Here is a 57130-nt window from a genome sequence, read left to right as displayed (position 1 = left end):
GGATGTAATCTGACTGTTACTGTGCTTGGTTCACAGCTTTCTGGTATTTGTCTTGACCATCGAATAGGTAAAGGTTCTGTGCATTTAGCTAAATAGATTTGTCTGTCTTTGAACTTAAAAGCAGATTTGGTAAATTCGGCACTTCCTCCTTGATGTTTTTTCTTAAAGTTAGGATACTTAGTACGACCAGCAAAGAAGTTAGTAAAAGCTGTTTGTAAATGTCTTAACCCTTGTTGTAAAGGTACACAGCTAACTTCATTGAGAAAGTTTAATTCTTCTTGCTTTTTCCACTCGGTTAGCATTGAAGAAGTTTCAGTATATCCTACTCTTTCTTGTCTTTCGTACCAAGCTTGTGTTCTGAGATGGAGAGCTTTATTGTAAACTAATCTTACACAGCCCAAGGTGCGCCGCAATAGCGACTCTTGTGTTGGTGTGGGGTAAAATCGGTAAGAATAGGCTTTTTCCATGTCTCACATTTTAGCATATATTTCGTAAATGTTCTAATATTTAACAGTAAAGCCGTCGTAGAACGACGGGGTTTCAGACCCAAAATTTTCGATGAAAGGAATTTTTATTGGCTTAATTAAGGGATATCGACGGTTTATTTCGCCGCTATTTCCCCCTTCCTGTCGTTTTCAACCCACCTGTTCCCAGTATGCCATAGCAGCGATCGAGCGCTTTGGTGTGCTGCGCGGTTCTTGGTTAGCAATTAAGCGTATTCTCCGTTGTCATCCTTTTCACCCCGGAGGTTACGATCCTGTGCCTCCCTGTAGCCACAAGCACGATTGAAACCTACAGCAGTTATCTCAATGGTGAGATACGAGGTTTTCGTTTTGGGGATTCAGGAGTCAGGATTCAGGAGTCAATACCAAATTAGGTTATACTTCATTTTTAGGGTAAAGTCTGTAAGACTCTTGATATTTTTAGACCCGTTGATGGTTGCCTATTTTCTTTGGGGAAAACGCTCGATATCGGCGATACCATAAAAGATGATCTGTTTATCTTTTAAACGTAGTCGATCGACTCTTAATTGAGTACCATCGAGAGCAAATTTATCTAAATCCATAAGGTTGTTAACGTGGCTGATTAAAGCTTCTCCTAAAGCTTTCGATCTTTCGTCCCCTTGATAAACCACATCAACAAATTGAATTTTTCGCCGTTCTTCCACAACCACAGCAGTGGTCATTTCTAGAAGAATTGGTTCTTCTTCTCCCAATTTAATTAGACTTTTCAGAGTTAAAGTTTTATCGTCATTGAGAATTAATTCCGTATTCTGACAGTGAATTGATTTACCTTCGTACTCTAATCTTTGCAGTTTTTCGACAATAAAAGGTGTATTAAAAGAGGTGGTTAAGTCTTCTTCCGTTAAAACTACCCGCAAAGTGGCCCGCGTCGGTTGACGGAGTTTTACCTGTCCGGTAAAAATGGCACTAAAATCGATCGCCACCGCTTGCACATACAATTCCATGGCTTCGATGCGTAGGCCATTGTACATCAGCATCGACTGACCGATAAAGTCAAAACCGTCGATACTGCCTTGCAGTAATTTGGCCACGGGTTCGGCGCGGACAGTGGCTTTCAGCTTGCCTGTCCGTTTGAATAATGCAGCGATCGCAGCACTCACCGCCTTACTGATGAGTTGATCGCCGCTCTGATTGGGAAAAGGTAAGCTACCAAACACGCCTGCTGTCATATCTCTCATAGGTGGGACTGCAACGATCTTAACATTATTTAAAGTTTCTTTACATCTCGTTTTATTAATCAGGATGATAAGCAATCTGTATGATTCTGTAGAGGTTATAAATTTTTAGCGGTCTATCCCGTGCTAGGGGATAGGATAGAAAAGTGCTACTATCCCAGTGATATAGCGTTTTTCACTTAGAAAATCGGGGTTAAAAACGTGGTTGCCATTTCAGATCAACAACCGTTAGCCGCTACCCACAACCACAGCGATCGAGTGGCGGTATTATTGATGGGATACGGGGAAGTGGAGAGTTATGAGGACTTTGCCAACTATAATGAACAGGCCTTAAATTTGCTGACGGCTAAGTTCGCTCCTGTACCGACTTGGGTTTATCCTCCCCTAGCGAAATTATTGGCCATATTTGACCTACACGAATGGCAGCACCAGCATAATCACTTTATTTCGCCCCATAACCACATTTTCGAGCATCAAAGACAGGAAATCGAGCGCAATTTACAGGCAAAATGGGGTAATCGGGTGGAGGTATTCAAAGCGTTTAACTTCTGCGCGCCTTTTTTACCGGCACAGGTGTTAACGGAAATCCGCGAACGGGGATTCGAGAAAATTTTGATCTATCCTCTCCTCGTTGTTGATTCTATCTTTACCAGTGGCATTGCGATCGAACAAGTTAACAAAGCTTTAGCTCAAGGACAAACGGGGGAACATTGGGTTAAAGGATTGCGCTATATTCCCTCGTTTTATAACCAACCCGCTTATATAGATTTAATGGCGCGGTTAGTGGAGGAAAAAATCGCGGCCGAGGTAGCTAGTAGCTGTCTTCCCTCGCAAATTGGCATTATTTTGATGAATCACGGTTGTCCCCACGAAGCTAAGGGATTTACGTCGGGAATCGATGAAAGTCAAGCTTTATACGAGTTAGTCCGGGAAAAATTAATCTATCGTTATCCCTTGATTTCTGTGGGTTGGTTAAATCACCAAACCCCCTTAATTAAATGGACGCAACCGAATGCAGAGTTAGCGGCGAAGAATTTGGTTGAATTAGGGGCCAAAGCCTTAATTTTCATGCCGATTGGCTTTGCTACGGAAAATCACGAAACTTTACTGGATGTGGAGCATATTATCGAAGCTTTACGCCGCAAACACGACCAAGTTAATTATGTGCAGATGGCCTGTGTCAACGATAACCCCGAATTTTGCCGGATGGTCGCCGATTGGGCCGAGGAACATATCGAAGCTTTGCTATCACAAGAGGCTTTATCTGTCAATAGTTCTGTAACAATTCCTCACATTCATTCCGATCACCATCATCACCACGGACATCACCACCATCATTAAGCTTGGACAGTGGCAAAGAGGGGCAACGGCGAAAATTAGTCCTACCACTTGTCACTTTTGGAAGTATAATCTATAATTGTGCTTTCCTGGGTACGTAGCTCAATGGATAGAGCATCCGCCTTCTAAGCGGACGGTTGTAGGTTCGATCCCTACCGTACCCGTTATTGTTAAGTAGGGATTGGAAATTCTCTCCTATCGTCCCAGGGACAATCGCTTTGATGCGGTGAGCGTGGAATTGGGTCAGTTGAATCCCGTCGGTTGATATTAATTGTGTTTAATTTAGTTTGCGATCGAGTTGAGGATCAGTCAAGGGAGAAGGCAAAGGCGAATAGGACGTACTGCGCCACAATATCTCACGGAATGAGGATATACAGCCTGAGAAGGAGTAAAACAAGAGAAACTACCTGAAACTCCTTCTTCTGTGCATCCCTCTATTTAATAGTTTGCCCTCTTTGCAATAGCCTTTCTCGTCTCTTTTGACGGGATTCTGTTTCCAGTTGGGCGAGTATATCGTCTAAAAAAAGATTATAAAGCTCAATCTGGCGGTTAGTTTCCCGTAAGCTTTCAAGACATTGTTTTCTCGTTGCTTCATCGGGATAGGAGGTGCGGTAAGTCATCATAAGTTCCATTGCCTCTTTACTTCATCAACACTAGCACTAACAGCATCCACACTGGCTGTTCGTTGCAAAATCGCTCTTTCTAACATCTCTAGCATCGTATTTGAGAGAGTCGGCTGCTCTTGTAAAATTCTCAGCAGGATATTATTAATTCGGGAGTAGGAATTAGTTACCCTCTCTCTGGCATTAGATAATTCTTCTAATTCTGATAATGTCCGTTCATTTTCCCCATATTCTGTAAAAAGTTGCCATTCCGTTGCCGATGCCTACTCTATCTGATCCGCTAGTTGACGCAGTAGATCAAAAATGCTCGTTAAGGTTTCCTCCGGTAATGTAGCCATATTCAATTATTTCTATTATCCCCAGTCTATAATCTGGTTGGTACGAGGTAATCCTGTTTAATTTAGTTTGCGATCGAGTTGAGGATCAGTCAAGGGAGAAGGCAAAGGCGAATCCGACACACTGCGCCACAATATCTCACGGAATGAGGATAGTTCGCCTGAGAAGGAGTAAAACAGGGAAAAGAAAGCGATCGCTAGTGTGAGAGATATATAACTTAAGATTTGTGACGCAATCGCTACAAAGCAGAATTAATAGTTCCAGTGGTTCAGGGAAATGAACTGATTGGTCAGAGGGACGTTAGCAGTTTCCAGATTGGCGATCGCATTGACAATTGCCTTGAAGTCCATATTTTTAAAGCGGTTAGCGTTACGGTAAACCGCTAAGACCCCAGAATGGCTTGGATTGGCTTGGTGCAACTCTTCAAAGTCATCGCAGTTATGAGTTAGCAGAATCCGATTTTCCTGTATGGCATAGTCAAGTACGACATCATCTGTGCAGCCAGTCAAACCAATTTTATTGATCGTCAGTACGTCATGACCAGCAGCCGTAAGTAACTTAACCAGAAGTTGGGATTGCGAGTCCTCATCAAGCAATAATCTTAGGCTCAACACTAATCCCCTTTGCTTCCAGACGGTGGCGTTCTTCTTCTGCTTCTTGCTTGAGTAGCTGCTGATTAGCCTCGCAGTAGTCAATTGCCTCATAGATAGCAGCCAAAGGTAACTCCCAATTAAGAGCTGCTTCTTGAGGAGTCATATCGTTGACAATCATATCTGACCAGACATCAAAAGCTTTCAGCCTCCTACCTTGAAAACAAAGCTGTTGTCGCCAGGAATGAGGACGTTTCTCTAAATACTGCCATTGAGTTTTCGCTACGTTGGTGGTCATGCTGATGCCTTGATCAAAGCTGGTATCCCTAGTTTATCAGCTACAGAAGCAGCGCACCGTCGAAGGCGGCTCTCTTCGAGATCGCACTAACCCAATGTTGTTTGGTGTTGTAACCCAATCGGATTCACAAAATTCTATCTTCCGGTTTTTTAACCTCAGCAAGATCGTAATTCATCTGGAGGCGCAGCCAGAAAGCAGGGGTGCTACCGATTGTCTTTGACAAACGCACAGCCATTTCTGGGGAAATCCCCGGTTTGCCATTGATTAGGTTAGATAGTCTAGAGCGTGACACGTTCAGCATTTTTGCCGCAGCTGTAACGGTCAATTCAAGCTCTTCAATCGAACTTTTGACAATTCTGCCCGGATGTACGGGATTTTTCCGGGTCATCATGTTTTTTCCCTCAATGATAATCTACAAGGTCAATGTCGAGAGCGTTTCCATCTTCAGCCATCACCCATCCTCAAAATCCCCAAATCACTGAAAATCCTGATGCTGACAAGGAAGTAGTGCAGATACCAGCGTAAGCCATGAGGGAGAGGAATATAAAGATTTATTAAATATAGAGAAATTGCGGCATGAGATATGATTGATCTGGTTGCCTATTAGTCTAAGTCAAATGAACATTGAACAAGTTATCATTAAAAACCTAAGAAAACTTCCCTTAGAAAAACAACAAGAAGTGTTATCCTTCACCGAATCTCTCACCTCAAGAATTTCCCTCCCTTCCCCAGATTATAGTCTCACTCCCCAGGAAAAAGCTCAAAAATGGCAGAAAGTAATCGCTAAACTTCCTAAAACAAGTGCGAATTTACCTGATGAAGCTTTACACCGTGACACTATGTATGAAGACTAATGACTCAATATTTACTGGATACTAACATTTTGCTTCGGGCGGCTGATACGTCTTCAGCAACTTATTCTCTTGCTAATAATGTAATTACTCAAATCGTTGAAACAGCTAATGAATGTGTTATTATTCCTCAAGTTTTAATTGAATTTTGGGTAGTTGCAACCCGACCCCTTGATGTTAATGGTTTAGGTTGGACTCCAGCACAAGCTACAAATTATGTCAATGATTTATTAGATAACTTTACATTAATTGCAGAAACGCCGGATATTTTTCCCCTTTGGTTTCAATTAGTCACCATCTACAACATTAAAGGAAAACGCACTCATGATATTAGGCTTCTTGCTGTTATGAAAGCTTCTAACATTACCCATTTATTAACCTTTAATCCTGATGACTTTATCCCTATTCCCAATATTACCATCGTTCATCCTCAAGATTTCATTAATTCCCAATAATTAGGCAGCAAATACGACATACCGCGTCACAATCCCTCACGGAAGTGGATAGTTCACCTGAAAAGGGGAAAAACAGGGAAAAACACCTGAGACTCCTTCTTCTGTGAATCACTGTCTTATGGCGAAAGGAGAAACAGCAGTCTAGAAAAGAGTTCTGGTATTATTTATAGACATCGCCGCGAGGTTTAATAGTTGTAATGATCTATAGATTGTTGTCTCTATCTTCAAAAAACAACACTCGATACTTACCTACTCGCAATCTTAGTTCATCTCTTCCGTAAAGGGGTTTAATATCTAATTTTGTAGAATCCGAAATCAAAGTATCCAAAGCTTCAAGAAGACGAATTTGATCATTTTTATGCATCCTTTCTAAGTAGCGTTCTGCTTGTCTAAGTAGAATATAATCAGCCAAGTTTATCTCCAAATAATTTGTATTTTAATTCTGTTGAAGTGATTCCAGTATCTCGACCGGATAAATAATCTTGCCATGCTGCTTGGCTTTCAGCAAGTTCTTCGGCTGGAATGATCTCATCGTCATCTTTTGGCGCTACGGTCGGCTTGATGATAGTTTTTAAATCCTCTAAAAGTCGCAACTTATCCGTAAGGGGAAGATTCTCTATTTGGCTGAGGATTTCATAGTAAGTTGTCATAGACCTTGATCGTATCAGATAATCCAAACACACCTCAAATAATACCACATCCAGATACTAACCAAAAATGGTAAAAACGGTGGGCTGTTCACAACCGACTTGGTTCTGCGGTTTCTTTATCGGGATTAAGAAAGGAATATAAAGATTTATTAAACTGTAACTTTTAATACAGTTGTGGGGGGGGGAATGTGTATTGTTCTACTATCTGCCTTGTGTCTTGGGTTGGGTTGTTGCTTCACCTAGCTGGGAGAAGGCGATCGCACTTTGAGGAGATACATTAATGAAAACAAGTGTAATATACATAACGGCTGTATTAACTTTATTGGGACTAACTGTGTCTCGACAAGCTAAAACATTTAACTTAAGTGAAAACAAAGACTTTTTAATAGCTCAATCTGGTCAAGTATATAAGTGTATAAATGATCATGGCATATTTTCGATAGTGCCAGGTATTCCTGGTGCAACTTCCAGTAGGGTTAGTTGCCTGATCCCCGTGAAATCGGTAAAAAGATGTATGTACAAAAGATTTCTTGATAAAACTTTCCATCGTTGTTCTTTAGCCATACCAGCTTTAGATGGTGTTCCAGTCAATACATATTATTCCATAGGAACAACTGCGGGACTCACAACATTGTTTACTATCGATTAATTTACAGGAATATCTATCCATGTATCGATTAGTGTGGGAATCTCTGATACCTCAATATTTTTGAGAACTTGTTTCATGGCTTAAGTAGGTGCATCTTCATCTTTTATTGTACCTTATCTAATCATATCTACATATCTAATAGTGTTCCTCAAATTATAACTTTCCTCCTCGCTCTCGGCACTATCGGCGCAGCTTCAACCCTCAAGCGCAAACTGAAGCCATCCAAGTCCTCAGAAAAAGAAACCACAAAAGTAGGCTAAATTGCTCATCAAAAATAACATAAATGCCCCTTCATTCAGTCAGTTGAGGGGTTATTTTTTGTCTATTGTTTATTGTCTATTATTTAATTGTTGCTAACTAATTGACAACAAGAGCGTTTTTTATGGTAGAATAGTTAGACTTGTGTAAATATAGTAAAAGTTGAAATGTCTATCACCCATATTAATAATCTTCAAGACCAGATTTTGCAAAGTATTAAGACTTTACCGCTAGAAAAACAGCAACAAGTCCTTGAATTTGTCAAATCCTTACAAAAAAATTCACGTTTTCAGAAATGGGATAATATTTCAGATGCAGAAGCACAAGCGTTACAAAATGAATTTGCTCAAGAGGATATTAGCTTTTCAGAAAGTATTTTACCCGATTATTTATCTCACCTTAAACAAGAGGATAAGAAATAAATGCGAGGCGATATTTATCTAGCTGATTTGAATCCGAGTCGTGGTTCAGAACAAGCCGGTATTCGACCTGTTATTATTGTCCAACATAACAATATCGATCGCTTCACTAGCACTGTTGTTGTAATTCCATTAACCAGTAATTTACGTCGCGCACAAATCCCTGGAACAATGGTTATTCCCGCAGGACAAGGAGGCTTAAATCAGGAATCAGTAGCTTTATGTTATCAAATTGTTGTTATTGATAGACAACGACTTCAACGACAGTTGGGGACACTTTCTTCTAGTTATTTACAGCAATTGGAAGAGGCGATGCGATACACATTAGATTTAACATAAAACACTAATAGGAATGTTTAATTAGGGTTTGCTGAAAAAGTACGGGCGAAGCATTCGGGCAATAACCTATCGGTGAAACCGTAGATTTTTTATCCGAATGCTTCGCCCCTACAGGACGCGGGCCGATGAAGACGCAAGGTTTTGAAGCACGATTCTCTCAAAATCTTGCACCTGTTTCGCGAGAAAAGCCACAAAACCCTTACCTTGCCTACATTTCACCTTTATTCAGCAAGCCCTAATTAGTTTAATTTTCTTTCTGGAAAACTTGAACTTTAAGACTCCTATTACCTAGTACACTCGGCGCAGCTTCAACCCTGAAGCGCAAACTAAAACCATCCAAATCTACTGAAAAAGAAACCACAAAAGTAGGCTAAATTGCTTCTAAAAATACCATAAATGCCCCTTCATTCACTCACTTGAAGGGGTTTATTTTTTCCACCTTTTTAAACTCTAAAAATTTCAGAGTTCACAGCTTATCGCTTACTTAAGACGGATGATTATTAGGATTTTCCATCAGCAATTCCTCACTGATAACAGCAACATTCAATTCATTATCTGCCGAGACAAAAGTGATAGAAGGTAAACCACTAGCTAGGCAAAGTGTATTAACAGCACAACCTACTGCTAACTGGATTGCGTCATAACCTCTTAAACCATAAGTTTCCGCTAATACCATTCCTGAATTAATTATACTTTCGGTAATTTCAATGACTTGATAATCTTTAAGCGAGTCCTTTCTCAACTGATGAACTATTGCTGTTGCATCCGTAACGCTAATACTTCCAGTGCGGGATCTTCGCGTAATAGCAGCCACAATTTCTACCTTGGCGATTGCGGCAATAAATATTTCATTATTTAAAGCAGCAGCAAATAATCCCAATACCCACGCTGAACCGGTTTCGCTGATATAACGCTTGACCAAGGCACTACTATCTAAGAAATAAAGTGCCATTTAACGGCGTTCCTCAATAATCGTTTCTGAAATAGGTTTTCCCTCGATTTCAATCAATCGTCGCTCAGTTATCGGTTGAGATGAAGGACGCTTAATCTGCTTGACTAATCCAGCATCAAGAAGAGATTGGTGAAATACCGCTTGTTTCTCAGCTTCTTCTTTATCCATAAGATACTGTTGAATCTTCTGATTAAGCAGCTGAAGTTCTTTTAGCTCAAGAGTCTCAAGCTGATTCAAGATTTGAGTAAGGATTGCCCGTGTCATAATCTGCTACTTTTTTTGCTGTCTGAGTAATTAATATTTTATAGCAAAGTTATAATTGAGTTAGTACAATAGACAGTATCATAAAAACTCACTCTTTAGACCTGCTTGATCGTAAATTTTTAGATTCTAGGCGCTTAATATCCTCTTGTCAGTAGCTGTTGAAAAGCAAAATGATCAAATCCTAGAGAACCGCTTGGATATTTGTTTGATTCTTGGCCAATTCTGCCAATGTCATTCCCTTTGTAAGTCGTTCAATTTCACTGCATCAGCTTAATTCCTTGCCAATAAATCAAATAAAGACAAAGACTTTATCCCCAGTTTTGGCAACTATTCTCGGTGTGAGAGGAGGAGGCAGATTTTGCTGCCGTTTTCTCCTCATAGCTAAGATAGGATCAGTTTTTGCGGTAAAAAATCTTACTGCCTTGGTCACTGACAAAATGACAATTGCGGTAGGACCGCCAGAGAGATTTGAAAATCGGTTCTTTCGAGACGCGATAATAGTCTCCTAAGACGGGACGGATGGCCTCGGTTGCTTCTTGGAGATGATAGTGGGGAATAGTGATAAAAATATGATGGGCGACGTGAGTACCAATTTGGTGATGGATGGGATTAAAGATGCCATAATCGCGATCGATGGTAGAAAGCGCCCCTTTGAGAAAGTACCAGTCTTGACCGCGATACCAGGGAATATCATCTTCGGTGTGGTGTAGGAATGTCACTAGGTCCAACCAAACCACAAAGACGATATAGGGCATGATGTAGTAGTTAAACAGAAACCAAAAGCCTTGGCTAACACCAACCCCGATTAATAGACCTAACATAAAGGTACAGCAAACGGTGCTAGTCAGTACCTGCCACCGTTCCGAGGGGCGAAAGAGGGGGCTTTCGGGCATAAAATGGGACCCCTGTTTATTAGGGGAACGACGGAAAAGATAAAGGGGATAAACAAATAAAATTAGCTGAAAACGAGCTAATTTTTCGTACCAGGCCATATTGTTATACTGGGTTTCCGTGACGGGGTACCAACTTTCATCGGTGTCGATATTGCCGGTATTAGCGTGATGGGTGCGATGACTGATGCGCCAACCGTGGAAAGGTACGAGAATGGGAGTATGACTGAGATGACCGATTAAGTTATTTAACCAACGATAACGGGAAAAGGAACCGTGACCGCAATCGTGACCGACGACAAATAGGGCCCAAAACATGGTTCCCTGCATAAACCAAAAAAGTGGGAAGAACCATGCTTGATTAATCTGGTAAGTTATCCAGTAAAGTAGGGTAATGATGCCAATATCAAAAAAAAAGTAGGCTAAAGAGCGAAAAACGCTTGATTGGAAGCAACGGGCCGGGATAGCTAGACGGACATCCTGTAGGGTAAATGGCAAAAATTCTCTTTTTAGGGAGGGTTTAGGTAGGGTTTGGGACACTAGGTTATAACTCAAGATAGATGACAGGGCAGTATTGACGAAAGCTTGAGAACTAAACTTTTCTGTTTCTCGGTGCGCTATCTTTTCTCTATCTCAGCTAGGAGCGGATAAGACCGAGCGATCGAGCGAATTTCGTCTAACTCACCAGAATTATATTGTAGGGCTTAATGTAACTTAACAAAAGCCCCTAGGGAAAGTTAATCACATTCTCCCCCTGTCTGTCCGTCTGTCCCCTTGGACATCCATACAATAGACTGGCTCTTCGGTTCGTGTTATCCACCCGATCAAACCAGACCAAGCAACGAAGAACCAAATAGATTAACATTGTTTTGTCAGCAGATAAGTTTAGAGGTCCATTTATGGCAATAGCAACTTTGACAGCACTTCACGACACTGCGATCAAGAAATCGACAGAACAATCCAGTAAGCTACCCGATACTGAGAAAAAGATTTACAAAGCCGGACAAACCATCAGCATCGACAAGGTGGAATCTGCACCCAACGGACATTTAAAAGTAACCCTCAGTTTTGGTGCTGGTGTCTGGTATATCTTTGAAAAAGATTGGTCTCCTATTCCAGAGTCTATAGAAACAGAAGGAAGTAGTAGCAAAGTTCCTGAACAAGCAGTTCAGATTATAACTGAGTTTGAAGGTTTTGTCCCTCATGTTTATAATGATGGCGTAGGAGTGGCGACGATTGGGATTGGAACAACTCGGTATCCTAATGGCAAACCTGTTCGTTTTGGCGATCCAAAGATCACTTTAGCAACCGCTCAGAGTTATTTATCCCACGATCTTGAAAACACCGTAAATCATCTGGCTGCTTCAATTCCTTATTGGAATGAGATGAATGATAATCAGCGTTCAGCATTGATTTCGTTTGCTTATAATTTGGGCGATTATTTCTACGGTAATCCCGGTTTTAATTCTATCACTTCTGCTTTGCGAGATAAACGCTGGAATGATGTACCCAAGGTTTTAGAACTCTACTCTAATCCAGGTTCCAATGTCCATGAAGGTCTGCTGCGACGGCGCAAGGCTGAGGGGGAATTGTGGCAAGGTAAGGGGAAATTTGCTAAGTAAGTAGTTGTGTCTCTGGGGTGATATTTGCACCACAGAGACACAGAGAACGCAGAGAGATATTTATTTGCTACTGGAATAAAGTATGGGATTATTGTTTGTCGGTTTTAAGCAAAATTTCTTGATGAGAACTCTGTTTTTATTGTTTATCTGCTTGTTTTGGAGTAAAACAACTCTTGCAGAAACCTTACAAACGAGAAATTTTGTTGTCAAGATTACTAGAAATTGTCCTGAAGGAGAGGTAGTGTGCAACAATGTCTCCTACACTGGAACAAGTTTAAGAACCGCAGAATCCATTAAACTTACTGGGAGAACTGTTTATCGTTTGTGTTCAGATAGGGTTACTCCCTGTCAATTTCTCGGCTACGAGTTTATTAATGGAAATTATCGTTACTTTGTCACAGAAAGTGGGATAATAAGAATTTATAAAAACGGCAAGCTTTTACTTGAAGAAAGTGGTTCATGGCAGGATTAATCGTTTAATCAAAACTGATTAAATTTTCTTTTAAGTAGGTATATAAGGATTGCAGGCGTTGTGTTTCACTTTCAGTGAGTTGGTCTCCTTTTCCTCTCAACTCAAAATATCGTTGTGTAGCTGTCGATAAGCGTATTGTTTTACCTAGTTCTTCTAAAGCACTAAAATAACTGCCAGATATATTTCCAGCATTGAGTTGATTGCCATAAGATTTATTGTAAGTCTCCAAGACTTCCGTTGCCAAGTGTTTCTCAATTTGACCCGGTGCCAAGGTAATTCCTTTTTTGATATTAACAACAATGTAGGGACTTACTGGTTCATTACGAGTTGAAGTAATAGTACCATTCCGTTCCATTTGTAGGGATTCTAATTCAACTTCTTCAAAGAAAAAGGCATATGCTCCTGTCTGTAAGGGAGCTTCACCAATGTTAGGAAGGCGGTTCTGATCGCCGGGATAAAAAGCAAATTCTACAGTTTTTACTTGAGGTCTAAATTCCGCATCTAGTATGGTTTTGAGAATATTATTAACTCCTTCTAAAGCTGCTGTTCCTAAAGCTGTAAAAGGAACGAGAATGGGAAAAGTGCCGCCTACTTCACGAACAACTTCTTGTAATGCTCCTGTCACTTGATCTAATTTTGAGTCTCCTAATCCCTGACAAAAACTACTGAATGATAAATATAGTCTTTCTGTTTTCTTGTCTTTTTGGAAATCTTCAATAATCGCTACATTTTCTGCCCAAGTAGTAAGTAAATCATGGGTCAGTCTATTCATATTATTAATGTGATTGAGGTAGTGAGCTTTAATGATAGGTTTTTCTATATCTCCTAATCCTATCTGACTCATTACAGCAAAATAATCATTACCCCATTGTCCAGCTTTATACTCTTCTCTATACTTACTATAAAGTTGATGTGAAATAGTATTTATAGAGACTGTAAAATCTTCGGCAGCAGCAATTAAAGCATTATCATCTTTAAGGAATGGATCGAGTAATGGTCCGGGTTCCGTAATCGGTACTCTGCCGATGGTTGTGATTGTCATTTAAGCATCCTCCTAAGGGTGTATTTATAAAGTTTTACATGGCATCAATAGTTCCATCTGACACCTTTTTCGCCTCCCGTTTTCCATCCCTTTCCATTGCGACAATCAATATGAACGAAGCCCTTTTTTGCCCCCCAACCCAAGGCACCATACCAGTGTTGATCTACCCACTTTTGAAATTCAAACACATCTCCATGAGCAGGGCAAATATCGACCGCAGTTCCTCGGATATGCTGCGAGTTACTTACCCCTCCCACAGCACGATTGATTTGCTCAGGGCGATACCCAGAAGTGATGATAATGGGCTTACCGTAGTCAGTGCGAATCTTCTCCAACTCTCGCATAATCGTGAGTATGTTATTTTGCAAAGTGGTGTCGTGCGGAATGCGTCGGGGGTCGTTTCGTAAGTTTTCTCCTAGAGTGAAATGGGGGGTTAAATGGGTGGACATATCACTCCAATCTACATCTTTCGGAGTCAAAATTTTGGGCATTTCCCTAACCACTTCGACTTTGCTAACCTGATCGCTAGATTCTGTCGCTGCCTTGCCTGTTTCAGGCTTTGCGGCTAACTCTTCCGTATGTAAAGGTGTAGAAGGTAATTGTTTGATAACTTGACAAGCTTTATCGTAATAACGCTGACGATCCGATAGTCCGTTATAACCACCATTAACCCTTTTTGTTACCTCTTTAACAGTTCCACCCCGATCGCAAAGAGCATTCATGTTATTATTCTTCCACCAAAATCCAGCACTGGTAAAAGGATAAACTTGAGCAACATAGCTATGTCCCTGCATGACTTTTTGATCCTTGATAAAGTCTGCAAATTTCTGATAATTATGCCGTCCAGTTAATTGAATAACACCAGCACCTTTATATTTACGACCATCACCGGGAGAGGTATTTCCCAAATCTCGGCGACCTTCATAAGCACTACCACTGGCAATTTCTTCCATCCAACGCAGTCCTCCTGATTCATGGGCTGTTTGGCTGAGAAAATGTCTAATTCGTGGCACTGTATTAATTTCAAATCGCTGTAAACAAGAGTTTAAGTCATTGAATTGTTTATCACTCATTTTACGTCCATAGACAGACTCAGCTTGCTGACGAGTTACAAGATTAACGCCTTGATGCTGACTTGATTCTGGCGCGGATACAGATGATCGGCCATTGTCTTTGCTAGATTTTTGCCAAGGTAAATGCCAATGATCCGACCAAAGATACCAAATGCCAGCACCGTAGTCTAACTCCACTAGGCAATGTCCGTCAATTTCTTCTGAATACTTGAGGACTTTGTACTCTCTGCCCACAGGAACTTCTTTTTTCTCGTTTTCACCGAGGTCTGATGAATCAATAGGCTGCTTTTTCAGATAGGTTTTAGTAGTTGCCTTGATGATGGTATTGGGGGGCGCAATGACCCAATTTTCGGGTTCTACCTTTGTGGCTGTAGCTGATCTTTGAATCGAGCGGGTGGCTGCGGCTTTGAGGGTTCCTCTATTTGTTAGGGAGATGGCAGAAATTCTTGATAATTGGTCAATGGCTTCCCGCGCTGAACCATTTTTACTGGACTGGGGAACAGATGATAGTATCTTGTGTTCCCAGGGTAAGTACCAGTGATCTGACCAAACATACCAAATTCCCTGGCCGTAGTCTAATTCAACGAGGTAATGTCCATCAGATTCTTGTGAATGCTTGAGGATTTTATACTCTGTACCCACGGGAACTTCTTTTTTCTCGTTTTCACCGAGTTGTGATGAATCAATGGGCTGCTTTTTCAGATAGGTTTTAATGGTTGCTTTAATCTTTGTATTGGGGGGGGCAGCGACCAAATCTGCCCGATTCTGGGTTACTGATAAGGTTGAGGTGACAGGTTTCGCCGCCGCAGAAAGTTGAATTTTATCAAGTAAGGCTTTCCCGTTAGTCTGTTGACTCACCCAATCTTGATTTTGGATCAGCCAGTTTTTTATGGAATTATTTCCCCCATCTACTCCATCCCTTTCATACTCGTCAATAGCTTGCGCTAGTTCTTTCCTCTGCTCAACAGCAAACAAATCCTTGAGGATATCATCCCTTGATTGAGAATTGCCAAGGCCAATTCGGGCAATCGCCCGATTCATTTCATACTTCCAGCTATCTCCCTCCGTTGATGACCCCGGTACTCGTAGTTCGATGGCGCGATCGAGATAGGAGATGGCTTTGTCTAAATCAGGAGTCTGTGAACTGATATAAGCATAACCTAACTCTGCATTATACGAAGGATTATTGTTATCACTGGCTACCAGAGCCTGAAAAATCGGAATTGTTCTATTGACCCGATCTTTAAATGTTAGAGTTCTCCTTCCCAAGCTACGGGCATCATGGGCAAGATTAAAAGCACGTTCTTTAACATCATCACTAGCGGCTTCAAGTTTCTCTTGCATTTCTGATAATTCGGACTGATTTAGCCCTTCTTGAATCTGCTGGTTGACTAGATTGCGGATGTATGTTTTTTCTTCGAGTTCTTTTGCCTGAGATTCTGCTTTCTCTTTGGCTAGGTCAGCCGTTTTTATACGGTTAATTACCTTCTCTAATGCCGCATCTAGGATAGCTTTACCACCGTAGCCGCCCACCAATCCAGTGACAAAAATCGTGATTTCTAAGCCCGGATCGCCAGATTTTCTAAGTTCCTGGGGTAAGAACTTATAGGCGATAAATGCCCCACCTATGCCAACAAAAATTTCTCCCAAAAAGCCAGGGTTGAGATTATTGGGATTTTTCTTACTCCAAGACGGCAATTCTAACTCGCCGTCAAGCAATATGGAGTAAAGTAATCCACCAAGTGCCCCAGCTAGTATCAGGCTTAGATAGATAGTATTTATGCCATTGAACCATTGTAAGTAACCTTGCAAACCGCTAATTTTGGTGTCATTGTTACTCGCAAAACTTGTAAAACTGATTAACTTAGCAAAGCCAAGAGCCATACCAAGTCCTAATAAAAAAGTAAGAATGAAATTAGTAGTCTTGGGAAAGGGGGGAAATGTTAGGGGAGGTTTTTGTTTTGCTTTGTTCATGAATTTAGACTCCAAAACTCAGTTTGTTTACTGTTGAAAAATTATTTTTATTGGCAGGGATTAATGGGCTTAGATGACTCAATCTCGCTGTTACTTATCCGTCAGAATTATCCTGTCCGCTGTTGCTATCGTTATTCAAAGAGCGGAGCGATTTACCTAATAAATCTCCTAACTTACCATTTAGTAAAGATTGAATCAGTAACATACCACTGGTGGAAAGCATCAACTTGTTAATCTCTTCTCCATTTCCATTGGGAAAATTATAGATATTGGAGTCTCCCAAAATCCCCGCTTGGGGAGCTAATGCTTTAGCAATTTCAACAACCTGGGGTAAATTTTCTATTAATTGAGGTGCTAACTCCCGAACCATTTTAGCCGTGCGCTCGGCATCCGTAGCCGGTATGAGATGGTAACGCTTACCTTCTGCTTCTGCCAAACGTTCGATAGTTTTTGCTTCGTTCTCCACTGACTCTGCGGCTATTTCCGCTTGCAGCTTCTGGCGTTCGGCTTGGGCTTTTTCAATTGCTGTAGTAACAGCTTCTTCTGCTTGGGCGCGTTCTATTTCTGTTTCCAGCCGTTCTTTTTCTTTACTAATAATCGAGATGGTTGCAGCAATTTCTCCCGTTTCTATTTCTTGATTGACTGTTGCTTGTTTTAAGCGAAACGTTTTATTTTTCTCAATTAAGTCTGTGTCTTGTAGGAGCTTGTTAAGTTGAATTTCAATCTCTGTTTTGTGTTTGAGGGATTCTAGCTCTTCTTTGTCGTTTAACTCAGCAATTTCGAGCTTTTTCTTTAAAGCTAATTCAGAGGTTTCAATCGCCTCCTGTAGTTCTTTTTCTTTTTCATTTTGGTATTTTTCTATAATTAGCTCATGATCAGTCTTCCTCTTTTCGACTTTTTCCAGTGTTTCTAAATTTTTCAAAGATGTTTCTTGATGTGTAAGCTCTTGATTTTCCAGTTCAATCCCTATCTCTAATTCCTTTAGCCTTATATCTCTGCCTTTCTCTAATTCCTGTTTTCGTATTGTTTCTTCCGTATCTAATTCCTGTTTTCGTATTGCTTCTTCCGTCTTTAACTCTTCCGTGCGAGTTGCCAGAATTGCCGGTTGAATAACTTTTGTTCGAGCCTCAACTGCCTTGGCATCGAAATAGTTGTCAGCAGTATAGTTGGCACTTTCTTCAATTTCACCAATAACTAGGTCTCTAACAGTTAATCCTAGAGGATTTAGGCAGTTACCAAGTATAGTCGTAGCTTCTTTTCCCACCTCTGTGCGATTTGTATGCAGATAGTCTAATGTATGTTTACTGGCACTTCCTCGTAGGGCGGTTTCGGCGCGTTTTTTAACAGCTTTCTCTACGGCTACGGTTGAAATACTGTCTTCTTCTACCAAAAATTTTTGAGCCTTTTGGTTGTCTTCTTTGGTGTCGGCAATATAGACATAAATTGTCGCTTGTACATTGGCTCGTAAATAATCCTGAGTACGAATATTTGATACTTCTATATCAACAGCAAATTCTTGGGATCTAATCGTGTCTGAGTCTGGTTCTGGTTCAGTCCATGCCTTGAAACCCCCAATAATTTTGTCTTTTTGCGACCACAAAGCAACCAGCATCAAAGTAAGCACAACAGTTACTCCTATCGGCACTAAAGGGAAACTGCCGTTACCTGGCGGTGGATTTGATCGGGAAGGTTCAGAGGAAGATTGAGCGACAATAACAGGCTCTGTTTGGCTGGGTTGTACTGCTCTCATATAGTAAAGATTCAGATCGGGAATTGCCAGCAATCCTAACATTCATGGTTCTTCGGTGGATAATATGTTAACAAAAATTTATAACCGTTCAGGGGTAGGGCTGTTTCATTTACAGGGTGAGCGCATCTCAAACCCTATTGACAATTGTGCAATTTTGTGGTTTGCGTGGGCATTTCCAGTGAACCAGTCAATCAGAATAGTTACGAACTCTTAATATTTGGTCAATTTTTGCTTAACAATTGAGATAGAAAATTATACTCAAATATGCCTGAATCACCTTCTAGGTGAGCAACTCACCTAAGCTGTTAAAACCGAAAAAAAGGGCGAATTTTGTTCACCCTAACAGACAAAGTAATCATCCTACAAAGTGCCGATAAACTTATCAATGCGATCGAATCCTTTTTCAATCGTCTTCAGGTCTGTAGCATAGGAAAGACGAATACAATCATCGGCACCGAAAGCAATACCGGGGATAGCAGCTACTTTTTGGGTTTCGAGCAGTTTCTGACAAAAATCCCGGGATTTTAAACCAGTTTGACTAATATCGATAAACACATAAAAAGCACCGTTGGGAGTAGGACAATTGAGTCCGGGAATGGCTCGCACTCGTTCTAAAATATACTGTCGGCGCTCGCTAAAAGCTTTGACCATTTCCTCGATGCAATCTTGGGAACTCTCCAAAGCAGCGATCGCACCGTATTGGGCAAAAGTGCAGACATTGGAGGTACTATGACTTTGGATCTTAGTCATAGCCTTGACAATTTCCACCGGTCCTGCTATGTAACCGACGCGCCACCCCGTCATCGAGAAAGCTTTAGCAAAACCATTACTAATAATACTGCGCTGAAAGATTTCCGGACCAAAAGAAGCGATACTGCGGTGAATTGCGCCATCGTAGAGGATTTTCTCGTAAATTTCATCAGAAACCACTAAAATATCCTTTTCAACCACAATGTTTGCTAAAGCTGCGATTTCTTCGGGAGTATAGACAATACCGGTGGGATTAGAGGGAGAATTGAGGACAAATAATTTAGTTTTCGGTGTAATTGCCGCTTCTAGCTGTTCGGGGGTAATTTTATAGTGATTCTCTAGGCTAGTGTTGACGATAACCGATGTTCCCCCCGCTAACGTCACCATTTCAGGATAACTCAACCAGTAGGGTGCGGGAATAATTACTTCGTCCCCCGCTTCAATTAACGCCATGATCAGATTGTAGAGAGACTGTTTACCGCCATTGGTGACGATGACATTATCGGCATTGTATGCTAGTTGATTATCCCGCAGCAATTTCTCGGCGATGGCTTTTCTTAACCCCGCTTCCCCGGCAGCCGGTCCGTAGCGAGTTTTTCCCTCATCGAGGGCCTTTTTCGCGGCAGCTCTGATGTGAGTGGGTGTGTCGAAATCTGGCTCCCCGGCGCTAAAACTACAGACATCTTCGCCGTTTTTCTTCATTTCCTTGGCCAGAGAGTCGATAGCTAGGGTAAGGGAGGGGGTGACTTGATTGACTCGTGACGCTAGTTTCATAGTATTTTACCCTGAAAGGGCTTTTCTGATGACCTACACAACCTTTAGTATTGTCCATTACCCCGATTGTTCTGGGTGTTTTTTTATATAATCTCCGGAATTGCGGCGCTTAGGGATGGGAATGGGGTGATGGGGTGATGGGGTGATGGGGAAGTGGGGTGTGGGGTGTGGGGTGTGGGGTGTGGGGTGTGGGGTGTGGGGTGATGGGGAGAATAAATAAAAATAATCTCCTTTTGCCTATTGCCTATTGCATATTGCCTTCGTTATTGAGGATTTTTTCTTTTCGGGGGTTTTTGTTTGCTGGTAGGGAGTAGGGGAGCGGTTAATTTTTCATAGAGTTCAAAAAGGTATTCAATACGGTTTAATTCACTGGTAAAGGGTTGGGGACGATAACACAAATCAACGGCTTTATCGAGTTTTTGGTGAGCTTTGAGCAAGTCGGGAGGCATGGTTAAAGTATCGTATAAATCCGCAAGGCTACTATCGGGATATTTTACCCTTGTATCTAGCACAGTTTGAGCGCAAGTTTCAACGGTTTGTTTTTGTTTGTCGGTGATATTTTCTGGAAAGGGGTAGTTATTATAAACGATGGTGTTTGAATACTGATAGTCGCTTTTGGTTCTTCCACAGACATATTTAACCCATGCCATGTGCATTTCTGAAAGTAAAACTCCATAAGTCAACAAATCTGCATAAGCAACAACGAGAGAACTACCACTGGCAATAATATCTTTGGTATTGATTGTGATTGGAATATATTTTCTGTTTTCAGAAGAGACTTTTGGAATAAGAATATAATCTGTTTTAGGTTGTCTAATCTCACCAAAAAGATATGGAGTTTGAGCAAGTTTTACCGTGGTTGCTCTACCACTACTTTCACGATATATTTTTACCTGCTCGATTCTTTCTAAAACAAGAGGCATTTTTTTTAGTTCTATGGGTTTAGAGTCTATAAGCCATAAACACCAACGTTTAATATTATGAATAGACTCTTTACCCCCTGAATACTGTTTGATAAATTTTTCGGATAAAGGTTCTTTTTTTATAAACTCTATTTTTTCTGCATCTGAAAGAATCAATATACCATTATCAATAGGCATACTACCATAATTAATATCAGGCAGATTGGATATAGGTTTGCTTCTCTTTTGAAGGATGACATCTGAGCCTTGCACTAAATATGGATTGATATTTTTAACTGTCCTTTCCGTCGGTTCACCTTTAACATCAGCATAATCAAAAATCTTTTTATTTTCAATATCCTGTACAGCAAATCCAATAATTACACAATGAACTGCTGCATTTCCCTTAGCCTCATTTTTCCAGCTAAATGTGCGATGAGCAAAATAGATTTTAATTTCATATTTGTTAAAAAGCTCCTGCCATAAAACGCCAACTTGTTCACCCTGCGTAATTGAATTGGTACTAACAAAAGCACAACGGATGATTGTTCCTTGAATATACTGAGCCGCTTTAATATACCATGCGGTTACATAATCTAAAACACCTGATCCTTTAACGTCTCCTAAAACACGATTCATGTCAGCTTTTTGAGCCAAATTTTGCTCTTTTTTACCCACAAAAGGAGGATTCCCTAAAATAAAATTGAGCTTCTCTTTTGATATAAGTTCCTCCCAATCAATCCGCAAGGCATTTCCATTAACAATCTTTGCCGCTTTCTTTAATGGTAAACGCACAAAATATTGACCAAAAGTATTACTAACTTTAACATTCATCTGATGATCAATTAACCACATCGCCACTTCTGCCACCCTCACCGCAAACTCATCGTATTCAATACCAGCAAACTGATTAACATCCACCTGAATAATAGCACTAATATCTGTTACTAACTGCCCCGTTTTATCTAACTCCTGTAATACCAAAATCTCTAAATCGCGTAACTCCCGATAGGTAATAATTAAAAAATTGCCGCAACCACAGGCAGGATCAAGAAAATATAAATTAGCAATCTTTTTCTGAAATTCTAGTAATTTATTGCGATTGCCTTTAATCTTCTCAAATTCTCTGGATAAATCATCTAAAAATAACGGTTTAATCACCTTTTGAATATTTTTCTCGGAGGTATAATGCGCCCCTAAATTGCGTCGCTCTTTTGGATTCATTACCGCTTGAAACATAGAGCCAAAAATAGCAGGGGAAATTTTCCCCCAATCAAAAGCACAAGCTTCTAATAACATGACTCGCATCTTGCTATCAAAAGCTGCTAAAGGTAACGACTCCTCAAATAACTTGCCATTTATGTAGGGAAATTGAGTTAAATTCTCATCGATATTTTTTAATCTTTTTTCTTCTGGTGTATTCAAAACCTGAAAAATAGAAGCGATGTGCATCGCCAAATCACTGCCATCTTCTTTGGTATGTAGATCGATATATTCCCAGAAAATACCCTTATTAAAAATACCCGTATCATCGGCAAATAAACAAAATAATAAACGCACTAAATAAACTTCTAAATCATGCCCCATATAACCAATTTCTTTGAGGTAATCATGAAGTTTTCCCATTAACTCGGCTGCTTGAATATTGACGGGATCTTCGTCTTTATAAACTCGCTTTTCATAACCAGCAATAAAATCAAATAAATGAACGTTATCAACAAAATTGCTTAATTCAAATTCCCATTGATTGCCCGAATCTAAATCATATAATTTAAACCGTTGAAAATCCGAGACTAAAATATAACGCGGTAACTCATGTTCCTTTAAATTGGGAAAATAATCCTTAGCCTGTTGTGTGGCTTTTTCTAAATCTTTCCCCTTCGATTTATGCTCAACTAAAATCGTTCCTTTCCAGAGTAAATCAATAAAACCCTGTTTATTATCTGCTTTTTTTATCGGTTGCTCAAAACTGGCTACCCTACGCCGTGAAATGCCAAAGACATGAAAAAACTCATTCCAAAAAGATTGAGATTCTGCTTTTTCTGAAGTCTCTCCTTCCCACTCTTTTTGAAAAGCGATGGCGCGATTTTTTATTTCATTCCAACTTAAAGGCATAGTTTTAACTCCTTATCGTTCGCTGGTTTGCTCAACGATAGTAGAAAATGGTGTAGGGAGCCATAGGCAGTCAGCAAGGGATACAGATAGTTTCCATTTTAGGTGATTTTTTGGTAAACTCCAAGGGAAGCTAGAAATTAGTAACGCCTTGAGAATTGTAGCCGCTTAGTTATCAATCTAGTTATTGACTCGAAGGAACAACTTATCGCTATGTCGAAAACTCTCTACGAACAAGATTTTCAATTGTGGCTCGCAACAACAATTAATCACCTACAGAAGCGGGAATTTGCTGCGCTGGATACTGATAACTTAATTGAGGAGTTAACCGAGTTGGGAAAATCGGAAAAAAGAACTTTAGAAAGTAATTTGATGATTCTTTTGGCTCATTTGCTCAAATTAAAAGTACAGCACGACGCACCGCCATCAATGAAGGATAGCTGGTATTGTTCTATTATTGAGCATCGCCAGCGAATTGAGAAAAACTTACGCAATACGCCTTCCCTGAAATCCTATCTAGAAACTGCTATCGAGGAAGCTTATCCAGATGCTCGTCAAGTGGCAATTAAGAAAGGGAAACTCCCTCAATTTGGTGTTCGGATTCCCCCAGAAAATGATTATCCTCAAATTTGTCCTTTCTTGCCAGAGCAAATCTTAGATGAGAACTTCTATGGCAATTGACTAGAGAAAAAAGTTAATTTTCAATTTTTGCATTACTCATGACTCGACTAACTCCAATCCCAATTGACGAAAACATCCTAATTTATATAGGGCTTGCTGAATAAATGTGAAATCTAGGCAAGGTAAGGGTTTTGTGGCTTTACGAGCGAAACAGGTGCAAGATTTTGAGAGAATCGTCGTTCAAAACCTTGCGTCTTCATCGGCCCGCGTCCTGTAGGGGCGAAGCATTCGGGCAATAACCTATCGGTGAAACCGTGGATTTTCTATCCGAATGCTTCGCCCGTACTTTTTCAGCAAACCCTATATAGATTCCACCGATAACCTAGAAATTCCTGCCAAGACATTAGGAACAGAGGGAAGAATTGCTAAAGGGGTAATTTATCTACCAGATAATTGAAAATCATCACAATAATTATTTAGAAAAGTGGAACCTACAGAAGAACAGTATCTTGTCTTAAATGCTCTTGAAACTTTGGGACTCCTGCTCTTTAGAGTCTATGATGAAGATAATGGAGCTTGGCTAATCATTACTTCTAGTCTAACATTGCCCAGATCATACTTATTGCCTAATGGCGAAATTGTTCCCCTAGAATGGATGCTTTAACCATGAAAAAACCGACAGAACTTCAACAGCAAGAATACGAAAGAATTGGCGAAATTGCAGCCAAAGGAAGACAGCGTTATCTAGAAGCAGGAGGCGACCAAAAAATCTGCCCTAGCGGAAGAAAAGGAAATGATTATTTAACCGATGAAGAACGTAAAGAAATTTTACAATTAGCCCGTCAGGTTTTTGGCGTTCAGATTAAAGATGGCCAAGTTTACTGTCAAGGACGGACTTGGAAAATATCCGATAAAAAAGTCTCAAAAGATACCGAAAAATGAACTAAATATTGCTAGTGTAGAACGTAGGTTGGGTTGAAGCATGAAACCCAACGCCCGCATGGGTTACGCTACCGCTAACCCATCCTACAAATAATTCTGCCTCCCTACTTAAATGCGCGGGCAGCTTAGAACTTACCTGAATAAAAGCCCCCAGAAAACATCACTTTCTAGGGGTCTAATTACAATTGACGGAAAACAAACTTATGGGGACGTTAACCTCCAGCCACCGCAGGAACGATACTGACTTCATCGCCATCTTTTAAGGGGGTTTTTGTCCCATCGAGGAAGCGAATATCTTCACTGTTGACGTAGAAATTTAAAAAGCGCCGGGGTGCGCCCTCTTCATCGCATAAGCGGGCCTTAATACCGGGGAAACTTGCTTCTAAGGATTCGATTAAATCACCGACACTACTAGCACTACACTCGATGGTAGCCTTATTTTCTGTAAATTTTTGCAGGGGAGTAGGAATGAGAACTTTTACAGCCATAGATATCAAGGAAAAAGTGGAAAGGACGGTAAGCTGCGCGCGAATTTAAATTGCTTGTGGAGATGAGGCAAGGGAATAATTGCCCCATCATCCCTGAGCATCAATTCTAGACGAGAACCTGTTGCCATTCGAGGCGTTCGAGGGTGCGGGAACGTTCTAGGGCCCGTTCAAAGCTTTCTAATTTCGGTTCGATTAACAGGGGTTCACCGATATAACCCTGTACCGCTTCTTGGGTTTTTAGACCATTACCAGTGATATAAACGACCGTGGTTTCTTCGGGGTCGATTTTACCCGCTTCTACTAATTTTTTCAAGACAGCGATAGTTGTACCGCCCGCGGTTTCCGTGAAAATGCCTTCCGTTTCTGCCAAAAGTTTAATACCTTCGATAATTTCGGCATCGGTGACGGATTCAATATTACCGCCGGTTTTACGCGCAATATCAAGGGCATAAACACCATCGGCGGGATTACCAATAGCGATCGATTTGGCGATAGTATTGGGTTTAACTGGGGCGACAAAATCCCGTCCTTCCTTGAAAGCTTGGGCAATGGGGGAACAACCCTCCGCTTGAGCGCCACTAAAACGCACTGCTTTATCTGCCACCAAACCGACTTTGACGAATTCTTGGAAGCCTTTATAAATCTTGGTAAAGAGGGAACCACTGGCTAAAGGTGCGACAATATGATCGGGGAGTTTCCAGCCTAATTGTTCGGCCACTTCAAAGCCTAAGGTTTTGGAACCTTCGGAATAGTAGGGACGCAGATTGATGTTGACAAAACCCCAACCGTAGGTATTGCCCACTTCTGAACAGAGACGGTTGACCTGATCGTAATTGCCTTTAACCGCCATTACCGTGGGATTATAGATTAGGGTTCCGAGAATTTTACCCGCTTCTAAATCGGAGGGAATGAAAACACAACAGTCTAAACCGGCGTGAGCGGCAATAGCGGCGGTGGAATTGGCCAGATTTCCCGTACTAGCACAGGAAACGGTGGTAAAACCTAATTCTTTGGCGCGGGTAAGGGCGACGGATACCACTCTATCTTTGAAGCTGAGAGTGGGCATATTGACGGCATCATTTTTAATGTAGAGATTTTTTAGACCCAAGCGCCGGGCTAAACGGTGGGATTTAACTAGGGGAGTCATACCCGTACCCACATCGATAGGATTTTCACTTTCCACCGGCAAAAAGGAACGATAGCGCCAGATGGAATTGGGACCTGCTTGAATGCTTTCTCTGGTGACAGTGCGACGGATGAGGTCGTAATCGTAGTCCACTTCCAGGGGGGCAAAGGTTTCTTCGCAGATATTCAGCGCTTTCAGGGGGTAAGAAGTCCCTCCTTCCTTAGAAACCAAGCGGGTAAAGGTGGGGATGAATTTTGAGGTTTCGATGTTTGTCGCTAGGGTCATGATTTTCCTGTCTTGCCGTCAACTGAATCTACAAGCATCCTATCACTCCCAAAATCTTGGTGTCAAATATACCCGACTATTTTTGTCGGGTATAAATTTATACAAAAATTAGGGGATAATCTGGGGAGCAGCAAGGGTTAAGGGGAGATGGTTAAGCTGCTGTGTCAGGAAACTTCGGGGTAGTTTTAGGTCAAAAAAAGGACTAGGAGAAGGGATTTAAGTGTTTTAGGAGGCTATAGCCTATTTACTGCGAATTTTATCGAAATAAGCTCTGATTTTTCTTTAAATAGCTTAAACAGGGGGCGATTAACTGCGGTTGCCAGAAAGTTTCTCGGGTTGCTCAGGATAATTGTCAAGAAAAGTGACAAATTATGTGATTTTGTTGAGAAATAATAATTTTTCTGGGTTGCCAAATAAAATTGACCATTTCCGGCGGTCGGCAGGAGATTATTTTTATTTATTCTCCCTTCTCCCTAGGAAGGTAGGGTTGATTCATGAATCAACCCTACGGGGGCAGGGGGGATCAAACCTTAAGAGTCAGTGGTCAGGAGACATCTGCTTTTTGATAAAAAGTTAAGGTGGTATTGCCGTAGCGTTTCTGACGACAAATGGTTAAACCTTCTAGATTAATTGCTTGCCAAGATTTGGGATTATGTTCCACGGCAATTTCCCCCAGAGAATCTAATAAATTAAATTGAGAGATGGCAGTTAGTACCGGTAAATATAAACCGCTTTCGTAGGGAGGGTCAAAATAAATTAAATCAAAACTTTTCCCCGCTAAAGTGGCTAACTTTGTCAGTACATCCCCCCGAATTACTTGGAATTGCTGGGGAGAAGTTGCTAAATTGCGCCAATTTTCCTTGATAATTTCGCCAGCGCGTCCTGATTGTTCAATTCCGATTACTAGACTCGCACCTCGACATAAAGCTTCCGCACCCATGGAACCATTACCCGCACAAAGATCCAACCAACGACAGCCGGATAATTTCTGTTGCCAGATATTAAATAAAGCTTCTCGCACCCTTGCTGTCGTCGGACGGGTTAATTGTCCTGCTAGGGTTTTTATGGGACGATTGCCGTAAATTCTCATTAGTTAAAAGGCAAATTCAGTTAATCTTTTTTGTAATAAATCAGGAAAAAGAGCATAGTATCTTTGATTGAGAGGAGAGGGATGGGGGAGAGGCAATAAAGTCACTTTCTTTTGCTGTTTTAATCCATCTTCATCGGTAGCGGTAAGGGTAACTAGCAGTTTTTTGGTAAAGCGTTCTTTATCAAGATAGAATTTATCTACTTCTTTCGGTTTACCGTAGGGTTCAAACCATTTAAAAGCTTCCGTGCCAAGGGGAATGATATGATCACCTTGCCAATAAAAAACGAGCAGTTTTTCTATAAATGGACGAAAACGATCTTTCACTTCCCCAGAATAAGCTTTATTACCCGGAGGTTTGTAGGGAACTGTATTAGTTAGGAAAATTCGATCGCACACGGATAATAACTCTTGACGATCATGAGATTTTCTCCCCTGCCAAGCTTGAAAAAATCCCTCTCTCACCATTCTACCGGCAGCCCCGATCAAAGGTTGTCCTGCATACACTTCATCTCGTCCTAAATCCCGCCCAAAAAAGCATAACTGACTAGCCAGATTACCTGCATACAAAACCGGTTCAAAGGGGTCTTTTTTGGCCTCTTGGTAAATTAGGGTATCGATGGGAAAATCCTCTTTTTTTGCCTCTTGGTGTACCTGTTTAATTAGGGTTTTAATATCGGTCATTATTCCAGAAATCGGTTATTAGTGGCTCTCCATTCTACTACAAAAATGAAAATTATCAGTCTTCAGTCTTCAGGAGATTATTTTTATTTATTCTTCCTTCTCCCCACACCCTACACCCCACACCCCACACCCTACACCCTACACCCTACACCCCAATTCACTCCTCGGTGCGATAGCCAAATTCTGCTAAAAGTGAGCGAGATTGTCGCCATTTTGGTTCTACCTTCACAAATAATTTTAAATATACCTCCCCGGCGATTAACTTTTGAATAGCCGATCGAGCCGAAGAGCCGATCGCTTTTAACATACTGCCATTTTTACCGATGACGATCCCTTTTTGGGAAGCTCGTTCCACGTTAATGGCGGCAAAAACCTTGGTTAAAGCGGGAGTTTCCTCGACGCGTTCAATCACCACTGCCACAGAATGGGGAATTTCCTGACGGGTTTGCCGTAAAATCTGTTCGCGGATTAATTCGCCCATAATAAACCTTTCCGGTTGATCGGTGACTAAATCGGGGGGATAGTAATAGGGACCGACTTCGAGGGAATCAGTTAACAGATTTTGCAGTTCTTCGATTCCCGTCCCCTCCAGTGCCGAAAACTTGAGCAGAGGCCAGTTATTTTCCGCCGCTAAGGTGCGATAACTATCGTCGATAGGCTCCGGGTCTTCCGGTTGCTGATCGGCTTTATTTAGCCCTAAAATCGTGGGAGTTTGGTTTTTAGTCAGTAAATCGGCAATATAGCGATCGCCACTACCCAAAAAATTACTACTATCGACAACAAGTAAAACTAAATCTACAGAATTTATGGCGTTTTCGGCATTTTTAACTAAAACTTTGCCTAATTCGTGATGAGGCTTGTGAATGCCGGGGGTATCGACAAAAATCATCTGGGAGCGCTCGCCGGTGACAATGCCGCGTAAACGGTTGCGGGTAGTTTGAGCGATGGGAGAAGTAATGGCGATTTTTTGTCCCACTAATTGATTCATCAGGGTGGATTTGCCCACATTAGGACGACCAATAATGCCAATAAAACCCGATTTAAAACCAGTGGGTGCGATGGGAATTACTGCCGAATCGAGATTAAAGGCTTGGGAGTTGATCAAATCGTTCATAATTAAAGAATATTACTTAAAAAATATTTTTACCCATGCAAAGGATAATTTTGTTCTTGTTAGTATTGATTCTAGGCTGTAGTAACCATTTAAAATTGTCTATGGCAGGAAATTTAAGCGATCGCTTAACCGATTATCCTCGCTGGATGACTAAACCGGTGGTTAGTTTTGCCAGCGGAGATTTAGTTTATCCCGATTGGATGGTAGGCAATTGGACTGTCACCAGTACTCTGATCGATTTAACCGCTCCTCTTGCTCCCCAGATTATCACACCTGGTTTTGAAAGTAATCGTCGTTACCTAGAACAATCGATCGAGTTTCCAGTGAGATTCATTGAGAAAGCTATGTCCAGACCGATAAATGCTGCCTTTTTATCCACCATTATCAGTAAACCATCAACTGTGGCCGATCGATCCTTTAATGGTTTAGCAATTAGTCGCGCCTATTTAGGTAATCAATCGGTATTATCGGTAAAAACTGACCCCAATAATCCCAATCGTCAGATTACCTTTTTACGGGGCGCTCATCAACTAATTTCCACGGTAATTGCCAGAAATAGCGAAACTCCTAGCCGAAATCAATTTATTGCCACAGAAATTAGTCAACAAATTTTCCGGGGAGAAACCAATACTTATCTTAATGAGGTGGAAACCACCACCGCCTATCAGTTATTATCTCCTAATAAAATTCTAGGCGATCAGGTGACAGCCATTTATCTTTCCCCCCAATCTCCTGATTATTTCCAAGCGCCGAATCGTCCTGTGGCTTTGTATCGTTATCGCTTACAATTGCTGAAAGATTAATAGAACTCCTGTAAAAATCAACAATCTTCCCTTAGATGAGGAGACAGGAGGAGAAAAAAGACAAGAGACAATCCTAGCCATAAAACCTAAGATTATGTCCAAAAGGAATTAAGAGAACTTTCCCGGACCTAGTTTTCGGACTTTATTGAAGGACTTGGGGACGATTTGCTTGAATACTCTTAATCCCTCCTACAGCAGATGTTATGGCCTTTTGTCAACGGGGAAGTTCAGTTATACTGCCTTTTACTCGGCCAAGAAAGTGAGGCTCCCACCGCCATTAATTGCTCAATGTGAGCTAAGTTTCTTTTTCTTGAATTGGTCTTTGATGGGTTTGTAGGTGGGGTTAATCGTCTAGTTGTTCAACCTTTTTAAACACACTATTTCTCTGAGGTAATGTTATGACTATTATCATAGGTATAGGTTCTTCTGCAGCAGGATTAAGCACTTATCTTGCGACTTTAGCTTATCATCAAAAACATCAGGTAAAATCTAAAAAGGTTTTATCTTGTCAAGTAACACCGATTAGTGCGGACTCGTATGAAAGAAAATTGAGTTATAAGGCAGAAAACATTTTAAAAGAGCAAGTGATGTTAGAAGTAACACAATTTTACGATAGCTTTTGCTATCATCCTTTATATAGTTTTACTATTACTCTGGAAATAAAAGGATTATTTTGGACTAAAAATACAGAAAAAGTTTCATTTGATATCTACGATATGCCAGATACTCTCTTGAGAGATATTAAAGAGTTTTCATCATCTAATAACTTCACAGAATATTATGATGATTTATTTAGTGATATAGGTGGATATTTCTTACCAATAGATGGAACATCTCATCGAGAAGATGAGGTATATGCTAAGTCTTTAGAAAAATTTACTACAGATTTAACACAGCGTAACCCGCAAGGTTGTCGTATCGCTTTTGCTGTCACGAAATGTGATTTATCAGAACTTTGGGTTAATCGAGATGATCCTCGTGGTCTGGTGCAAAGACGCTTTCCTAAAATGTATGCAATCCTAGAAAATTGGACTCAGGAGGACAAGGGAAAAGTTGAATATTTTACCACTTCATCCTTCGGAGTATTTGGTCAATATTGCGACCCTAATTCAATTATTCAATCAAAAAGTAAAGAGGGAACATTGGCCGTGATTAGAAATCCTCAAGAATGGCAACCTTTTGGCATAATTGAACCCTTATATTGGTTATGTACGGGTAAAATGCTATAATTATTGTAGGAAAAACTAATATTGCTTGCCCAAAAAAGTATTGAGTGATTCGGGAAATTATGAAAATGAAACGCTATCAACTTCTTAAAGAAAGACGAGAAAATATTATAAAAATTGCTCGAAAACATGGAGCATTTAATATTCTAATATTTGGATCAGTTGCCAGAGGAGAAGACAGCAATGACAGTGATATTGACTTTTTAGTAGAAATGGAACAAGGGCGCAACTTATTAGATAGAATTGGTTTAATTCAAGACTTAGAAGATTATTTAGGCTGTAAGGTTGATGTGGCTACTATTAACAGTTTACGAGATTGTTTTCGGGAAAGAATCATGAAAGAGGTGATTCCTTTATGAATGATGACTTAATTTATTTAGGTGATATTTTAGACAGAATTGAACGAATCGAATCTTATACACAGGAGGGAAAAGACAGATTCTATCAATCCTTATTAATTCAAGATGCTGTGATTCGCTGTTTTGAAGTCATTGGAGAAGCTGTTAAACAACTCTCTCCTGAGATTAGAAAAAAATATCCTGAAATTACTTGGCGTAAAATTGCAGGGTTTCGAGATATTTTAATCCATAGCTACACGGGAATCAATGTAGATGAAGTTTGGGGAGTTATTAAAGATAATTTACCTAAATTAAAACAACAAATTCAGCAAATTATTGCTAATGAAAATAATTAAAATCAGTTGACAACATGGAGGTAAGACCTAAGCGATTAGGCATTTTTTTGGTCAAGTATCAAACCCATTCAGCCACTATCCTTAAAAAGATAGCGTGGTGAGGATGTCAAAGAATCATCAAAAATAGCAGCGGTTGCCCCCTAGTTCTATAATCAGATTACGGCTAATTTGATTGGCTATCAACCCTATTTATGTCTATCTCCCCACCCCGTTCGGGTTACACTTTACCGGTTTTTGCCTGTGCCAGTGCGATCGCATCTCTCCAGCATCTCCACGGCGAAAATGAGCTAAATTCCGTTACTTTTAATCTTTTAGAACCGCCAGAAGCCGTTACAATTGCCATCGAACAAGTTGCCCGACTGAACCCCGATGCTGCCCTAGCCATCACCCGCAGCGATCCGGGGGATAATTTAGATTTAACTAGAAATACCCCTATATGGGCGTTAGTAGAAATAAAGACGGGTAATCAAGAGATAGAGATTCAAGGCGGCGAAGGAATCGGCATCCAGGTTGATAATGGCGGAAAATCAGCTATTTATAGTTATGCCCAGCGTCTGCTGCAAGAAAACCTCAGACCCCTGTTACTGCCCCAAGAAAGCATCAAAGTGACGATTATCCTTCCAGAAGGCAAAAAACTGGCCACAAGGACTTCTAACGCCGCTTTTGGCGTGGTAGAGGGGTTATCTTTGTTGGGTACCACTGGCATTTCCCAACCCCTCAGCGCTCCCGGACAGTTGGAAATCTTTCGCGAGCAATTGAAAAATTTATCCCGTCGTTTCGATCGCTTGGTGTTTTGTATCGGGGAAAATGGCTTAGATTTAGCCCCTCAAATGGGTATTAATCCTGATATTTTGGTAAAAACAGCCAATTGGATCGGGCCGATGTTATTAGAGGCACAATTACAGGGAATCTCTGAAATTCTTTTGTTTGGTTATCACGGTAAATTAATTAAACTTGCCGGGGGAATCTTTCAGACTCACCATCATCTCGCCGATGGTCGTCGGGAAATTCTTACCGCCTACGCCGCTAAAATGGGTTTAGCTACCCCCCATCTCCAGCAAATTTTTGACAGTAGCACCAGCGAAAACGGTCTGGAATATCTGCGTCAATTAGACCGGCAAACGGGCGATAATTGGGTGGAACGCATCTATGGAGAAATGGCTAATACGATTGATCGCCGTTGCCAAGAATACGTTTATAACCACAGTAACGGTCATCTTAGGGTCGGTTGTATTTTATTCGATCGCTCTCGTTCTTTGATCAGCAAAAGCGAAAATGGCCTTAAATTTTTGCAAAATCTACAAGTCACTCCCTAGTGACCGTGCTATGATCGTGGGAATCTTTAGGGCTTGCTGAAAAAGTACGGGCGAAGCATTCGGATAGAAAATCTACGGTTTCACCGATAGGTTATTGCCCGAATGCTTCGCCCCTACAGGACGCGGGCCGATGAAGACGCAAGGTTTTGAACGACGATTCTCTCAAAATCTTGCACCTGTTTCGCTCGTAAAGCCCCAAAACCCTTACTTTGCCTACATTTCACATTTATTCAGCAAGCCCTATTTAGTCTTAAAAAATGAAACTAATAAGGCGATACTATTGTAGCTTATTTCCAGAACAATAGCCGATTTAGTTCACAAATCTTTAACCTTTTCCTGCCAGTTTCTTTTTTTGATCGCAGTGACAACTCAAACCCCCCTTCCCACCCCCCAAGAGACTTTGCCCTCAGAGTCCTTCACTAATAGCCTTAATCGTCAAATAATCATCATTCTTGACTTTGGCTCCCAGTATTCTGAATTAATCGCCCGCAGAATCAGGGAAACGAACGTTTACTCCGAAGTTCTCTCCTATCGTACCAGTGCTGAACAATTGGCCCAAATCAACCCGAAAGGAATAATTCTTTCGGGCGGTCCCAATTCCGTCTATGATCCTGGAGCGCCCCACTGTGATCCCGAAATTTGGAATTTAGGTGTACCCATCCTCGGAGTTTGCTACGGGATGCAATTGATGGTACAGCAGTTAGGGGGCAGGGTAGAACGGGCAAAACGGGCTGAATACGGCAAAGCATCCCTATTTATCAACGATCCTACCGATTTATTAACCAATGTCGAGGACGGTTCCACCGCTTGGATGAGTCACGGGGATTCCTGCGTGGAATTGCCCGCGGGTTTTGAAATTCTCGCTCATACCGATAATACCGATTGTGCGGCCATTGCCGATCACAAGAAAAAACTCTTTGGAGTGCAGTTTCACCCGGAAGTTGTCCATTCTGTGGGAGGAATCGCCTTAATTCGCAATTTCGTCTATCATATCTGCAAATGCGAACCCACTTGGACCACGGAAGCTTTTGTCGAGGAATCGATCCGAGAAATTAGGGCAAAAGTGGGCGATAAGCGAGTTTTATTGGCTTTATCCGGCGGTGTGGACTCCTCTACCTTAGCATTCCTCTTGCATCGAGCGATCGGTGATCAACTAACCTGTATGTTTATCGATCAGGGATTCATGCGTAAGGGTGAACCAGAACGATTAATGCAGATATTTAACGAGCAATTCCATATTAGAGTCGAGTATGTCAACGCTAGAGAGCGATTTTTAGCGCAAGTGGCCGGCGTCACGGATCCCGAGGAAAAGCGCCGTCGTATCGGCCATGAATTTATTCAGGTGTTTGAAGAAGAATCGAATCGTTTGGGACCCTTTGATTATCTGGCCCAAGGAACTTTATATCCCGATGTGATTGAATCGGCCGATAGTAATGTGGATCCCAAAACCGGGGAAAGAGTCGCGGTTAAAATTAAAAGTCATCATAACGTTGGTGGACTGCCGAAAAATCTCCGGTTTAAATTAGTCGAACCCCTGCGAAAATTATTTAAGGATGAGGTGAGAAAATTAGGCCGATCAATTGGTCTTCCGGAAGAAATTGTTCGTCGTCAACCTTTCCCCGGCCCCGGTTTAGCAATTCGCATTTTAGGGGAAGTCACCGCAGATAAATTAAATATTTTGCGCGATGCAGATTGGGTGGTGCGCGACGAGATTAATAAGCAGGGAATGTATCACGATTTCTGGCAAGCTTTCGCGGTTTTATTGCCTGTCCGCAGTGTGGGAGTGATGGGAGATCAACGCACCTACGCTTATCCCATTGTCCTACGTTTAGTCAGCAGTGAAGACGGAATGACTGCCGATTGGTCCCGGGTTCCCTATGATTTATTGGAGACAATTTCTAATCGCATTGTCAATGAAGTTAAGGGAGTTAACCGCGTGGTTTATGATATTACTTCTAAGCCCCCCGGAACTATAGAATGGGAGTAGTATTGAATTATTGATTGATTGTTAGTCCCGTCCAAATATTGGGGCGGGATTTTTGCAGAATAGACAATTGAGGAGATTAATTACTACCATGACACAGTTAGAGATTTTAGAAGAAATAGAAGCGGTGGATTTTGCGGAAGAAGAAGAAGATATTGCAGGAGAATCAGCAAACCAAAAAAAGCTACAACTCAAAGAAATCTCCGAGACTGTTGTTGCCAGCAGTGATTGGACTACCGCAACGATCCGCGATCAATTAATTCGAGAAAATATTCAACTCAATCCGCGCTTTCAAAGACGAGATGCTTGGAATATTACTCGTAAAAGTCGATTTATTGAATCCCTAATTCTAGGGTTTCCAGTCCCACTGATTGTCTTAGCTACTAATAATAAGGAAAAAGGGAAATTTATCGTTCTTGATGGCAAACAACGCCTACTAACAATTTTACAGTTTTATGGTGACAGTGCCACACCTAATAATAGTTTTACTTTAAAAGATTTAGAATTTCTAGATAATCTCAATGGCTGCCAATATCAGGATATAGAAAATGACTTCAATTTAAATGATATCTCAGACCAACTGGATAATCAAACTATCCGCACGATTGTTATCCGTAATTGGAAAACGGAGAGTTTCCTCCATAAAATTTTTCTGCGTCTCAATGTGGAAAATACCCCTTTGTCTTCTCAAGAATTAAGACAAGCATTACACCCAGGGGGTTTTATTAATTTTTTAGATGATCGAGCGATCGAAAGTCAAGCATTAAAGAAAATATTTAAATCTTCCTATCCCGATTTCCGGATGCGCGACACTGATATACTATTGCGTTATGTAGCTTTTCATTATTATTTATCCGATTATCGCGGTGATGTTAAGATACTTCTAGATAAAACCTGTCAAAATTTCAATCAAGAATGGGAAAAACGCTCAGATGAAATTATCAATGTTGTTGATCAATTTGAAAAAGCTGTCCAAACAACAATTAATATTTTTGGAGAGAAAAACTTTTCTCGTCTCTGGCTGCCTGAATCGGCAACTTATCGAAGTCAGTTCAATCGAGCAATTTTAGATGTGATGGTTTTTTACTTTTGCGATGATCTAATTAGAGCAGCTGCCGAGAAAAACAAAGAACAGATAGAAAATGCTTTTAAAGAATTATTATCTAACCCTGACAATGAATTTAGGAACTCAGTAGAAAAAACTACTAAAAGTATTAGAGCAACTTACAATCGTTTTCATTTATGGGGTCAAGCTTTATCAAAAGTATTAGATATTAACTTCAATATTCCTCAGATGGAAGATAACCGTATTATTTTTAAGGGGTTAAGATAGTTAGTTTTTTTACTATGCCGAAATCTCTAAGATTTAGACAACTAACCAGAGAATTGACTCGACTAAAAAGACAATTCCTACCTCGTAAATTTAGCGAGATAAATGACTATTCTGAAAGACAATTAGCTTTAACTTTTGCCTATCGAGTTTTTGCTCATGCTGAGATTGAATCTTATCTTGAAGATCGAGTTTGGGAGACCGTACAGACAGCAAAAAATATCTGGGATAATCAAGGTAAAGCTAGGGGAGTTTTGTTATGTGTAATCGCTTTTTCTGGTCAAGAAATGGAAGCTCCTCCCGACACCCTTACTCCTCTTAAAGGTAAGAAAAATCTGCCTGAAGATAAACTAAAAATCACTAAAAAAATTGACATAGCGATTAGATGTTTTAAATCAGTTATCGATCAAAATCATGGGATTAAAGAAACTAACCTATTAAAATTACTCTTACCAATCGGCATCGATAGTGATGAATTAGATCAAGTTTGGTTACTAAATATGGATACTTTTGGAGAAGCACGCGGTGAAATCGCTCATTCTTCGGCAAGAAAAACGAAACAACCGCCTAACCCTGCCGACGAATTAGAGAGAGTTAAACAAATTATTCAAGAATTAGAGAAAGTCGATCAATTGATTACTAAATTGCTCGAGTAATTGCCCTCTTAATAAAATTTAAAGTGTTAATTATATCAAAAATACAGTATAATGAAAGGCAGAGAATAGAGAGCTAATCATCAAAGTGAAACATAGACCAATTGCGATCGATTTATTTGCCGGCTGCGGTGGGATGTCCCTTGGTCTAGAAGCGGCGGGATTTGATATTGCTGTAGCGGTGGAGTTTGATGCAGTCCATTCCTTGGTTCATCATTTTAACTTTCCCTATTGTCAAACTATCTGCCGGGATATAGCCAAAGTAACAAGTAGAGAAATATGGGAATTATTAAAACTAAAAGGCTATGCCACCGATGTTAGTTTAATTGCCGGCGGTCCCCCCTGCCAAGGTTTTTCATTGATTGGTAAACGACAAATAGATGATCCTAGAAATTCTCTTGTATTTGAATATCTGCGGATTGTAGCAGAAATTAAACCCAAGTATTTTATCTTTGAAAATGTCCCCGGCATGGCTACGGGTAAACACAAACAATTTTTAGAGGAGTTAATTTCTGAATTTGAAGCTATTGGCTATACAATTAATCAGCCAATTAAAATCCTTGATGCCAGTGAATATGGCGCACCACAAAAGCGCAGAAGATTAATCTTAATTGGTAGTCGAAAAGACGTGCCGATGGCTAAATATCCTTTGACAAAGACCGTCGATTTAAACTCAGCCAAAAAATCAGCTTTTACCAGCGTCTATGATGCGATTTCAGATTTAGAATTAATACCTGCCTTTATCGATACTGATTTAGGCATACCTGCATCAAAATTAGATTATAGTGGTAAGAGGAAAAAATATTCAGTGCAGCCAGGGGATATTTTTAAACTTTGCCATCAAAGAACAGTAGATACAAAAATCTATGGACATATAGGCTCAGTTCATACCCAAAGATCAATTGATAGATTTATCATAACCGAACCGGGTACAGTGGAACCAAAAAGTCGCTTTTTAAAGCTTTCTCCCACTGGTTTATGTAATACTCTCCGGGCCGGAACTAATAGTGACAAAGGGGCCTATACTGCTCCTAGACCCATTCACTATTCTATTCCTCGTTGTATTACTGTACGAGAAGCCGCCAGATTACATACATTCCCCGATTGGTTTCAGTTTCACCGCACAATATGGCATGGTTTTCGTGAGATTGGTAACGCGGTTATTCCGCTATTATCGAAAGAACTTGGCTCTTCTGTGATGGGAGCAATGAATATCAATACCGCTAATCTCAACCGAGTTATTTTAGAAAAAATGCCAGCCGAATTATTGCTGTATAATATGTCTCAGGCATCAAACTATTGGGGCATCCCCGACGATGTTATCCCGAAAAGAAAACGAGGTGTCTCTCAGAGATAGTACGATTAACTACCAATCGAACTTTAAAAAATCGCTCCCATCTTCCCACTCTCCTATACTTTTTAAACAGGATTTACTATCATTTTTATTATTCGGGAACCGTCCACCAAGCGAGAGCAAAAGCTTGTTCTTTCTCGTTAACTTGTTGACGATATTGAACCCGAATTTTATAGTTTCCAGAGATGGGGACAGGACAAAAAATATGTTCTAAACTATCACTATCACTCAGGGAAGCACAGGTGTATTTAGCATTATTATCCTCCTGGGCAGGTAAAAGATAAACATCTAAATTATTCAGGCCGCGATCCCGGAAACTTTCATCGAGATCATAGAGATTATTGCGGTTAGTATCGATTAGTTCTACTAAACGATCCCAAGCTAAAGTTATCGAGACAAAACTATTAGCTTTTAATGGCTTCTCTAGGGCATAATCTTGATAATCATTAGCGGTAACTGTACCGTAATCCCAACCAATGGCAGGAATAGATTCTGCGGCAGACCATTGACCATTACTAAACTGTTGGTAGGCGCGAAAAGTGTTAAGATGTCCCGTCCCCATCTGCATATCTAAAGGAATTTTCGGATCTTTATAAGCATCGGACTCTAACCAAGTTTTTTGGTCTTTAGTTAAGACCGTCCGTCTCATACCTAACCGTAACCCATCCCCCGTATCTTTAATTTTATCGGCAGCGTTAAGCATCACTGCCTTCATCACTTGATGATGACGAGAATCGACACTCCAATGGGGATTTTTTTGATTAATTTGTTGATCGCCGTATTCTTGTAAAAGTGCCACCGATGCCGTAATATGAGGGGCGGCGAAACTGGTGCCACTAACAGTATTTAATTTACCTTTGAGGTCATAAAGCTCTATTTTATTGCCGGGAGCAACTAAATTAATTGACCGCCGCGAACCATCATTAATTTCCCGTTTAATTAAACTGCGACCAATACCCACCGGCAAAGCACTAATATTAGCAAAATCAACTTTAGTAAATTTTCCTTCTCTTTTCGCTGTATAGGCGGTAGTAATGCCGTTAAAATGATCGGTGGGAATGGGAATTCCTCCCTTACCTTGATTACCAGCAATTACATAAAGAACATCATCAACTCGCGATGACCAATCAACACATTGAGTTAATAAAGCTTGACCATCTAATTTTGGTTCCTGTCTTTGATCTCTTTGCAAAGATTCCCCAAAACTAAAGTTAATGGCGCGCACATCACCGCTATTTTGTCGGGCAATATTTTGACTAGCCAGACATTCTTCCGGTTGTCCGCCCCGTCGCAAAGAACCCACCGCCCCCGAATATAATCTCGCTTTTGGGGCAACTCCGGGGATTTTTTTATCATCACTGACCATCACCGTTGCCACCATAGCGGCGTGATTATCGAGATAGGTGTTGGGTTTGGCAATTTGATCGCGAAAAAAAACACCGGCTAACTTATAGGGAGGTCGCCAAGCTGCCACTTTATCATAACCGAACTGAGCCGGTCGTCCGATTTCCACTTGACCGATGGCAATTTTTCGCCCTAATAAATTATAGGGTTCCGCCCGCAGGCGATCGGCATAAATTCCCTGTTCACCGATGGAATTAGAAAGAACTAGGGAAGGAAGCAGAATTATCGTTACTACTAACCCGACGACAAACCAAAACCCTCTTTTCATCATCAGCAATCCTGCGGCGGTAAGGTGATACCGATCCATTCTAAGACAGAAATATCAGAAAATACCTAAATCTCTTTTTTGGCTAGGCGGGATGGTAATAAAAAGCTACTGCCAAGATTAAATAGGTGGCTAGTAATAGGGTTCCATCTAACCAATTGGAACGACCAGTAAAGCTGATTAAATTAGTAACAATCACCGCTACAATTAAAGCCACCACGTTAAAGGGATTAAAATTTAAATCCATCGGTTGCTGCCAAAATTGACCGATAAAAACTAATAAAGGTGCCACGAATAAAGCCACCAATAAACTATCACCCATAGCCACGGAAACCGTTAAATCCATCTGATTTTTTAGGGCTAATTGAGTGACGGTAACTATTCCAGAAACATCGCTAATTAAAGGGATGAAAATCACCCCGATAAAGAGAGGAGTGAGATGAAATCCTTCCATCACCGATTCCACTACATCAACAAATAAATCCGACTCATAAGCTACAGCTACGGTGGAAGTAAGCAGCACAAGTAACCAAATCCAGACTTGAGCTTTTTCTTCCTCACTAACCTGATTGTCGGGGGTATTTTCATTACTTAATCCCACTTCGTAGAGATAGCTATGGGTTTTGAGGGAAAATAATAAAGTTAACCCGTAAACTATTAATAAAACCGTGGCGGTGACTAGGGAAAGACTGAGAATATCGGCAACTTCCACCACGTTAGAAGTATATATTACCAAAGTTGGTAAAGCGATCGCTATTACTGCTAAAGTCATGGAAGAACCATTTACCCGCGCTAAAATCGGTTTAAATTCCTGCTCTTTGTAGCGAATTCCTCCCGTGAGCATTCCCATGCCCATAAATAATAATAAATCGCTGAGAATACTACCGGTAATACTGGCTTGTACGATGTCCACCAAGCCTTTTTTTAGGGCAATTAAGGCAATAACTAAAGTGGTAGTATTGCCGAAGATAGCATTAACTAATCCTCCCAAAGTTGGCCCGGTGACTACGGCAACTCTTTCCACGGCCGTACTTAACCAAATTGACAGGGGAATGATCGATAAAGCGGCAGTGATAAAAATAGCTTGATCTCCCCAATTAAGACGACTAGCGACCACCGATAGGGGAATAAATAATAGGAAAGCAAAGGAGACAATTTTTCTTAAATTCATGGGTTATTAATGGCGATTTCTCCCACCATTCCCGCTTCGGCATGACCCGGAATAGTACAGATTAATTTATACTTACCGGTTTTGAGAGGAACTATTACCCATTCTGCCTGTGCATTAGGTTTTAATTCTAGTTCGTGAATCGCCCCTTTAATCTCCACTTTTCCCGCTTCAACTTTCTGCGTCCAACTAGCATCAGCGAAGTCTTTAGCGGTAAAATAATGTTTAGTGGGACTGGGATTATCGAGGATTAATTTGTATTTTTGTCCGGCAATAAAGTCTAATTGACTAGGAAAGAATTTTAATTCTCCTTGGCCGGAGCCTAGACTAATTTTAACTTCTAGAGGGGCGGAGCCGGCGAAGGCTGGAAAAGTCACTAACCAACAACTAATTAAAACTATTACTACTGCCACAAATTTTTGATAGATATACTTGGCAGCGAAGTAGGGATTAGAATTCATTTTGCTCCTCCAGCTTATAATAGAGAAAATCTGGCGGCTTTTAAGTAGCTAGACACAATCAATTACACATATCTAACTACTTCTTGCCTTTTGCCTATCCTAACCAAGAAATTAATTTTGCACGACTACTTAGGATAATTTGACAACAAGTGGTGATTCTTACCGACTCTTTTCCCTTCCATTCCCTAAAAGTCCCTTGGCTATGGTTAAAACCGCGGGACTTCTAGCCACTGTCAGTTAAATCGACAAAACTAATCTAAGCTATCGGGAGAATGGGGATAAAGTTGTTCTGCTTCCGGACAATCTTCCGAGACATTAATATCAGGATTCGTCCGCGACACCGAGGCCAGTTTTCTGCTAACCGCACCAATACTTTCTAAACGCACCATTTCTTCCCAAGAACTAATTTCGTCTTCTTCCTCTGTTTCGTAGCGAATGGTGACGAGATCGCTTTCTAGATCGACAATACGAGCATTATCAATCCATCTTTGCTGATCGCGCAAGAAAATGCAGACTTCCTGACCATCCATACAGAATTGATAAATCTTGCGGTGTAACATAAATTGCTCCTAAACAGCTTCTTTTGTTGAATTCAACTAACGGGAAGTGACAAAATGCCAGTCTCAGCAATAGCTCAAAAATTCCCGCGGATAACACAAAAGGGAGAAAAATTCCGCTAGCAGTGGCAAGAATGGGAAAGGAAAGTCAGGTTTCCGGTTTGGGGCTACGTTCTTCAAAGACATCGATTCGATTAATAGACGGCCTCGGCGATCACTAAAAAATCGCCCTTATAGAGTCATTGTGACATAAATTTTCACTTCCTAACAGTATTCCTGGATGGAATCGGCAATAAGGTTTAGGGATGAGGTTATCCCATTTTTCTTTATTCATGGCAGGCATTCTACACCCCTCTCGCGCCCCTCCAACCCCCCACATCGGGGTGGCAGGGGGGGTTGGGGGTGAGGGCAATTAACCATATCTGCCATTACTTTTGAAAAATGCTATCAGTACCGTCCCCTTTCCAACCCCGAAAAATAGCTATAGACGCTCTGTCATCTTGGCAAGTCATGGGACATCGCTCGCCACTTGATTCCGTTGGCCGATAAATAAAAAATGGCTGTGAGCTTATAGCTACTTCAGGGTAAGCGCATCTTAAGGATCCTTGACAAAATGAACTTTATGTGAGTTGCTTACCCACGATTCAGGCATATTTGAGGAGAATTTGCCATCTCAATTGTTAAGCAAAAATCGACCAAATCGGTCGAGTTCGTAACTATTCTGATTGACTGGTATCACTTGAAATGCCCACGCAGATCACAAAATTGGTCAATTGTCAATAGCGTTTGAGATGCGCTCACCTTGGGTTGGGGAGTGGGGAGACGATGCCAAATCCGGTTATACTTCATATTTACCAGAAACGCTATATTCATTTCAATCATTCCGAAATAACTAAATAAACTTCTAATCCTTTTTGACTTTCTTTGTCAAATTTTAAGCCTATTTCAGAATCTTTTATCTCTCTTATTGGAACTCTTCGGCGAGGGGTATTTTTGCCATTTTTATTAATTCGAATACTTTCAATAATAGCATTTTGACATATTTTTTTATTTTCACTGACTAAAAAAACTTTTTTACCAACTTCTAGTCTTTTATTGGGTTCCTGTGGCTCATCTGATATTTTGATAGCGCAAGCTTGTTGCTGTTGATACCAATTGACAACTTTACCGATCTTTTGAAGCTTTCCTATCTTTTTCTTCCTATCAACAAAGCAATAAAGAACTAATTCACTCATAGCTTGACATATAGCTTCGACAAAATCACATAATTGTAGTAACTCATTGGCATTAAGAACGGTATCTATTTCTTTACCATGAGCAGAATTATTACGAAGTTCTATAAAATTCTTTAATTCATTTTCCACACTACCCCTACTATTATTGTCAATAAAATTCTTAACTTTTTTATGATTTTCTATCCATTGCCAAGAATCAGTTGCAGATATGCCAGCATCGACTAAAAGTCTGGTTAATTGCTCTTTTCTCAGATTAGCTTCATGTAACAAAAAAGCGGCTGATGTGAGATTATATCTGCTTGTATTTTGGTATTCAGTATCAAATAAATTTTTGATAATGTCCCTCTCTGAAAGAGAATCGAAGCGATTTCTTTTATTTTCATTGCTCAGTAATGTAGCACAACCAGTCTGATGCTGATTTCTTACAGATTCAGGTAAATCTTGATAGCAACTATATAATTGAGGCAGCAAAATAATCCAATCTCCCACTAGATTTTCGACAAAATTTTCGTAAAGAGCATATAACCTTGTGATAGATGAACAATGATCGTTAACTCGCCACTTGTCTCCTAATGGAGCATTTGCTTGAAGATATTTTAAGTCTTCTGTGTTGAGTTGTGAAGGATTATCCGCAATAATTTCTCTAAGTTTTTCACTGATATTAATTATTGATCGAATGGTCTTTATCTCATCCTTTAGGTTATTTAAAAGTCCTTCAAACATTCTCAAATACTCTGTTTAAGAACTCGTTGAATCAGAGAATCAAAAATTTGAATACGAGCTTTAAAATCATCTTTGGTATCCCCTTCTCCGGTGAAAAGTCCTTTTTTTAATTTTTTATCTTGATGAGTAATTCCCTGGGAATCTTGAGTAAATAAGCTGATAGTTTCATCAATTATCGCTGATTTTCTAGTAATTAATTCTTGATAATCAGATAAATGGTTGCTGAAACTGATCATCACTGCATCATAGTAAACTTTATAAGCTTTCGATTTATGTGTTTTGGTTTTACTATCGAAAGGCTTAAATAACTGATCCTGATAAATGCTAGATACTAACTCTATAGTTTGGTTAAATACTCGCTCGAACTCTTGGATATTCTCGTCGGAAAAATTAAGACTTTTTTTCATCATATAATTATCCAGATATTTAGATAAATTACCAGTATATTGCTCAATATCCCTCAAGGCAAAAAAACGGAGGATTAATTCTACATCTTCCATCTTTTTATAAAATCCACTTTCTTTAAGTTCTTCTTTATCATTAATAGGAATATCCCAAGCTTTAGCAAAAATAGTATTCTCAGAAAGCTTTAATAAAAGTTCATTGAATTTCCCAGAGTAAAGACAGTTTCTTATTTCTTGGCGACTCAAAGATACACCTCCTGTATTGAGGCGTTCAAAAACCAGTTGTTTTAAAGATAAAGCTTCCTCTGGGTCCGATAGAGACTCGGTAATAACAACTATAGTTGAAATGGCTCGTCGATTGATACCATCTTTGATTTTTGCAGGAAGACTTTTATAGGTTCTTCCTTCTAATTCAGGCCAGATCTCTAACCCTGTTAATTTTAATTTGTTATTATAAAAATTCTCAATTGCTGTGATTCTTTGTTGACCATCCATTACTTCATAGGAGTTATAGGAAGTTTCATAGAGAATCAGAGGAGGTACGGGAATATTCATCAAAAAAGATTCAATTAGTCTCGATTGTTTTTGTGCGTCCCAGCGATCCCGTCTCTGATAGAAAGGACGCTTTTCCATATAGTTAGGTTTATTTAAAGACTCAGCAAAACTAGGCAACTTTTCTCGATTCATTTCTAATAATAATCTTCGTTCACCTTGTTCATATTTTTCATTAATTTCATTATCTGATAATTTTTTAACATCCTCTCCGGAACGCTTTTGCCAAGGATTTGTTTTAGTTCGTGAGATTGTCATAATTTCCCACCAGAGGGGTACAAATTGATATGACCGGACTTCCCTCATTCATTTTTAAGCATAGACTGAGGATATATACGAGAATTAAGAGTTATTGGTAATCTTCCCAGATAACTCTCAAAAGTTAATTCTCTTCAATTGGCAACTGGTCACTGATAACTGGTCACTGATAACTGATTAGGATTTTTGGCTAAAATAGGCCTCTAGTGCCTCATTGATGATTTGATTCATCGGCCGTTTTTCCGTTTCCGAAGCTTCCTTGAGACGGACAAACATATCATCGGGGACGCTGACACGGTTTTGATTTTTACGCACGCGTTTGGGTTTTGATTCAGTAGTAGTAGTTTCGGTCATTTTAGGTGTGTAGGTGGCTGAAAATGCTTGTAAAGCAGGGAAATTGACTCGGTGACAGAATTCTCCGAAGGTTTCGTTATTTTGTTGATCCTGTTGGAAGTAAACGAAAATCGGTTCTAAGACCTTTTCTAGATCATCGATCGCCATTTTATCCAAATAGGGGCGCGCTAGTCGAGTTTGATCGGCTGTTCCTCCTAACCAGAGTTGGTAGGAGTTGGGAGCGCTACCCACAAATCCTAATTCTGCCATATAGGGACGCGCGCAGCCATTGGGACATCCTGTCATGCGGATGACAAATTGCTCTTTGCTTAATCCTAAGCGATTAAGCAGGGCGCGAATGCGTTCAATCACGCTGGGTAAAATTCTTTCTGACTCAGTAATCGCTAATCCACAGGTAGGCCAAGCGGGACAGGCCATGGCATAACGGGTTAAAGGGTCAATTTCGGCGGGATTGGTGACAATTCCGTGTTCTTTCAGGATCGCCTCGATCGCTTGTTGATCCTGGGGTTCGATTTCGTAGAGAATGATATTATGGTTAGCCGTCAAGCGCATGGGCAACTGAAAACGCTCGATAATCACTTTTAAGGCGGTTTTTAGCTGAAAACTGCCTTCATTTTTGACCCGGCCATTCTCCACAGAAAGACCAAAAAATAATTTTCCGTCTCCCTGTTCATTCCATCCCAAAAAGTCTTGATATTTCCAATCGGGGAGGGGTTGGTAGGGGGCAATTTTTTGGCCGAAATAACCCTCAACAGTGCTGCGGAATTTTTCTACTCCCCATTCTTCGAGGATATATTTTATTCTGGCATGACGACGATCGCCGCGATCGCCGTAATCCCTTTGGGTTGCCACGATCGCTTTTACCAGATCATATACCTCCTCTTTGCTCACATAACCGATCGGATCGGCCATTCTGGGGAAAGTTTCCTCCTTATTGTGAGTCCTTCCCAGTCCACCCCCCGCAAGGATGTTAAAACCCTGTAATTGACCGTTTGCGTCGGTAATCACCACCAAACCGAGGTCATTGGTGTAGATATCGATGGAGTTGTCTCCCGGCACGGTGACACCGATCTTGAACTTACGGGGCATATAATGTTGACCGTAGATCGGTTCGATCGGATCGTTTTTGTTAATCCCATTTGTATCTTTTTGTCTCGCGGTCTTGACTTCCGGCGCTTCTTCTGCACTGATAACTTTTTCGCCATCGAGCCAAATTTCGTAGTAGGCTCCAGTTTGGGGAGTGAGCAAATCGGCGATATTATTGGCATATTCCCAAGCATAGCCGTATTCGGGGCGATTTTTGTAGGGGGCTGGCGGTGCGGTGACATTGCGGTTAACATCACCACAGGCCGCTAAAGTGGATCCCATACTGCGGATAATTTCCCCGAGGGTAGCTTTGAGATTTTTCTTTAAAATGCCGTGTAATTGGAAGCCTTGGCGGGTTGTCACCCGTAAAGTGCCGTTACCGTAGCGATCGGACAAACTATCGAGGGTAAGATATAGTTGCGCGGGAATAAAACCCCCCGGACTGCGGGTACGCAACATCATTTGATAGTCTTTTTCTTGACCTTTGGCTCTATTGTCGCGATTATCCTGTTGATAGGAACCGTGAAACTTGAGGATCTGCACCGCCGCATCGGTAAAATGGGTTGTATCTTCGAGGAGTTCACTGGCCAAAGGTTCTCGTAGATAATTACTGCGTTCTTTGATACCTTCGACTTTAGAAACCTTGGCGGTAGGAGAAATAGGAGTTGTAACCATCGTCTAACAGCACGATAACCTGTGGATAGGTCTTAGGAATAGGAATTTAGACAAGCTCGATCGATCCTAAGAAGTTTTACTAACATGATCTCTAGAGTTCGTTCCAGACTCTGAGGTTAACAGTAGCGATCGAGACATCAATTCTATCTTAGCTTCTTACTGTCCCCCGCGAACGCCATCTACCGATCGAGTTTTTATGACCAATTCTCCCAACATTAAAACGGTTATTAGTCAAGAACCCTACATTATTCTTAACAATCAGGGAGAATTTCTCCCTTCTATTAATCTGAGTCGTCCTAATTATAAATTGGGGCGGGATGGTCAACAGGTGGATTTAGTTGTTCCCCAACACTGGACGGTGGTGAGTCGAGTACAAGCTTGTTTTCGTCGTCAGGGAGATGATTACTATATCTACGATGGAGACGGGACTAATCCTAGTTCCAATCAACTTTTTATCAACAATCGCGTGATTACTCCCAAAGAGGGCTATCTTTTACGAAATGGGGATGAGATTAATATCGGTCAAGATGTCAAAAATTCGGTCAAGATCACCTATTATCATCCTAACCAACCAGTAAAAAGCCCACCTTTAGCTTTTAAATCGGTTTCCCTAGGCAATCGCAGTGTAGTTTTAGGACGAGATAATGCTGCCACTGTGGTTTTAGACGCGCCGACAATTTCCCGACAACACGCGATTATCGATAGCGATAACCAGAATCGTTATATTCTCTACGACAAAAGCACCAATGGAGTCTTTATCGACGGAGAAAAAGTATCGGGTAGTGCCATTTTAACTAACGGTTGTACGGTGAGAATCGGCCCCTATAGTTTTCGGTTGCAGGGAGATGACTTAGTTTTATTAGATACGGGGGATAATATCCGTCTGGATGCCGAAGATATCGTCAGGATGGTGCGGGATAAAAAGAAACAACCTTTGATAATTCTCAATCATATCTCCTTACCGATCGAACCGAGTCAATTAGTGGCGATTGTTGGGGGAAGTGGTGCGGGAAAATCGACTTTATTAAAGACTTTATTGGGAATTGAACCCACCACCTCGGGAACTGTTTATCTGAATGGGGAAGAGCTGCGCCAGAATTTTAATATCTATCGCACCCAAATCGGTTATGTTCCCCAATACGATATCGTTCACAGGGATTTAACCGTGGGAGAAGTGTTGTATTATGCCTCTAAATTAAGGCTACCTCCGGATATTAATTGCCAAGAAGTGATCGAGAAAACCCTGGAGCAGGTGGAATTGTTAGCAAGAAGAAATACTTTAGTCAGAGACTTAAGCGGTGGTCAATTAAAAAGGGTGAGTATTGCGGTAGAATTATTAGCTAATCCCAAATTATTCTTTTTAGATGAACCCACCTCGGGATTAGACCCCGGTTTAGATAAAAAGATGATGGAATTGCTGGCAAAATTGGCCAAAGAAGGCAGAACAATTCTCCTAGTCACCCATGCTACTAATAATATCAATCTCTGCGATCAATTAGTTTTTCTTGGTCAAGGGGGCAATTTATGTTATTTTGGTTCTCCGGGGGAGGCCTTAAATTTTTTCTCTTTACCTCAGGGGGATTTTGCCGATATTTATATTCATCTAGAAACTAGGGAAAAAGTTGAGCAAGAATGTCAACGTTTCCAACAATCCGACTACTACAAAAATAATATTGAAGCAAGAATTGGTAAAATATTTCAGCAAAATCATAGTAAACCGCAACAGGTTCAACAATCTTTTTGGCAACAACTACAGGTCTTATGTCAACGCTATAGCCAGTTAATTATCCGTGATCAATTTAGTTTAATTTTATACCTATTAACCGCCCCGATCGGAATTTTATTAATGGCCATGGTTTTAGGGGGCAAAAATCCTTTATTTTTGGAGGATAATCCCAGTTTTGATCAGGCTATCCAATCGGCACCTTTAGCCTTAAAAACTCTCTTTGTTTTTACCTGCGCGCAATTGTGGGTAGGTTTTGCCTGTTCCCTACAGGAAATTGTCAAAGAATCAGCAATTTATCAGCGAGAAAGATTAGTTAATCTGGGATTATTACCCTATTTATTCTCAAAAATTCTGGTTTTAGCAGCCTTAGCTTTTCTGCAAACAATTGTAATTACCTGCGTGATATTTTGGGGATTTACTGACCCGCAACCAGAATTAATGACCTGGTTAATTGGCTGTTTTATTACCACATTTTTAACTATATTTGCGGCAATTAATCTCGGTTTATTAATTTCTGCTGGCGTTAGTAATATCACTCAAGCAAATAGCGCATTACCTTTAATTTTAATTCCTCAGATTATCTTTGCTGGGGTATTATTTAGCTTAGAAAGTTTGGGGAAATATCTATCATGGTTGATGATTAGTCGCTGGTCGATTGGTGCCTACGGGGTATTAGTAGAGGTGGAAGCTATGATTGCAGAAGCGAAAGAAAACAATGATTTTAAGCTCCCTTTACCCTTTGAGGATACCAATCAAGTTTATCAATTATCTATCAATAATTTGTTATTGAATTGGGGAGTATTAATTCTTCATTCCCTTATTTATTTTCTCCTTACCTATTGGTTGCAAAAAAGAAAAGATATTTTGTGATCTGAATGATAACTGATAACTGAAGGCTAACCCTACTTAATTTAACTTCAGATCAAGAGCGATCGGACAGTCCACTTTCGTTCCCCCTAAACCGCAGTAACCGCCGGGATTTTTCGCTAAATATTGCTGATGATAAACTTCAGCATAATAAAATTCAGGTGCGTCGATAATTTCCGTGGTAATTTGACCATGGCCCGCTTTATTGAGAGCTTCTTGATAGATCGATCGAGATTTTTCCGCTAATTGCTTTTGCTGGGGATTATAAGTATAGATACCCGATCGATACTGAGTTCCCGTATCATTACCCTGACGCATTCCTTGGGTGGGATTATGACTTTCCCAGAAAACCTTTAACAGTTGTTCGTAGGAAATCACGCTGGGATCATAGACCACTAAGACCACTTCATTATGCCCAGTCATGCCGGTACACACTTCCTGATAGGTGGGATTAGGGGTGATACCAGCCGCATAACCTACGGCCGTGGTGTAAACTCCTTCTAGTTGCCAAAATTTCCGCTCTGCTCCCCAAAAACAGCCTAAACCGAACATTGCGGTTTCCATACCGGTGGGAAAGGGGGGCTGCAAAGGATGACCGTTAACGTAGTGGCCGCTAGGTACGGGCATTTTTTCCGATCGCCCGGGTAGTGCTTCCCTTGCTGTGGGCAAAGTTAATTTTTTTCCGAATCCGAATAACACCATAATAGACCTCTTGTAAAAATCAAAAATTGTTGTTAGGGCTAGGAGTCAGTAGCCAGTAGTCAGGAGTCAGGAGAATTAAGAATGAATAACAATCAATTAAATGCTCTATTTACGGATTTTATCGAAAAAATCGTAAAACCTCGCCTTAAGGCGAAAAGTTTTTGGAGCGGGGCATAAATCCCCGTGACAAAAACGGCCTCCTGCCCTCTGCCGACCGCCTCCTGCCTTCGTTAAAATTAACCAAAGTGAGGCATAAGAGTCAAAACTCCCAAGTCTAAATCTTTACTATTGATCGATTTTGCCTCATAGAGGGCTAACATATCGTTTAATTGGGGATTGCCGCAGGAGGAACCCGTTACGCCCATGGCAATAATCAAACCACAATAACCCTCGGTATTTTTGATGCGTTTTTGCCAATTGCGACGCGCGTTACGGTGGTCGGGATCATCTTGCTCGAATTCCCCAAATAGATAGAGATCACCGTTAGCCATTTTCAGAATCCCCAGATCATAACGGGTATCTTCGAGGGGATCTTCGCCGGGGTTAAAACCAATGGCCGCCAAACCGCCAGCTTGTTCGATTTTTTCGATAATTTCCTTGGCTTTCGGTCGGGAGGTCTGGATCATCACCACGGGGAAACCCTCTCCTTTTGTCGGTACGGACTGGGGTTGATAATGGATTTTTGGACGACTGCGAATTTTATCTAATAATTGCCAGGGAACCATTCCCAGACTGAGATGTGCATTATCAGGAACTAAATCCTCCTTGAGTACGGATTCTTCCTCATCATCCTCATCATCCTCATCCTCGTCGTCGTCCTCCTCCTCCAAGAGTTGCATAAATTCCGCACATAGATCGGGCATCGTGGCCACCGTCACCGCCACGGTTTCCCCTTTTGCTTGTTCGGGGTCGAGGGGAATGCGAAAACGACGCTGTAATTCTCCGATCGGTTCTTCGGATAAAGCGGATTGATTGCCTTTAAAAAAGCGCAACAGAGCTATTAAAGCTAAATATACCGTGATTGCTTCTTCTTCATCTAAATAGGGGCGAATACCTTCGTAGGGATGCACGCTGCCGAAAACTGGATGGATTTGGGAGGGGGCAGCCGAGGCTAGATCGTAGTCATCCTCATCATCGTCCTCATCATCATCGGCCAATTCGTAGCTTAAAAACCAACAATCTTGGGAAAGAAAGGCTTTTTCTAATCTTTCCATCGATTTTTCTGCTAAAGCGGACTGCCGGAATTGTTTGAGGGATTCTAGGGAACGATAGAGAATGATTCCGTATTCCCGACCGAGCATTCCCATGACACAGGCGTAAAGATTCGGGAAATCGGAGCGATCGAGCTTAATTTGCAAAATATCGTAATCAGCTAAACAGGACCAGGGTTCAGCTTTCCAAATTTCGTGAGCGGTTTTCACTAAAGCGGACTGCCAAGTGGGAGGAATTGCCGGGGGGCGGTTATTTTGGAATTCGTCGAATCCACGAAAGAGATCATCGATCAGGGGCAAACTGGGGACATAATCGATGGTGATATCGAGATCTTGCAGTACCCCGCGCAGAAAAAACTGTGTTTCTCGATCGCGGACGATAATTTTTTTCGGTCTGGCTGGCCGGGCTGGATTTTGGGGTGTTTCGATGGCGCGGATTAAGGTTCTTACCATGGCCTCCGGCCCGGTTTCAGGGGAAACTACTTCCATAGCGCGTACACAGCCCTCGCTACCATCCACCCAGATCACGCACTCGCCACCGCTTTCTTGATTTGGTTCTAGGGTGGCCCGGGGCATTCTCTCGGATAAGGATAAAGCACGACGATCTCCTTCCCAAACACTGGGAATTTGTGGGATTTTTTTGAGGCGGCTTTGGGTTGTCCGGGGCAGAAGATTCATCGGGAAATTTAGGGGTAGCTGTGTTAGGATTTTAACCTTTTCTTTTCAAGGATTCCATAGAATCATTCTATCGATTTAGTCCATAACTTGATAAATAAACCGGAAACCTGACCAAGTTCCTAGATCAAAGGCGTATTCATCAATTACACTGCCAGAACTATCCATTTTTAGACCTAAATCTAATTTTAGATCGCTCCAGAAAGCTCTGGCTATTTCTAGGGGGTTAGTCAGGGTGAGCAGTTGGGTGGCTTCTCCCTTGAGGCTTTGAGTGGCATTGAGAAGGGTCAAGGTTTTCGGGAAAGGATGACGACTGAGGATCAGTAGATTTTCTCTGATGCCCTTGGGTTGACTAATTTTCCAATGCCCTTGGCGGTCATTGGGGATGGTGGCCTTGGTTTTGGCCGCCACGACAAAGGGGGCTAATGGGCTGGAATTGCTGAAATTATCGGGGTTTTCTGAACAGGAACAGTATAAAAGCGGTTGGCGATCGCTGTCGAGGACAAGGATCAGTGCGTAGAGGGGTTGTTCTTCTTGATTCTCAATTTGATAGCGAATTTCCGTACCCACGGGCAGAATTAAGTCGTTTTTAGCGGTATTAGTCCCCCTGCTACCCGCAATTTTTTGGGTTGGCACTGTGGAGATATAGGTTTGATCGAGGCTTTCGAGGGTGACAATGACGGCTAAACCGGAGGATTCTTGATTGATCAACAAGTGCCACAATTTGCAGGCCAGCAGGGTTTCTAGTTGCGATTGCAGTCGTTTGATTCCCGATTTAATTGCTTCGTTGGCCGCCCCTAAACTACCGATAATTAGGGAGCCATTGGCAGATAATAACTGATAATTGCCAGTTTCTTCGCTACCAACTCGACTTAAGAGACAATCTACCGTTTGTTCGCCAATGTTAACCACGGCGGCCACATCGGGCAAACTGGCAAAGGTACTGGTAGCATCTACCCGTTCGATCCGGGTTAAGTTATGATCCAAACCGACGATTAAGCCGATTTTACTCGGAAAAACCCGCAATTTTTCCTCTAGAATCTGTCCTATTTCTAGGGAGGCGGTTGCTGATAATAACTGGGCTTTGGCTTTTAAACCCTGACGGGAGAGAATTTGTAGGCTGATTTCCTCCCCGGTCGCCTCAATAAAGCTCAAACAGGAGTTAATTCCGTAATTTTCCAGGATTTCTAAGGGGAGGCCGACCAGATTGACTTCTAGGGTGCGCTCATCAATAAGATTTGTAACAATTGCCGCCCCAACCCTTGACTTTTCTGACGTTGTATGATAAAGAGACACAGAATTATTTTGATTATTGGTCAGGATTGTCGGTTGCTGTTGTTGACTGCTGTGACTAGCGACGAGATTACGGAGATGGGGAAAAGCGATCGCAATTGTCGGACTGGGGGAAGCTTGCCAGAGATACTGAGTGAGATCATAGGTGAATAAGCCAGCATTGGGGCTATTACCGCTCAATTCCAGGGCAATTTGCTCTGGTTTAGCGGCAGCGAGAATAACGCCGTTACTAGGCTTATTTTTGAGGTTAAAACGGGTTTTAATATCGGCAGCGAAAGTTAATTCGGCGGGGTTAGGATCAGTAATGGTTCTAGAATAGGAACGAACGCGGAGATTACCGAGATAGGGCTGAGGTTGGGGGAGATGACTACTATCAAAAATCAAGCTAAACTTATCCGTAGCTAGACAGCGAGCCATCAGCAGGATATTTTCCTTAAGTAAAGCATTTTCTGCCCCATCCGCAGCAATAAAAACCTCTTTTCGGGCCCCAACACTGCCATAACCGCTAAAGTGAAAAATGACCACATCCCCTGCCTTGGCTTGGGCGATCAGGTGTTCTAAAAAAGCCGATTTGATCGCTTCTCCACTGGCTTGTTGTCCCGTTAAAGTTACTATATCAGCATCCTGAAAGCCAAAACGATAACGGAGAAGGTCTTTTTGTAACTCCACATCGGTAAGACAGCCGGGCAGCGGCGGAATATTCGCCCCATACTGGTCAATACCGACTAAAAGAGCCAATTTTCGGGGATTAGGGGCGGCGAGAGCGGCCAAATGACGGTTAACTGTCCCTTGACTAATCGCCAAAGTCAGCAACCCCCAACCTGTCTGCTGGATCAATTCTCGCCTAGTTATGTTCATCGAAAATTTTGGGTGGGAAACCCCGCCGTAGAACGGCGGCTTTACGTTAGAATTAAAAAGACCGTCTCGAAAACCAAGTGGGCGGACAGCACCTTGAAAACTCGGCTTAGGGAGTTCCGTTCAGAAAAGCTTGTCCGGGTAAAAAGTCGCGCGCAACAAGTACAAGAAGCGTTTAGTCAGAACCGTACCGTGGGACACACGGAATCGGGCTTCTGAAATGGAGCGAAAGTCTGTGGACTCTGTGTAAGACAGTACATGGTTTTTTAACTGTGGTATGCGACGGTGGTGGAAGCAGAAACTTAAATCGTGAGGTTTAGGAATCGCCGCCCTAAAAGTGCGGCGAGGATGTCAAGATCCTTGCATGGCGCGGATTAATTCGGCAGCTACTTCTGGACGGGAGAATTCCGGAGGTGGTAATTCTCCTTTGCGCAGCAGTTCCCGGACTTTCGTTCCCGAAAGGTGGATTCTTTCTTCAGGTAAACTGGGGCTAGTTTTGGTGGTTGCCATTCCCGAAGTGCGGGTACAGTAGAAAGCGTGTTCAAACTTCATCGGCACGATTCCCAATTCCCCAGGCTCGAACTCATCAAAGATATACTGAGCATCGTAGGTTCCGTAGTAGTCCCCGACTCCGGCATGGTCACGACCGACGATAAAATGGGTACAACCGTAGTTTTTGCGGATAATAGCGTGGAAAATCGCTTCCCGGGGGCCTGCATAACGCATAGCTGAGGGGTTGATAGCCAGAATAACGCGATCTTGGGGAAAGTATTTATCCATCATGATCTCATAGCAACGCATCCGTACATCGGCCGGCACATCATCGCTTTTGGTAGCGCCGACAAGAGGATGCAAGAATAAACCATCTACCACTTCTAGGGCGCATTTTTGAATGTATTCGTGGGCCCGGTGGATGGGATTACGGGTTTGGAAACCGACAATCGTTTTCCAAGCTTTTTCGTGGAACATTTTGCGCGATTGCAGAGGATCGATCTGATATTTGGGAAACTGGGGATGAGGATCGCGCTGAAGTAACCAAATCGGACCTGCGAGGTTAATTTCTCCCTGTTCATAGAGGACTTTTACCCCGGGATGTTTCTGGTCGTCGGTACGATAGACGTTAACTGCTTCGTGGGCCTTATTATAACGGTATTTTTGGGTTAGTTCTAGGACTCCGACAAAGTTGCCTTCGCTGTCATCTAAACGAATCCAGTTGCCTTCTTTGAGCGGATCCGCCACTTCTTCCCTAACGGAAAGAGTCACGGGAATTGCCCAGGGTAAACCATTGATTAGACGCATATCATCGACGACTTTTTCGTAGTCGTCCTGTTCCATAAAGCCTTTGAGGGGACTGAAACCACCAATAGCAATCATAACTAAATCCGAGAGCGATCGTTCATCTAAGGAAACTCGCGGTAGTTTTTCAGCTAGGGCCAGAAATTCAGCTTTTTCGGCAGCGGTAGCAATACGATTAATTAATTGCCCACCGTGGGGCGCGATTCCTTCGGTCAGTACAGTCATCGAAAAATTGGGTCTGAAACCCCGCCCTTTAGCGATAGCGGAGGGCGGCTTTATATAAGTTAGCGAGAAACAATTAAACCGTTAGAACGACGAATTAACTGAATCTTGCTAACAGCTATCTGTCCCAATCGTTTCCAATTAGTATCGCTTACAGATAGCTGTTTTTCGGTATCTCCACTAACATAACCAATTCCTTTGGGAGAAGAAACTAAATCTCCTTTACGGAACCCATGTCTTGTGGTAGAGCCACCATATTTACGTCGTTTACCACCTTTAGAAAAAACCATCAGGTGAAGTTGACGACGACTAATAGGAGGACGTTTGATGACAGCAAAGGGAGCCTTCGTTA

At 41.3% G+C, this 57130-nt stretch carries 55 protein-coding genes, 1 tRNA gene and 3 pseudogenes; 26 read left to right on the top strand and 33 right to left on the bottom strand.

What is annotated here, in order from left to right:
- Window positions 1-467 (bottom strand): RNA-guided endonuclease InsQ/TnpB family protein (locus H6G48_RS05020; RefSeq protein WP_190719711.1); only part of this gene is annotated, 467 nt, incomplete at its 3' end.
- A 91-nt stretch (window positions 468-558) separates the two neighbouring features.
- Between H6G48_RS05020 and yidD the strand changes: the two genes are divergently transcribed.
- Window positions 559-789 carry a membrane protein insertion efficiency factor YidD gene (yidD, locus tag H6G48_RS05015; protein WP_190719708.1) on the top strand — a complete coding sequence of 77 codons (231 nt, stop codon included), beginning with the start codon at window positions 559-561 and terminating at the stop codon, window positions 787-789.
- A 154-nt stretch (window positions 790-943) separates the two neighbouring features.
- Here yidD and H6G48_RS05010 read toward each other — a convergent pair whose 3' ends face one another.
- Complete coding sequence (locus H6G48_RS05010) at window positions 944-1702, bottom strand: LmeA family phospholipid-binding protein (protein WP_190719705.1); 759 nt, start codon at window positions 1700-1702, stop codon at window positions 944-946.
- A 198-nt stretch (window positions 1703-1900) separates the two neighbouring features.
- Between H6G48_RS05010 and H6G48_RS05005 the strand changes: the two genes are divergently transcribed.
- Window positions 1901-3040, top strand: coding sequence for a ferrochelatase (locus tag H6G48_RS05005; protein WP_190719702.1), 1140 nt, complete (start codon window positions 1901-1903; stop codon window positions 3038-3040).
- Window positions 3041-3128: 88 nt separating this feature from the next.
- Window positions 3129-3201: transfer RNA gene (locus tag H6G48_RS05000), tRNA-Arg, on the top strand.
- A 270-nt stretch (window positions 3202-3471) separates the two neighbouring features.
- On the opposite strand, the gene H6G48_RS04995 is transcribed toward H6G48_RS05000, so the two are convergent.
- From H6G48_RS04995 to H6G48_RS04980, 4 genes are all read right to left on the bottom strand, one after another.
- On the bottom strand, window positions 3472-3660 hold the full coding sequence (locus H6G48_RS04995; protein WP_002783384.1) for a hypothetical protein: 189 nt from the start codon (window positions 3658-3660) through the stop codon (window positions 3472-3474).
- Window positions 3661-4247: 587 nt separating this feature from the next.
- Window positions 4248-4610, bottom strand: coding sequence for a DUF5615 family PIN-like protein (locus tag H6G48_RS04990; RefSeq protein ID WP_190719700.1), 363 nt, complete (start codon window positions 4608-4610; stop codon window positions 4248-4250).
- Window positions 4585-4884 (bottom strand): hypothetical protein, encoded by a 300-nt coding sequence (locus H6G48_RS04985; RefSeq protein WP_190719698.1) that lies wholly within the window; start codon window positions 4882-4884, stop codon window positions 4585-4587. The genes H6G48_RS04990 and H6G48_RS04985 overlap by 26 nt, the downstream gene beginning before the upstream one ends.
- Window positions 4885-5008: 124 nt before the next feature.
- Complete coding sequence (locus tag H6G48_RS04980; protein WP_242034529.1) at window positions 5009-5275, bottom strand: HigA family addiction module antitoxin; 267 nt, start codon at window positions 5273-5275, stop codon at window positions 5009-5011.
- Window positions 5276-5501: 226 nt separating this feature from the next.
- On the opposite strand from H6G48_RS04980, the gene H6G48_RS04975 reads away from it, so the two are divergent.
- Together H6G48_RS04975 and H6G48_RS04970 are read left to right on the top strand one after the other, a co-directional pair.
- Window positions 5502-5738, top strand: coding sequence for a hypothetical protein (locus H6G48_RS04975; RefSeq protein WP_008202209.1), 237 nt, complete (start codon window positions 5502-5504; stop codon window positions 5736-5738).
- A complete protein-coding gene (locus tag H6G48_RS04970; RefSeq protein ID WP_002750618.1) occupies window positions 5738-6190 on the top strand; it encodes a type II toxin-antitoxin system VapC family toxin in 453 nt (150 codons plus the stop codon). Before H6G48_RS04975 ends, H6G48_RS04970 begins: the two co-directional genes overlap by 1 nt.
- 202 nt (window positions 6191-6392) lie before the next feature.
- Here the strand turns inward: H6G48_RS04970 and H6G48_RS04965 are convergent, their stop codons facing one another.
- On the bottom strand, window positions 6393-6602 hold the full coding sequence (locus tag H6G48_RS04965; RefSeq protein WP_190719696.1) for a type II toxin-antitoxin system RelE family toxin: 210 nt from the start codon (window positions 6600-6602) through the stop codon (window positions 6393-6395).
- A complete protein-coding gene (locus tag H6G48_RS04960; protein ID WP_002734321.1) occupies window positions 6595-6840 on the bottom strand; it encodes a hypothetical protein in 246 nt (81 codons plus the stop codon). The genes H6G48_RS04965 and H6G48_RS04960 overlap by 8 nt, the downstream gene beginning before the upstream one ends.
- A 280-nt stretch (window positions 6841-7120) precedes the next feature.
- Between H6G48_RS04960 and H6G48_RS04955 the strand changes: the two genes are divergently transcribed.
- From H6G48_RS04955 to H6G48_RS26035, 5 genes and pseudogenes are all read left to right on the top strand, one after another.
- Complete coding sequence (locus tag H6G48_RS04955) at window positions 7121-7489, top strand: hypothetical protein (RefSeq protein WP_190719693.1); 369 nt, start codon at window positions 7121-7123, stop codon at window positions 7487-7489.
- Between the two features lie 164 nt (window positions 7490-7653).
- Window positions 7654-7749: pseudogene (locus H6G48_RS26040) on the top strand (PEP-CTERM sorting domain-containing protein); the annotation flags it as partial.
- Window positions 7750-7914: 165 nt separating this feature from the next.
- Window positions 7915-8169, top strand: coding sequence for a hypothetical protein (locus H6G48_RS04950; protein WP_190719690.1), 255 nt, complete (start codon window positions 7915-7917; stop codon window positions 8167-8169).
- Complete coding sequence (locus tag H6G48_RS04945; RefSeq protein WP_002768260.1) at window positions 8170-8505, top strand: type II toxin-antitoxin system PemK/MazF family toxin; 336 nt, start codon at window positions 8170-8172, stop codon at window positions 8503-8505.
- A gap of 290 nt (window positions 8506-8795) precedes the next feature.
- Window positions 8796-8879, top strand: a pseudogene (locus H6G48_RS26035) (PEP-CTERM sorting domain-containing protein); the annotation flags it as partial.
- A 110-nt stretch (window positions 8880-8989) separates the two neighbouring features.
- Here the strand turns inward: H6G48_RS26035 and H6G48_RS04940 are convergent.
- From H6G48_RS04940 to H6G48_RS04930, 3 genes are all read right to left on the bottom strand, one after another.
- Window positions 8990-9457, bottom strand: coding sequence for a type II toxin-antitoxin system VapC family toxin (locus H6G48_RS04940; protein ID WP_190719687.1), 468 nt, complete (start codon window positions 9455-9457; stop codon window positions 8990-8992).
- A complete protein-coding gene (locus H6G48_RS04935; RefSeq protein WP_190719684.1) occupies window positions 9458-9721 on the bottom strand; it encodes a hypothetical protein in 264 nt (87 codons plus the stop codon).
- Between the two features lie 392 nt (window positions 9722-10113).
- The gene (locus H6G48_RS04930; protein WP_190719681.1) at window positions 10114-11151 is read right to left on the bottom strand and encodes a fatty acid desaturase; all 1038 of its coding nucleotides are present in this window, start codon (window positions 11149-11151) and stop codon (window positions 10114-10116) included.
- A gap of 359 nt (window positions 11152-11510) precedes the next feature.
- Between H6G48_RS04930 and H6G48_RS04925 the strand changes: the two genes are divergently transcribed.
- Window positions 11511-12233, top strand: coding sequence for a lysozyme (locus H6G48_RS04925; protein ID WP_190719679.1), 723 nt, complete (start codon window positions 11511-11513; stop codon window positions 12231-12233).
- Window positions 12234-12315: 82 nt separating this feature from the next.
- Window positions 12316-12705 (top strand): hypothetical protein, encoded by a 390-nt coding sequence (locus H6G48_RS04920; protein ID WP_190719676.1) that lies wholly within the window; start codon window positions 12316-12318, stop codon window positions 12703-12705.
- 4 nt (window positions 12706-12709) lie between these two features.
- Here H6G48_RS04920 and H6G48_RS04915 read toward each other — a convergent pair whose 3' ends face one another.
- The 5 genes from H6G48_RS04915 to H6G48_RS04895 form a co-directional block, all read right to left on the bottom strand.
- A complete protein-coding gene (locus H6G48_RS04915) occupies window positions 12710-13747 on the bottom strand; it encodes a hypothetical protein (RefSeq protein WP_190719674.1) in 1038 nt (345 codons plus the stop codon).
- A gap of 44 nt (window positions 13748-13791) precedes the next feature.
- Entirely contained in the window at window positions 13792-16794 is a 3003-nt protein-coding gene (locus H6G48_RS04910; protein ID WP_190719671.1) for a D-Ala-D-Ala carboxypeptidase family metallohydrolase, read from the bottom strand.
- 94 nt (window positions 16795-16888) lie between these two features.
- Entirely contained in the window at window positions 16889-18586 is a 1698-nt protein-coding gene (locus H6G48_RS04905) for an SPFH domain-containing protein (protein ID WP_190719670.1), read from the bottom strand.
- A gap of 318 nt (window positions 18587-18904) precedes the next feature.
- Window positions 18905-20068 carry a pyridoxal phosphate-dependent aminotransferase gene (locus H6G48_RS04900; protein ID WP_190719668.1) on the bottom strand — a complete coding sequence of 388 codons (1164 nt, stop codon included), beginning with the start codon at window positions 20066-20068 and terminating at the stop codon, window positions 18905-18907.
- Between the two features lie 263 nt (window positions 20069-20331).
- Window positions 20332-23085 carry a class I SAM-dependent DNA methyltransferase gene (locus H6G48_RS04895; RefSeq protein ID WP_190719666.1) on the bottom strand — a complete coding sequence of 918 codons (2754 nt, stop codon included), beginning with the start codon at window positions 23083-23085 and terminating at the stop codon, window positions 20332-20334.
- 210 nt (window positions 23086-23295) lie between these two features.
- On the opposite strand from H6G48_RS04895, the gene H6G48_RS04890 reads away from it, so the two are divergent.
- From H6G48_RS04890 to H6G48_RS04880, 4 genes are all read left to right on the top strand, one after another.
- Window positions 23296-23763 carry a DUF29 domain-containing protein gene (locus tag H6G48_RS04890; protein ID WP_190719663.1) on the top strand — a complete coding sequence of 156 codons (468 nt, stop codon included), beginning with the start codon at window positions 23296-23298 and terminating at the stop codon, window positions 23761-23763.
- Between the two features lie 271 nt (window positions 23764-24034).
- Entirely contained in the window at window positions 24035-24160 is a 126-nt protein-coding gene (locus H6G48_RS26765; protein WP_261779675.1) for a hypothetical protein, read from the top strand.
- 27 nt (window positions 24161-24187) lie between these two features.
- Window positions 24188-24367, top strand: a complete 180-nt coding sequence (locus tag H6G48_RS04885) for a hypothetical protein (protein WP_061431120.1) — start codon at window positions 24188-24190, stop codon at window positions 24365-24367.
- Between the two features lie 2 nt (window positions 24368-24369).
- Complete coding sequence (locus H6G48_RS04880) at window positions 24370-24645, top strand: hypothetical protein (protein ID WP_002742806.1); 276 nt, start codon at window positions 24370-24372, stop codon at window positions 24643-24645.
- Window positions 24646-24857: 212 nt separating this feature from the next.
- On the opposite strand, the gene H6G48_RS04875 is transcribed toward H6G48_RS04880, so the two are convergent.
- The 5 genes from H6G48_RS04875 to era all read right to left on the bottom strand — a co-directional run bounded on the left by H6G48_RS04875 (window position 24858) and on the right by era (window position 29429).
- Window positions 24858-25133, bottom strand: coding sequence for a MoaD/ThiS family protein (locus H6G48_RS04875; RefSeq protein ID WP_002735127.1), 276 nt, complete (start codon window positions 25131-25133; stop codon window positions 24858-24860).
- Between the two features lie 106 nt (window positions 25134-25239).
- The gene (gene thrC / locus H6G48_RS04870) at window positions 25240-26544 is read right to left on the bottom strand and encodes a threonine synthase (RefSeq protein ID WP_002783420.1); all 1305 of its coding nucleotides are present in this window, start codon (window positions 26542-26544) and stop codon (window positions 25240-25242) included.
- Window positions 26545-27088: 544 nt separating this feature from the next.
- Window positions 27089-27634, bottom strand: a complete 546-nt coding sequence (gene rsmD, locus H6G48_RS04865; RefSeq protein ID WP_149987704.1) for a 16S rRNA (guanine(966)-N(2))-methyltransferase RsmD — start codon at window positions 27632-27634, stop codon at window positions 27089-27091.
- Between the two features lie 3 nt (window positions 27635-27637).
- Window positions 27638-28315 carry a uracil-DNA glycosylase family protein gene (locus H6G48_RS04860; RefSeq protein WP_002750869.1) on the bottom strand — a complete coding sequence of 226 codons (678 nt, stop codon included), beginning with the start codon at window positions 28313-28315 and terminating at the stop codon, window positions 27638-27640.
- Window positions 28316-28472: 157 nt separating this feature from the next.
- On the bottom strand, window positions 28473-29429 hold the full coding sequence (gene era / locus H6G48_RS04855; RefSeq protein WP_190719660.1) for a GTPase Era: 957 nt from the start codon (window positions 29427-29429) through the stop codon (window positions 28473-28475).
- A 35-nt stretch (window positions 29430-29464) separates the two neighbouring features.
- On the opposite strand from era, the gene H6G48_RS04850 reads away from it, so the two are divergent.
- The 9 genes from H6G48_RS04850 to H6G48_RS04810 all read left to right on the top strand — a co-directional run bounded on the left by H6G48_RS04850 (window position 29465) and on the right by H6G48_RS04810 (window position 38792).
- Window positions 29465-30232 carry a DUF6816 family protein gene (locus tag H6G48_RS04850; RefSeq protein WP_190719657.1) on the top strand — a complete coding sequence of 256 codons (768 nt, stop codon included), beginning with the start codon at window positions 29465-29467 and terminating at the stop codon, window positions 30230-30232.
- 398 nt (window positions 30233-30630) lie between these two features.
- On the top strand, window positions 30631-31461 hold the full coding sequence (locus H6G48_RS04845; protein WP_190719653.1) for a hypothetical protein: 831 nt from the start codon (window positions 30631-30633) through the stop codon (window positions 31459-31461).
- 65 nt (window positions 31462-31526) lie between these two features.
- Window positions 31527-31817 (top strand): nucleotidyltransferase family protein, encoded by a 291-nt coding sequence (locus H6G48_RS04840; protein ID WP_002800547.1) that lies wholly within the window; start codon window positions 31527-31529, stop codon window positions 31815-31817.
- Window positions 31814-32152 (top strand): HepT-like ribonuclease domain-containing protein, encoded by a 339-nt coding sequence (locus tag H6G48_RS04835; protein WP_008206140.1) that lies wholly within the window; start codon window positions 31814-31816, stop codon window positions 32150-32152. The genes H6G48_RS04840 and H6G48_RS04835 overlap by 4 nt, the downstream gene beginning before the upstream one ends.
- Window positions 32153-32343: 191 nt before the next feature.
- Window positions 32344-33468, top strand: a complete 1125-nt coding sequence (gene cbiD, locus H6G48_RS04830) for a cobalt-precorrin-5B (C(1))-methyltransferase CbiD (RefSeq protein WP_190719650.1) — start codon at window positions 32344-32346, stop codon at window positions 33466-33468.
- A gap of 361 nt (window positions 33469-33829) precedes the next feature.
- Window positions 33830-35455 carry a glutamine-hydrolyzing GMP synthase gene (gene guaA, locus H6G48_RS04825; protein WP_190719647.1) on the top strand — a complete coding sequence of 542 codons (1626 nt, stop codon included), beginning with the start codon at window positions 33830-33832 and terminating at the stop codon, window positions 35453-35455.
- 88 nt (window positions 35456-35543) lie between these two features.
- Entirely contained in the window at window positions 35544-36785 is a 1242-nt protein-coding gene (locus H6G48_RS04820) for a DUF262 domain-containing protein (RefSeq protein WP_190719644.1), read from the top strand.
- A 14-nt stretch (window positions 36786-36799) separates the two neighbouring features.
- Window positions 36800-37438: a HEPN domain-containing protein gene (locus H6G48_RS04815; RefSeq protein WP_190719643.1), complete on the top strand. Its 639-nt coding sequence runs from the start codon at window positions 36800-36802 to the stop codon at window positions 37436-37438.
- 85 nt (window positions 37439-37523) lie between these two features.
- Window positions 37524-38792 carry a DNA cytosine methyltransferase gene (locus tag H6G48_RS04810; protein ID WP_190719641.1) on the top strand — a complete coding sequence of 423 codons (1269 nt, stop codon included), beginning with the start codon at window positions 37524-37526 and terminating at the stop codon, window positions 38790-38792.
- 88 nt (window positions 38793-38880) lie between these two features.
- Here H6G48_RS04810 and H6G48_RS04805 read toward each other — a convergent pair whose 3' ends face one another.
- The 7 genes from H6G48_RS04805 to sir form a co-directional block, all read right to left on the bottom strand.
- The gene (locus tag H6G48_RS04805) at window positions 38881-40500 is read right to left on the bottom strand and encodes a S8 family serine peptidase (protein ID WP_190719639.1); all 1620 of its coding nucleotides are present in this window, start codon (window positions 40498-40500) and stop codon (window positions 38881-38883) included.
- Between the two features lie 43 nt (window positions 40501-40543).
- On the bottom strand, window positions 40544-41629 hold the full coding sequence (cax, locus tag H6G48_RS04800) for a calcium/proton exchanger (RefSeq protein ID WP_190719635.1): 1086 nt from the start codon (window positions 41627-41629) through the stop codon (window positions 40544-40546).
- Window positions 41626-42087 carry a cupredoxin domain-containing protein gene (locus H6G48_RS04795; RefSeq protein ID WP_190719633.1) on the bottom strand — a complete coding sequence of 154 codons (462 nt, stop codon included), beginning with the start codon at window positions 42085-42087 and terminating at the stop codon, window positions 41626-41628. Before H6G48_RS04795 ends, cax begins: the two co-directional genes overlap by 4 nt.
- 251 nt (window positions 42088-42338) lie before the next feature.
- On the bottom strand, window positions 42339-42647 hold the full coding sequence (locus H6G48_RS04790; protein ID WP_002757875.1) for a DUF6679 family protein: 309 nt from the start codon (window positions 42645-42647) through the stop codon (window positions 42339-42341).
- A gap of 875 nt (window positions 42648-43522) precedes the next feature.
- Window positions 43523-44602: an MAE_28990/MAE_18760 family HEPN-like nuclease gene (locus H6G48_RS04785; RefSeq protein ID WP_190719631.1), complete on the bottom strand. Its 1080-nt coding sequence runs from the start codon at window positions 44600-44602 to the stop codon at window positions 43523-43525.
- A gap of 2 nt (window positions 44603-44604) precedes the next feature.
- Window positions 44605-45864 carry a GmrSD restriction endonuclease domain-containing protein gene (locus H6G48_RS04780; protein ID WP_190719626.1) on the bottom strand — a complete coding sequence of 420 codons (1260 nt, stop codon included), beginning with the start codon at window positions 45862-45864 and terminating at the stop codon, window positions 44605-44607.
- 129 nt (window positions 45865-45993) lie between these two features.
- Window positions 45994-47931 (bottom strand): sulfite reductase, ferredoxin dependent, encoded by a 1938-nt coding sequence (gene sir / locus H6G48_RS04775; RefSeq protein ID WP_190719623.1) that lies wholly within the window; start codon window positions 47929-47931, stop codon window positions 45994-45996.
- Window positions 47932-48127: 196 nt separating this feature from the next.
- Between sir and H6G48_RS04770 the strand changes: the two genes are divergently transcribed.
- Window positions 48128-50527, top strand: a complete 2400-nt coding sequence (locus H6G48_RS04770; protein ID WP_190719620.1) for an ATP-binding cassette domain-containing protein — start codon at window positions 48128-48130, stop codon at window positions 50525-50527.
- A gap of 36 nt (window positions 50528-50563) precedes the next feature.
- On the opposite strand, the gene msrA is transcribed toward H6G48_RS04770, so the two are convergent.
- The 5 genes and pseudogenes from msrA to H6G48_RS04745 form a co-directional block, all read right to left on the bottom strand.
- Window positions 50564-51226 (bottom strand): peptide-methionine (S)-S-oxide reductase MsrA, encoded by a 663-nt coding sequence (gene msrA, locus H6G48_RS04765; protein ID WP_190719617.1) that lies wholly within the window; start codon window positions 51224-51226, stop codon window positions 50564-50566.
- Between the two features lie 236 nt (window positions 51227-51462).
- Window positions 51463-53115: a DUF6930 domain-containing protein gene (locus H6G48_RS04760; RefSeq protein WP_190719614.1), complete on the bottom strand. Its 1653-nt coding sequence runs from the start codon at window positions 53113-53115 to the stop codon at window positions 51463-51465.
- 75 nt (window positions 53116-53190) lie between these two features.
- Window positions 53191-55263 carry a caspase family protein gene (locus H6G48_RS04755; RefSeq protein WP_190719611.1) on the bottom strand — a complete coding sequence of 691 codons (2073 nt, stop codon included), beginning with the start codon at window positions 55261-55263 and terminating at the stop codon, window positions 53191-53193.
- Between the two features lie 348 nt (window positions 55264-55611).
- The gene (gene sat / locus H6G48_RS04750; RefSeq protein ID WP_190357289.1) at window positions 55612-56781 is read right to left on the bottom strand and encodes a sulfate adenylyltransferase; all 1170 of its coding nucleotides are present in this window, start codon (window positions 56779-56781) and stop codon (window positions 55612-55614) included.
- A gap of 59 nt (window positions 56782-56840) precedes the next feature.
- Window positions 56841-57130, bottom strand: a pseudogene (locus tag H6G48_RS04745) (RRXRR domain-containing protein); the annotation flags it as partial.

The sequence above is a fragment of the Microcystis flos-aquae FACHB-1344 genome, from assembly GCF_014698375.1.
GTDB classification, from domain to species: domain Bacteria; phylum Cyanobacteriota; class Cyanobacteriia; order Cyanobacteriales; family Microcystaceae; genus Microcystis; species Microcystis aeruginosa.
This window is presented reverse-complemented; position numbering and strand designations above follow the sequence as displayed.

What these genes read in the sequence shown, in the direction of transcription:
- H6G48_RS04850 (WP_190719657.1), top strand. Translation starts at nt 29,465, where the DNA reads ATGCAAAGGATAATTTTGTTCTTGTTAGTATTGATTCTAGGCTGTAGT.
- rsmD (WP_149987704.1), bottom strand. Translation starts at nt 27,634, where the DNA reads ATGAGAATTTACGGCAATCGTCCCATAAAAACCCTAGCAGGACAATTA.
- H6G48_RS04955 (WP_190719693.1), top strand. Translation starts at nt 7,121, where the DNA reads ATGAAAACAAGTGTAATATACATAACGGCTGTATTAACTTTATTGGGA.
- H6G48_RS04980 (WP_242034529.1), bottom strand. Translation starts at nt 5,275, where the DNA reads ATGATGACCCGGAAAAATCCCGTACATCCGGGCAGAATTGTCAAAAGT.
- H6G48_RS04835 (WP_008206140.1), top strand. Translation starts at nt 31,814, where the DNA reads ATGAATGATGACTTAATTTATTTAGGTGATATTTTAGACAGAATTGAA.
- H6G48_RS04820 (WP_190719644.1), top strand. Translation starts at nt 35,544, where the DNA reads ATGACACAGTTAGAGATTTTAGAAGAAATAGAAGCGGTGGATTTTGCG.
- H6G48_RS26765 (WP_261779675.1), top strand. Translation starts at nt 24,035, where the DNA reads ATGCTTCGCCCGTACTTTTTCAGCAAACCCTATATAGATTCCACCGAT.
- thrC (WP_002783420.1), bottom strand. Translation starts at nt 26,544, where the DNA reads ATGACCCTAGCGACAAACATCGAAACCTCAAAATTCATCCCCACCTTT.
- H6G48_RS04790 (WP_002757875.1), bottom strand. Translation starts at nt 42,647, where the DNA reads ATGTTACACCGCAAGATTTATCAATTCTGTATGGATGGTCAGGAAGTC.
- H6G48_RS04880 (WP_002742806.1), top strand. Translation starts at nt 24,370, where the DNA reads ATGAAAAAACCGACAGAACTTCAACAGCAAGAATACGAAAGAATTGGC.
- H6G48_RS04905 (WP_190719670.1), bottom strand. Translation starts at nt 18,586, where the DNA reads ATGTTAGGATTGCTGGCAATTCCCGATCTGAATCTTTACTATATGAGA.
- H6G48_RS04805 (WP_190719639.1), bottom strand. Translation starts at nt 40,500, where the DNA reads ATGGATCGGTATCACCTTACCGCCGCAGGATTGCTGATGATGAAAAGA.
- H6G48_RS04960 (WP_002734321.1), bottom strand. Translation starts at nt 6,840, where the DNA reads ATGACAACTTACTATGAAATCCTCAGCCAAATAGAGAATCTTCCCCTT.
- sir (WP_190719623.1), bottom strand. Translation starts at nt 47,931, where the DNA reads ATGGTTACAACTCCTATTTCTCCTACCGCCAAGGTTTCTAAAGTCGAA.
- H6G48_RS04755 (WP_190719611.1), bottom strand. Translation starts at nt 55,263, where the DNA reads ATGAACATAACTAGGCGAGAATTGATCCAGCAGACAGGTTGGGGGTTG.
- H6G48_RS04845 (WP_190719653.1), top strand. Translation starts at nt 30,631, where the DNA reads ATGACTATTATCATAGGTATAGGTTCTTCTGCAGCAGGATTAAGCACT.
- H6G48_RS04895 (WP_190719666.1), bottom strand. Translation starts at nt 23,085, where the DNA reads ATGCCTTTAAGTTGGAATGAAATAAAAAATCGCGCCATCGCTTTTCAA.
- H6G48_RS04970 (WP_002750618.1), top strand. Translation starts at nt 5,738, where the DNA reads ATGACTCAATATTTACTGGATACTAACATTTTGCTTCGGGCGGCTGAT.
- H6G48_RS04975 (WP_008202209.1), top strand. Translation starts at nt 5,502, where the DNA reads ATGAACATTGAACAAGTTATCATTAAAAACCTAAGAAAACTTCCCTTA.
- era (WP_190719660.1), bottom strand. Translation starts at nt 29,429, where the DNA reads ATGAACGATTTGATCAACTCCCAAGCCTTTAATCTCGATTCGGCAGTA.
- H6G48_RS04950 (WP_190719690.1), top strand. Translation starts at nt 7,915, where the DNA reads ATGTCTATCACCCATATTAATAATCTTCAAGACCAGATTTTGCAAAGT.
- yidD (WP_190719708.1), top strand. Translation starts at nt 559, where the DNA reads ATGAAAGGAATTTTTATTGGCTTAATTAAGGGATATCGACGGTTTATT.
- H6G48_RS04860 (WP_002750869.1), bottom strand. Translation starts at nt 28,315, where the DNA reads ATGACCGATATTAAAACCCTAATTAAACAGGTACACCAAGAGGCAAAA.
- H6G48_RS04875 (WP_002735127.1), bottom strand. Translation starts at nt 25,133, where the DNA reads ATGGCTGTAAAAGTTCTCATTCCTACTCCCCTGCAAAAATTTACAGAA.
- H6G48_RS04795 (WP_190719633.1), bottom strand. Translation starts at nt 42,087, where the DNA reads ATGAATTCTAATCCCTACTTCGCTGCCAAGTATATCTATCAAAAATTT.
- cbiD (WP_190719650.1), top strand. Translation starts at nt 32,344, where the DNA reads ATGTCTATCTCCCCACCCCGTTCGGGTTACACTTTACCGGTTTTTGCC.
- H6G48_RS04985 (WP_190719698.1), bottom strand. Translation starts at nt 4,884, where the DNA reads ATGACCACCAACGTAGCGAAAACTCAATGGCAGTATTTAGAGAAACGT.
- H6G48_RS04785 (WP_190719631.1), bottom strand. Translation starts at nt 44,602, where the DNA reads ATGTTTGAAGGACTTTTAAATAACCTAAAGGATGAGATAAAGACCATT.
- H6G48_RS04760 (WP_190719614.1), bottom strand. Translation starts at nt 53,115, where the DNA reads ATGAATCTTCTGCCCCGGACAACCCAAAGCCGCCTCAAAAAAATCCCA.
- H6G48_RS04935 (WP_190719684.1), bottom strand. Translation starts at nt 9,721, where the DNA reads ATGACACGGGCAATCCTTACTCAAATCTTGAATCAGCTTGAGACTCTT.
- H6G48_RS04840 (WP_002800547.1), top strand. Translation starts at nt 31,527, where the DNA reads ATGAAACGCTATCAACTTCTTAAAGAAAGACGAGAAAATATTATAAAA.
- H6G48_RS04915 (WP_190719674.1), bottom strand. Translation starts at nt 13,747, where the DNA reads ATGACAATCACAACCATCGGCAGAGTACCGATTACGGAACCCGGACCA.
- H6G48_RS04940 (WP_190719687.1), bottom strand. Translation starts at nt 9,457, where the DNA reads ATGGCACTTTATTTCTTAGATAGTAGTGCCTTGGTCAAGCGTTATATC.
- H6G48_RS04770 (WP_190719620.1), top strand. Translation starts at nt 48,128, where the DNA reads ATGACCAATTCTCCCAACATTAAAACGGTTATTAGTCAAGAACCCTAC.
- cax (WP_190719635.1), bottom strand. Translation starts at nt 41,629, where the DNA reads ATGAATTTAAGAAAAATTGTCTCCTTTGCTTTCCTATTATTTATTCCC.
- H6G48_RS04920 (WP_190719676.1), top strand. Translation starts at nt 12,316, where the DNA reads ATGGGATTATTGTTTGTCGGTTTTAAGCAAAATTTCTTGATGAGAACT.
- sat (WP_190357289.1), bottom strand. Translation starts at nt 56,781, where the DNA reads ATGACTGTACTGACCGAAGGAATCGCGCCCCACGGTGGGCAATTAATT.
- msrA (WP_190719617.1), bottom strand. Translation starts at nt 51,226, where the DNA reads ATGGTGTTATTCGGATTCGGAAAAAAATTAACTTTGCCCACAGCAAGG.
- H6G48_RS04890 (WP_190719663.1), top strand. Translation starts at nt 23,296, where the DNA reads ATGTCGAAAACTCTCTACGAACAAGATTTTCAATTGTGGCTCGCAACA.
- H6G48_RS04780 (WP_190719626.1), bottom strand. Translation starts at nt 45,864, where the DNA reads ATGAGGGAAGTCCGGTCATATCAATTTGTACCCCTCTGGTGGGAAATT.
- H6G48_RS05010 (WP_190719705.1), bottom strand. Translation starts at nt 1,702, where the DNA reads ATGAGAGATATGACAGCAGGCGTGTTTGGTAGCTTACCTTTTCCCAAT.
- H6G48_RS04900 (WP_190719668.1), bottom strand. Translation starts at nt 20,068, where the DNA reads ATGAAACTAGCGTCACGAGTCAATCAAGTCACCCCCTCCCTTACCCTA.
- H6G48_RS04945 (WP_002768260.1), top strand. Translation starts at nt 8,170, where the DNA reads ATGCGAGGCGATATTTATCTAGCTGATTTGAATCCGAGTCGTGGTTCA.
- H6G48_RS04925 (WP_190719679.1), top strand. Translation starts at nt 11,511, where the DNA reads ATGGCAATAGCAACTTTGACAGCACTTCACGACACTGCGATCAAGAAA.
- H6G48_RS04910 (WP_190719671.1), bottom strand. Translation starts at nt 16,794, where the DNA reads ATGAACAAAGCAAAACAAAAACCTCCCCTAACATTTCCCCCCTTTCCC.
- H6G48_RS04815 (WP_190719643.1), top strand. Translation starts at nt 36,800, where the DNA reads ATGCCGAAATCTCTAAGATTTAGACAACTAACCAGAGAATTGACTCGA.
- H6G48_RS04995 (WP_002783384.1), bottom strand. Translation starts at nt 3,660, where the DNA reads ATGATGACTTACCGCACCTCCTATCCCGATGAAGCAACGAGAAAACAA.